Source organism: Enterobacter sp. 237C8 (assembly GCF_034106865.1).
Classification (GTDB): domain Bacteria; phylum Pseudomonadota; class Gammaproteobacteria; order Enterobacterales; family Enterobacteriaceae; genus Enterobacter; species Enterobacter asburiae_B.
The window spans coordinates 56382-114052 of record NZ_JAWNDF010000001.1 but is presented as its reverse complement, the minus strand read 5'-3'; the positions used below and the strand labels follow the sequence as shown (position 1 = coordinate 114052).

53 protein-coding genes (2 of these 53 cut by a window edge) are annotated in these 57671 nt (G+C 56.6%); 17 read left to right on the top strand and 36 right to left on the bottom strand.

What is annotated here, in order from left to right; genetic code table 11:
• The 3 genes in view from yajC to queA are tightly spaced (at most 53 nt apart) and all read right to left on the bottom strand, a layout consistent with a single transcriptional unit that may run on beyond the window.
• Positions 1-86, bottom strand: partial view of a preprotein translocase subunit YajC gene (yajC, locus tag USF70_RS00565; protein WP_003859109.1) — the 5' portion only. 247 nt of this gene lie to the left of the window's left edge; the window shows 86 of its 333 coding nt (coding positions 1-86); its start codon is at positions 84-86; the stop codon falls past the left edge of the window.
• A gap of 22 nt (positions 87-108) precedes the next feature.
• On the bottom strand, positions 109-1236 hold the full coding sequence (tgt, locus tag USF70_RS00560; RefSeq protein WP_033144759.1) for a tRNA guanosine(34) transglycosylase Tgt: 1128 nt from the start codon (positions 1234-1236) through the stop codon (positions 109-111).
• Positions 1237-1289: 53 nt separating this feature from the next.
• Positions 1290-2360 carry a tRNA preQ1(34) S-adenosylmethionine ribosyltransferase-isomerase QueA gene (gene queA / locus USF70_RS00555; protein WP_033144758.1) on the bottom strand — a complete coding sequence of 357 codons (1071 nt, stop codon included), beginning with the start codon at positions 2358-2360 and terminating at the stop codon, positions 1290-1292.
• Between the two features lie 92 nt (positions 2361-2452).
• Between queA and acpH the strand changes: the two genes are divergently transcribed.
• Together acpH and USF70_RS00545 are read left to right on the top strand one after the other, a co-directional pair.
• The gene (gene acpH / locus USF70_RS00550; protein WP_029741678.1) at positions 2453-3034 is read left to right on the top strand and encodes an ACP phosphodiesterase; all 582 of its coding nucleotides are present in this window, start codon (positions 2453-2455) and stop codon (positions 3032-3034) included.
• A gap of 127 nt (positions 3035-3161) precedes the next feature.
• The gene (locus tag USF70_RS00545; RefSeq protein WP_014168840.1) at positions 3162-3764 is read left to right on the top strand and encodes a peroxiredoxin; all 603 of its coding nucleotides are present in this window, start codon (positions 3162-3164) and stop codon (positions 3762-3764) included.
• Between the two features lie 43 nt (positions 3765-3807).
• Here USF70_RS00545 and USF70_RS00540 read toward each other — a convergent pair whose 3' ends face one another.
• The 7 genes from USF70_RS00540 to phoB form a co-directional block, all read right to left on the bottom strand.
• A complete protein-coding gene (locus USF70_RS00540; RefSeq protein ID WP_232938516.1) occupies positions 3808-5193 on the bottom strand; it encodes a DUF3999 domain-containing protein in 1386 nt (461 codons plus the stop codon).
• On the bottom strand, positions 5190-7787 hold the full coding sequence (locus tag USF70_RS00535; RefSeq protein ID WP_167818686.1) for a DUF2339 domain-containing protein: 2598 nt from the start codon (positions 7785-7787) through the stop codon (positions 5190-5192). Before USF70_RS00535 ends, USF70_RS00540 begins: the two co-directional genes overlap by 4 nt.
• 88 nt (positions 7788-7875) lie before the next feature.
• A complete protein-coding gene (gene malZ, locus USF70_RS00530) occupies positions 7876-9693 on the bottom strand; it encodes a maltodextrin glucosidase (RefSeq protein WP_033144754.1) in 1818 nt (605 codons plus the stop codon).
• Positions 9694-9832: 139 nt separating this feature from the next.
• Positions 9833-11206 carry a proline-specific permease ProY gene (gene proY / locus USF70_RS00525; RefSeq protein ID WP_029739758.1) on the bottom strand — a complete coding sequence of 458 codons (1374 nt, stop codon included), beginning with the start codon at positions 11204-11206 and terminating at the stop codon, positions 9833-9835.
• Between the two features lie 81 nt (positions 11207-11287).
• Entirely contained in the window at positions 11288-12607 is a 1320-nt protein-coding gene (gene brnQ, locus USF70_RS00520; RefSeq protein ID WP_024906795.1) for a branched-chain amino acid transporter carrier protein BrnQ, read from the bottom strand.
• A 409-nt stretch (positions 12608-13016) separates the two neighbouring features.
• Entirely contained in the window at positions 13017-14312 is a 1296-nt protein-coding gene (gene phoR / locus USF70_RS00515; RefSeq protein ID WP_033144752.1) for a phosphate regulon sensor histidine kinase PhoR, read from the bottom strand.
• Between the two features lie 21 nt (positions 14313-14333).
• Positions 14334-15023, bottom strand: a complete 690-nt coding sequence (gene phoB, locus USF70_RS00510) for a phosphate response regulator transcription factor PhoB (protein ID WP_008503265.1) — start codon at positions 15021-15023, stop codon at positions 14334-14336.
• A gap of 187 nt (positions 15024-15210) precedes the next feature.
• On the opposite strand from phoB, the gene sbcD reads away from it, so the two are divergent.
• Together sbcD and sbcC are read left to right on the top strand one after the other, a co-directional pair.
• Complete coding sequence (gene sbcD / locus USF70_RS00505; RefSeq protein ID WP_320735162.1) at positions 15211-16416, top strand: exonuclease subunit SbcD; 1206 nt, start codon at positions 15211-15213, stop codon at positions 16414-16416.
• Positions 16413-19544, top strand: coding sequence for an exonuclease subunit SbcC (gene sbcC, locus USF70_RS00500; protein ID WP_320735161.1), 3132 nt, complete (start codon positions 16413-16415; stop codon positions 19542-19544). The genes sbcD and sbcC overlap by 4 nt, the downstream gene beginning before the upstream one ends.
• Positions 19545-19700: 156 nt before the next feature.
• Here sbcC and mak read toward each other — a convergent pair whose 3' ends face one another.
• Positions 19701-20606: a fructokinase gene (gene mak, locus USF70_RS00495; protein ID WP_320735160.1), complete on the bottom strand. Its 906-nt coding sequence runs from the start codon at positions 20604-20606 to the stop codon at positions 19701-19703.
• A gap of 123 nt (positions 20607-20729) precedes the next feature.
• Here mak and rdgC point away from each other — a divergent pair, with 123 nt between their 5' ends.
• On the top strand, positions 20730-21644 hold the full coding sequence (rdgC, locus tag USF70_RS00490) for a recombination-associated protein RdgC (RefSeq protein ID WP_023310540.1): 915 nt from the start codon (positions 20730-20732) through the stop codon (positions 21642-21644).
• Positions 21645-21692: 48 nt separating this feature from the next.
• Here rdgC and ppnP read toward each other — a convergent pair whose 3' ends face one another.
• From ppnP to USF70_RS00465, 5 genes are all read right to left on the bottom strand, one after another.
• Positions 21693-21980, bottom strand: coding sequence for a pyrimidine/purine nucleoside phosphorylase (gene ppnP / locus USF70_RS00485; RefSeq protein WP_008503270.1), 288 nt, complete (start codon positions 21978-21980; stop codon positions 21693-21695).
• Positions 21981-22051: 71 nt separating this feature from the next.
• Complete coding sequence (locus tag USF70_RS00480; RefSeq protein WP_008503271.1) at positions 22052-22729, bottom strand: AroM family protein; 678 nt, start codon at positions 22727-22729, stop codon at positions 22052-22054.
• Between the two features lie 237 nt (positions 22730-22966).
• Positions 22967-23158 carry a protein YaiA gene (yaiA, locus tag USF70_RS00475; protein WP_032638425.1) on the bottom strand — a complete coding sequence of 64 codons (192 nt, stop codon included), beginning with the start codon at positions 23156-23158 and terminating at the stop codon, positions 22967-22969.
• A gap of 44 nt (positions 23159-23202) precedes the next feature.
• Positions 23203-23727, bottom strand: coding sequence for a shikimate kinase AroL (aroL, locus tag USF70_RS00470; protein ID WP_032639634.1), 525 nt, complete (start codon positions 23725-23727; stop codon positions 23203-23205).
• Positions 23728-23870: 143 nt separating this feature from the next.
• Positions 23871-24329 carry a YaiI/YqxD family protein gene (locus USF70_RS00465; protein WP_010428006.1) on the bottom strand — a complete coding sequence of 153 codons (459 nt, stop codon included), beginning with the start codon at positions 24327-24329 and terminating at the stop codon, positions 23871-23873.
• Positions 24330-24426: 97 nt separating this feature from the next.
• Between USF70_RS00465 and proC the strand changes: the two genes are divergently transcribed.
• Positions 24427-25236 carry a pyrroline-5-carboxylate reductase gene (proC, locus tag USF70_RS00460; protein WP_023310536.1) on the top strand — a complete coding sequence of 270 codons (810 nt, stop codon included), beginning with the start codon at positions 24427-24429 and terminating at the stop codon, positions 25234-25236.
• A gap of 14 nt (positions 25237-25250) precedes the next feature.
• On the opposite strand, the gene adrA is transcribed toward proC, so the two are convergent.
• The 6 genes from adrA to USF70_RS00430 form a co-directional block, all read right to left on the bottom strand.
• The gene (gene adrA / locus USF70_RS00455; protein WP_320735159.1) at positions 25251-26354 is read right to left on the bottom strand and encodes a diguanylate cyclase AdrA; all 1104 of its coding nucleotides are present in this window, start codon (positions 26352-26354) and stop codon (positions 25251-25253) included.
• Between the two features lie 102 nt (positions 26355-26456).
• Positions 26457-26777 (bottom strand): phosphate starvation-inducible protein PsiF, encoded by a 321-nt coding sequence (gene psiF, locus USF70_RS00450; RefSeq protein ID WP_023334671.1) that lies wholly within the window; start codon positions 26775-26777, stop codon positions 26457-26459.
• 89 nt (positions 26778-26866) lie between these two features.
• Positions 26867-28282 carry an alkaline phosphatase gene (gene phoA, locus USF70_RS00445; protein WP_045887909.1) on the bottom strand — a complete coding sequence of 472 codons (1416 nt, stop codon included), beginning with the start codon at positions 28280-28282 and terminating at the stop codon, positions 26867-26869.
• Between the two features lie 99 nt (positions 28283-28381).
• Complete coding sequence (gene iraP, locus USF70_RS00440) at positions 28382-28642, bottom strand: anti-adapter protein IraP (protein WP_069303723.1); 261 nt, start codon at positions 28640-28642, stop codon at positions 28382-28384.
• A gap of 210 nt (positions 28643-28852) precedes the next feature.
• Positions 28853-30067 (bottom strand): multidrug efflux MFS transporter, encoded by a 1215-nt coding sequence (locus tag USF70_RS00435; protein ID WP_039263891.1) that lies wholly within the window; start codon positions 30065-30067, stop codon positions 28853-28855.
• 168 nt (positions 30068-30235) lie between these two features.
• On the bottom strand, positions 30236-30919 hold the full coding sequence (locus USF70_RS00430) for an extensin family protein (RefSeq protein WP_320735158.1): 684 nt from the start codon (positions 30917-30919) through the stop codon (positions 30236-30238).
• Positions 30920-31022: 103 nt separating this feature from the next.
• Here USF70_RS00430 and ddlA point away from each other — a divergent pair, with 103 nt between their 5' ends.
• Positions 31023-32123 (top strand): D-alanine--D-alanine ligase, encoded by a 1101-nt coding sequence (gene ddlA / locus USF70_RS00425; RefSeq protein ID WP_029739746.1) that lies wholly within the window; start codon positions 31023-31025, stop codon positions 32121-32123.
• Here ddlA and USF70_RS00420 read toward each other — a convergent pair.
• Positions 32120-32347: a DUF2754 domain-containing protein gene (locus USF70_RS00420; RefSeq protein ID WP_033144741.1), complete on the bottom strand. Its 228-nt coding sequence runs from the start codon at positions 32345-32347 to the stop codon at positions 32120-32122. The genes ddlA and USF70_RS00420 overlap by 4 nt on opposite strands.
• A 249-nt stretch (positions 32348-32596) precedes the next feature.
• Here USF70_RS00420 and USF70_RS00415 point away from each other — a divergent pair, with 249 nt between their 5' ends.
• Positions 32597-32896, top strand: coding sequence for a DUF2755 family protein (locus USF70_RS00415; protein ID WP_008503287.1), 300 nt, complete (start codon positions 32597-32599; stop codon positions 32894-32896).
• Here USF70_RS00415 and USF70_RS00410 read toward each other — a convergent pair.
• The 3 genes from USF70_RS00410 to USF70_RS00400 all read right to left on the bottom strand — a co-directional run bounded on the left by USF70_RS00410 (position 32893) and on the right by USF70_RS00400 (position 35874).
• Entirely contained in the window at positions 32893-33990 is a 1098-nt protein-coding gene (locus USF70_RS00410) for a DUF1615 domain-containing protein (protein ID WP_236903024.1), read from the bottom strand. The genes USF70_RS00415 and USF70_RS00410 overlap by 4 nt on opposite strands.
• A 14-nt stretch (positions 33991-34004) precedes the next feature.
• Positions 34005-35225 carry a peptide antibiotic transporter SbmA gene (sbmA, locus tag USF70_RS00405; RefSeq protein WP_033144739.1) on the bottom strand — a complete coding sequence of 407 codons (1221 nt, stop codon included), beginning with the start codon at positions 35223-35225 and terminating at the stop codon, positions 34005-34007.
• A gap of 115 nt (positions 35226-35340) precedes the next feature.
• Positions 35341-35874, bottom strand: a complete 534-nt coding sequence (locus USF70_RS00400) for an isochorismatase family protein (protein ID WP_033144738.1) — start codon at positions 35872-35874, stop codon at positions 35341-35343.
• A 204-nt stretch (positions 35875-36078) separates the two neighbouring features.
• Between USF70_RS00400 and ampH the strand changes: the two genes are divergently transcribed.
• Positions 36079-37239, top strand: a complete 1161-nt coding sequence (gene ampH, locus USF70_RS00395; protein ID WP_023310524.1) for a D-alanyl-D-alanine-carboxypeptidase/endopeptidase AmpH — start codon at positions 36079-36081, stop codon at positions 37237-37239.
• 1 nt (position 37240) lies between these two features.
• Here the strand turns inward: ampH and USF70_RS00390 are convergent, their stop codons facing one another.
• Both USF70_RS00390 and USF70_RS00385 read right to left on the bottom strand, forming a co-directional pair.
• Positions 37241-37864: a helix-turn-helix domain-containing protein gene (locus tag USF70_RS00390; protein ID WP_033144736.1), complete on the bottom strand. Its 624-nt coding sequence runs from the start codon at positions 37862-37864 to the stop codon at positions 37241-37243.
• 94 nt (positions 37865-37958) lie between these two features.
• Positions 37959-40733, bottom strand: coding sequence for an autotransporter outer membrane beta-barrel domain-containing protein (locus tag USF70_RS00385; RefSeq protein ID WP_232938534.1), 2775 nt, complete (start codon positions 40731-40733; stop codon positions 37959-37961).
• A 451-nt stretch (positions 40734-41184) separates the two neighbouring features.
• Between USF70_RS00385 and hemB the strand changes: the two genes are divergently transcribed.
• Together hemB and USF70_RS00375 are read left to right on the top strand one after the other, a co-directional pair.
• Positions 41185-42159, top strand: a complete 975-nt coding sequence (hemB, locus tag USF70_RS00380) for a porphobilinogen synthase (RefSeq protein ID WP_028017695.1) — start codon at positions 41185-41187, stop codon at positions 42157-42159.
• 120 nt (positions 42160-42279) lie between these two features.
• On the top strand, positions 42280-44004 hold the full coding sequence (locus tag USF70_RS00375) for a lysophospholipid acyltransferase family protein (protein WP_033144733.1): 1725 nt from the start codon (positions 42280-42282) through the stop codon (positions 44002-44004).
• 69 nt (positions 44005-44073) lie between these two features.
• Here USF70_RS00375 and tauD read toward each other — a convergent pair whose 3' ends face one another.
• The 7 genes from tauD to USF70_RS00340 all read right to left on the bottom strand — a co-directional run bounded on the left by tauD (position 44074) and on the right by USF70_RS00340 (position 50621).
• Positions 44074-44925, bottom strand: coding sequence for a taurine dioxygenase (tauD, locus tag USF70_RS00370; protein ID WP_320735157.1), 852 nt, complete (start codon positions 44923-44925; stop codon positions 44074-44076).
• Positions 44922-45749 carry a taurine ABC transporter permease TauC gene (tauC, locus tag USF70_RS00365; protein ID WP_010427972.1) on the bottom strand — a complete coding sequence of 276 codons (828 nt, stop codon included), beginning with the start codon at positions 45747-45749 and terminating at the stop codon, positions 44922-44924. The genes tauD and tauC overlap by 4 nt, the downstream gene beginning before the upstream one ends.
• Complete coding sequence (gene tauB / locus USF70_RS00360) at positions 45746-46513, bottom strand: taurine ABC transporter ATP-binding subunit (protein ID WP_023334655.1); 768 nt, start codon at positions 46511-46513, stop codon at positions 45746-45748. The genes tauC and tauB overlap by 4 nt, the downstream gene beginning before the upstream one ends.
• A 10-nt stretch (positions 46514-46523) precedes the next feature.
• Positions 46524-47486, bottom strand: a complete 963-nt coding sequence (tauA, locus tag USF70_RS00355) for a taurine ABC transporter substrate-binding protein (protein ID WP_320708957.1) — start codon at positions 47484-47486, stop codon at positions 46524-46526.
• A 178-nt stretch (positions 47487-47664) separates the two neighbouring features.
• Positions 47665-48597: a homocysteine S-methyltransferase gene (gene mmuM / locus USF70_RS00350; RefSeq protein ID WP_320735156.1), complete on the bottom strand. Its 933-nt coding sequence runs from the start codon at positions 48595-48597 to the stop codon at positions 47665-47667.
• Positions 48584-49984, bottom strand: a complete 1401-nt coding sequence (gene mmuP, locus USF70_RS00345; RefSeq protein WP_023334652.1) for an S-methylmethionine permease — start codon at positions 49982-49984, stop codon at positions 48584-48586. The genes mmuM and mmuP overlap by 14 nt, the downstream gene beginning before the upstream one ends.
• Positions 49985-50237: 253 nt before the next feature.
• On the bottom strand, positions 50238-50621 hold the full coding sequence (locus USF70_RS00340) for a GFA family protein (RefSeq protein WP_047061215.1): 384 nt from the start codon (positions 50619-50621) through the stop codon (positions 50238-50240).
• Positions 50622-50789: 168 nt separating this feature from the next.
• On the opposite strand from USF70_RS00340, the gene USF70_RS00335 reads away from it, so the two are divergent.
• Together USF70_RS00335 and USF70_RS00330 are read left to right on the top strand one after the other, a co-directional pair.
• Positions 50790-51899 (top strand): AI-2E family transporter, encoded by a 1110-nt coding sequence (locus tag USF70_RS00335; RefSeq protein WP_033144729.1) that lies wholly within the window; start codon positions 50790-50792, stop codon positions 51897-51899.
• Between the two features lie 120 nt (positions 51900-52019).
• Positions 52020-53804: a diguanylate cyclase gene (locus USF70_RS00330; RefSeq protein WP_094935825.1), complete on the top strand. Its 1785-nt coding sequence runs from the start codon at positions 52020-52022 to the stop codon at positions 53802-53804.
• On the opposite strand, the gene USF70_RS00325 is transcribed toward USF70_RS00330, so the two are convergent.
• Positions 53801-54094 carry a hypothetical protein gene (locus tag USF70_RS00325; RefSeq protein ID WP_071884809.1) on the bottom strand — a complete coding sequence of 98 codons (294 nt, stop codon included), beginning with the start codon at positions 54092-54094 and terminating at the stop codon, positions 53801-53803. The two genes, USF70_RS00330 and USF70_RS00325, sit on opposite strands and share 4 nt — an antisense overlap.
• A 365-nt stretch (positions 54095-54459) precedes the next feature.
• Here USF70_RS00325 and USF70_RS00320 point away from each other — a divergent pair, with 365 nt between their 5' ends.
• From USF70_RS00320 to USF70_RS00305, 4 genes are all read left to right on the top strand, one after another.
• Complete coding sequence (locus tag USF70_RS00320) at positions 54460-55533, top strand: catalase family peroxidase (protein ID WP_246947090.1); 1074 nt, start codon at positions 54460-54462, stop codon at positions 55531-55533.
• The gene (locus USF70_RS00315) at positions 55530-56117 is read left to right on the top strand and encodes a cytochrome b (protein WP_320735155.1); all 588 of its coding nucleotides are present in this window, start codon (positions 55530-55532) and stop codon (positions 56115-56117) included. The genes USF70_RS00320 and USF70_RS00315 overlap by 4 nt, the downstream gene beginning before the upstream one ends.
• 400 nt (positions 56118-56517) lie before the next feature.
• On the top strand, positions 56518-57012 hold the full coding sequence (locus tag USF70_RS00310; RefSeq protein WP_039263874.1) for a molybdopterin-dependent oxidoreductase: 495 nt from the start codon (positions 56518-56520) through the stop codon (positions 57010-57012).
• A gap of 17 nt (positions 57013-57029) precedes the next feature.
• Positions 57030-57671: the start of a putative bifunctional diguanylate cyclase/phosphodiesterase gene (locus USF70_RS00305; protein WP_047061211.1), read on the top strand. It continues 1290 nt past the right edge of the window; the window shows 642 of its 1932 coding nt (coding positions 1-642); its start codon is at positions 57030-57032; the stop codon falls past the right edge of the window.

Below are 57671 nucleotides of genomic sequence, written 5' to 3'. Positions count from 1 at the left end.
ACAACCAGCATCAGAATCAGAGACATCGGGCTGCCCTGCGCTGGAGCACCTGTTGCCGCTACCGCATCAGAAATAAAAAAGCTCATTCAAATTCCCTCATTATTAAAATTAATCAACGTTCAACGGTGGAACATCCCGCCCCTGACGTTGGTAGAAATCGGTCACGAAGCTCTCTAATTTACCCTCTTCGATAGCCTTACGTAAACCAGCCATTAAGCGCTGATAATAACGAAGATTATGAATGGTATTGAGACGCGCGCCCAAAATCTCGTTGCAACGATCGAGATGATGCAGATACGCGCGAGAATAATTGCGACAGGTATAGCAATCGCACTCGGAATCGAGCGGGCTGGTGTCACTCTTATGCTTCGCGTTACGGATTTTCACCACGCCATCGGTAACGAACAAATGACCGTTACGCGCGTTGCGGGTTGGCATGACGCAGTCGAACATATCAATGCCGCGGCGTACGCCTTCAACCAGATCTTCTGGTTTACCCACGCCCATCAGGTATCGTGGTTTATCCGCCGGGATTTGCGGGCAGACATGCTCCAGAATGCGGTGCATGTCTTCCTTCGGCTCACCCACAGCCAAACCGCCGACAGCGTAGCCATCAAAACCTATCTCTACCAGACCTTTAACAGAGATATCGCGTAAATCTTCGTAAACGCTGCCCTGGATAATGCCGAACAGCGAATTTTTGTTCTGCAGCGAGTCAAAACGGTCACGGCTACGCTTCGCCCAGCGCAGAGACATCTCCATGGAACGTTTTGCGTAATCCCAGTCGGCCGGATACGGCGTACATTCGTCGAAGATCATTACGATGTCAGAGCCGAGATCGTACTGAATCTCCATCGATTTTTCGGGATCGAGGAAAATCGGATCGCCGTTGATCGGGTTACGGAAGTGTACGCCCTGCTCGGTGATCTTGCGGATATCGCCCAGGCTGAAGACCTGGAAGCCGCCGGAGTCGGTCAGGATTGGGCCTTTCCACTGCATGAAATCGTGCAGGTCGCCGTGGAGCTTCATGATCTCCTGACCAGGACGCAGCCACAGATGGAAGGTGTTGCCGAGGATAATCTGTGCGCCAGTGGCTTCTACTTCTTCCGGCGTCATCCCTTTTACGGTGCCGTAAGTGCCCACAGGCATAAACGCGGGGGTTTCCACCACGCCGCGATCAAACACCAGGCGACCGCGACGCGCGCGGCCATCGGTGGTATCGAGTTCAAATTTCATTTTTTCTCCGACGTCAGAAAAACAGTCCAACGTTGTAAAACGGTGCCGCGGACTTATTCCCCGACACGCTCATTCAAAGCCAGCGGATTGTACGTGATAAACATCGCGTCCCCGTAGCTAAAAAAGCGATATTTTTGTTCTACCGCAGACTTGTAGGCCGACATCGTGTTCTGATAACCGGCAAATGCCGACACCAGCATAATCAACGTCGATTCAGGCAGATGGAAGTTGGTCACCAGCGCGTCAATCACTTTGTACTGATAGCCCGGGTAGATAAAGATCTGCGTATCGCCAAAGAACGGCTCGATAAGATTGCGCTTCGCCGCCTGCGCGGCGCTCTCGAGTGAGCGCACGGACGTTGTACCGACCGCCACTACGCGGCTACCGCGCGCTTTCGCCGCCAGCACCGCGTCCACCACATCCTGAGGCACTTCGGCATACTCAGAGTGCATGATGTGATCTTCAATGCTGTCCACGCGCACCGGCTGGAAGGTTCCCGCGCCGACGTGAAGCGTCACGAACGCCATCTCCACGCCCTTCGCGCGCAGTTTCTCCAGCAGCGGCTCATCAAAATGCAGGCCCGCGGTCGGCGCAGCGACGGCGCCAGGCTTCTGGCTGTAGACGGTCTGGTACAGCTCGCGGTCGGCCTCTTCGTCCGGACGCTCAATATACGGCGGCAGCGGCATGTGGCCGATGGCGTTCAGGATATCGAGCACCGTGCGTTCGTCATCGAACGCCACCTCAAACAGCGCATCGTGGCGCGCGGTCATGGTCGCTTTGATGCTCTCATCATCGCCCAGCAGCAGTTCAGCGCCCGGCTTCGGCGCCTTAGACGCGCGAATATGTGCCAGAATACGTTTATCATCGAGCATACGTTCGACCAGCACTTCAATCTTGCCGCCGCTGGCTTTACGGCCAAACAGGCGCGCCGGGATCACGCGGGTATTATTAAAGACCAGCAGATCGCCAGGGTTGAGCTTGTCGAGCAAATCGGTGAAAGTACCGTGCGTCAGCTCGCCCGTTGGCCCATCCAGTGACAGTAAGCGACAGCTGCTGCGCTCAGACATGGGATAGTGAGCAATCAGGGATTCAGGTAGTTCAAAGGAGAAATCGGCGACGCGCATGACGTATACTCGTGACTTAAAAACAGGCGGCATAGTCTAGTGCTCACACCCTTTTGCTGCAACAACTAGCCGCCCCCGGACAAATAAAACGCATGAATTTTCTCGCTCACCTGCATCTCGCTCACCTCGCTGACAGCTCCCTGTCCGGCAATTTGCTGGCCGATTTCGTACGCGGCAACCCCGCTGAGGACTATTCCCCTGAGGTTGTCGACGGGATTTTTATGCACCGCCGCATCGACGTACTGACGGATAAGCTGCCGGAAGTGACGGAAGCCAAAGCGTGGTTTCGCCCTGAAACGCGCCGCGTTGCGCCGATCACGCTCGACGTGATGTGGGATCACTTTCTGTCGCGCCACTGGGAACAGCTGTCGCCGGAGATGCCCTTGCCGGCGTTTGTGCGCTATGCCCACCAGCAGGTGTCGATCATTCTGCCCGACTCGCCGCCGCGCTTTGTGAATCTGAATAACTATTTATGGTCGGAACGCTGGCTGGAGCGCTATCGCGAGATGGATTTCATCCAGAACGTGCTGAACGGGATGGCGAGCCGCCGACCGCGACTGGATGCGCTGCGGGATTCCTGGTATGACCTGGATGAACATTACGATGCCCTGGAAGCGCGTTTCTGGCAGTTTTACCCGCGGATGATGGTGCAGGCGAAAAACAAACAGCTCTGACAGAATTCACATTGATAGGTAAAAGCTGGCGGAACGATTGTCACCACCTCTTTGTCTTATCCATGAACACTCTCTATACTGGCTCGCGTTGCGTTCCAAATAACCTTAGTATCTACAGGAGAATCATATGGTTCTGGTAACTCGTCCGGCTCCGGATTTTACAGCTGCAGCAGTTCTGGGCAACGGTGAAATCGTTGAAAACTTCAACTTCAAACAGCACACCAACGGTAAAGCGACCGTTCTGTTCTTCTGGCCAATGGACTTCACTTTCGTTTGCCCGTCTGAGCTGATTGCCTTCGACAAACGTTATGAAGAATTCCAGAAGCGTGGCGTGGAAGTTGTTGGCGTCTCCTTCGACTCTGAATTTGTACACAACGCATGGCGTAACACCCCTGTCGACAAAGGCGGCATCGGTGCGGTGAAATACGCAATGGTTGCGGACATCAAACGCGAAATCCAGCAGGCTTACGGTATCGAACATCCGGACGCTGGCGTTGCGCTGCGTGGTTCCTTCCTGATCGACGCAAACGGCATCGTTCGTCACCAGGTTGTGAACGATCTGCCGCTGGGTCGTAACATCGACGAAATGCTGCGCATGGTTGACGCGCTGCAGTTCCACGAAGAGCACGGCGAAGTGTGCCCGGCTCAGTGGGAAAAAGGTAAAGAAGGCATGAACGCGTCTCCAGACGGCGTTGCTAAATACCTGTCTGAGAACGTATCCAGCCTGTAATCGGCACGGTTTACGAAAAAGGCCCGCTTATGCGGGCCTTTTTTTATGCCTTACGCTGCGTCTCTCGCCAGATACGCCAGGCCATGCCCGCCAGCAGAATCACTCCCGCAATCAGCACGCCCCATACCAGCAGCGTGTTCATCCTGCTCTCCCGCTCGGCCGCAGAGGTAGCGGTCAGACGCTCCTGGCCGCCTAATGCGACATCATCCAGCATGTCGGCCTGCGGCAGGTTCGCCATATCATAAGTCTTGCGCAGGTCGGACGGGATCAGCATGCCGGGCTCCACGCTGGCAGGCTTCGCGGCACCGTTGCCCCAGGCGAGTACGTACGGCGCTTTCCCCTGCGCGTTGAACACCAGGTCATAGCGGTCGCGATGTCCCGTGACGCCCGGCAGGTATTCTGGCAGACGCGCATTCAGCGTCGTGATTTTCACGGCCTGCACCAGCCCCCCGTTAAGCGAAACCGGTGGCGACGTTTTTCCCTCAAGACGGTAAAGGACCTCTTTCTTCAGAGGATGCCATGCGTCTTTTTCCGTACTCCGCCACGCGATCTCCACGGGAAGGACGCCATCGCCATTCAGTGAGAGGCTGACAGCACTCAGCGGCTGCGGGCGCGCCCAGTGCCACTGTGCTTCGCTTGTCGATAGCTGCTCCCCTTCCCCCTCAAGGTCGATAGCTTCCGGGGCCGCCTGCGCAGGTGCGCTGATTGCGTTTACGCCGGTCAAGGTTATCCCCTGGCTCTGCGCATTCAGCACCACCATGAGATAGCGATTCGCATCGGGAGATAAAACCGTATCGGTATCGATCCGATCGAGCTTAAGACGATCCTGACCGCTGACGACGTCCAGCAATGGCATATCCTCGCGCAGGGTATACCAGCGCTTAAGATCCTCGCTGTAATAGACCGACGCCGTTCCCTGCCACGGCGTCTGCGGGGTATTCCAGAGCAGCTGCAGCTGGGATATAGCGATCTCGCCCGTCGCCTGTTCCGGCAGGGTCAGCAGATAATGTTGCCCGGCTGCGGCGGCTTTTTGCCCCTCCAGCACAATCTCAACGCCGCTTCCGGAACGGAGCAGGATCTTATCGCTATCACCGGATCCTTGCGAAGCCGCTAGCGGCGAGGCGTCCAGCGGGAAAAGGCGCAGCGCGGTGGATTGCGCTGGCGCCTGCGGACGCGTCGCGCTGACCAGGCTGAAGGGAACCGCCTCGCCCGACTGGTTAAAGACGCGGACATCATGCAGATCCGGAGACGTGCTTTGCTCATAGACGGCGAGCGGCAGCATCACCCGATACCACTGGGAAGGAACAGACGTATCCAGTGAAAGACCAAAGGCATAGTCCCGGGGCGATTCCGTTTGTCCCTCGTCGCAGAACGCCGGGCCGGAAAGCGCCAGCAGCGCGGTACAGGCTACCGCTTTCATCCATTTCATTTTTCATCTCCTGTTTTGGGCGGCAGCGGGGAGAAATACCCCACGATCAGAACCAGTATCGCCACGCCGATAAACGCCACCGCGCGCGACAAACCGCCTCCGCCCGCGCTGTCCACCAGCATCAGTTTAACCATCACCACGCCCAGCAGCGCGGCACCGCAGAGCCACTCCTGCCGGGAAGCCCGACGGGTGGCATGGATCATGACCACCAGCGCGCTCAGCATCCAGAACAGGGCAAAACTGGTCTGGATAAGCCGCGAATCCCACAGCGATGCCATATTCCAGGCCACGTCGCCGTACCAGGCCAGGGCGCGCATCAGCGCACCATTAAGCCACCAGAAGCCAAACGCCATCATTGCGACGGCAGGCCACGGGCGGGCCTGCGAGAGCCACGCCGGGTAGTAGCGATCCACTGCCCGATAAAAGACCACCAGCCCCAGCAATGCGAACGCCGCGCCTTCCTCAAGCGGGTTTACCAGCGGCAGCCAGGTCTGACGATAGACCACGCCGTCCTGGAAATTGGTCACCACCAGCAGTACCAGCAGCGCCACGACCACGGGGATCGGTGCCAGGCAGGCGTAGAGCGCAGGCCACTCCCGGAACGGCCACCCGCGACGCCGTACGGCTGCAGAGAGCCCCATAATCATCCCGCCGCCTGCTGCCATCGCCAGTCCGCTGCCCCAGGCCGCCATGCCCCACGGCAGCGAACGGGTAAACCAGTAAAGCTCCGCGGCCAGCGCCAGCAAAATCATCCAGAACAGCGACAAATGCAGCCCCATCGCGATGCGCGGCGGGAGTCTTTCACCGTCGCGCCGAAGCAGCATCAGCGCGGCAGGAAGCGCAACGCACCAGGCGAGATTTGACCAGCCGGCGGCAACGATCTGCTGGTGCCAGAGCTGATAACCCACCATCAGCAGCATAACCGGCCACAGCAGCCATTTGCTGGCATCCAGCTCCCGCCACGCCAGACGAGCAGCCGCCTGCCGCCAGCCCCAGACCGACGCCGCCGTCAGCGCCAGCACGCCCGCCAGAATGGGTAATTCCTTCGTCAGTGCCAGCCGCGACGCGCCCAATAGCGCCACGAGCCAGAACAGCAGCCCGCCTGCCAGCAGCGCCCGGCTGACCGGCAGAAAGAGAGTCCGCCACAGCCAGGCCGCAGCCAGCCAGCAAAGGCTGAGGATGGTGAAGATCAGCAGCAGGCTGAGGGACGTAACGCCGTTCGTCTGCGCCCACAGCGCGCTGCCGAGCGCCAGCACCAGCAGCGCCGTCCCGCTATAGCACATGCGACGCTGGTGCTGCTGTACGCCCAGCCAGAGGATACCCAGCCCTTCCAGCGCCCAGGCCATCGCCGTCCAGCGCGCCGACAGCGCCAGCGGAATGGCGAGCGTGGCAAATCCGCCGCCGATTGCCAGCGCCGCCATGACCAGCGGTCGCCCGATAGAGGGATAGCGCCGCAGCGCAAGGAACGCGAGGGTAAGATAAAATGCGCCGTAGCCCAGCGCGCTCAGAGCCGGGCCATATTCCCAGTGCCGGGTCATGCCGTACTGCATCCCGAAACCGATCAGCGGCGGGGCAAACAGCAGCACGCCGTCGATAATCTGCTTCCCTTTCTCCTGCGCCCGCAGCGACAGCGCCACGCTCAGGACGCCAAATATCAGCGTATTGGCAATCAGGAACAGCTGGCAGATCCAATAGTCTTCAGGCTGGTAGTCATTCAGCCCCCACAGGCCGCCCACGCCGAACGTAAACAGCAGCCCGAGCAGGTTCAGCTCGCGCCAGTGCTGCCAGATGCTGATAGCGAGAATCCCGATGGAAAGCAGGAGATAGAATGAGAACAGCGCCACAAAGCTGCCGCCCCCGGTGGACAACAGCAGCGGCGCAAGATACCCGCCGAGGCTCGCCAGCATGGCCAGGCTCAGCGCCTTCTGCAGCACCGCCAGCCCAACGCTCGCCGCGCAAATCACCACCAGCAGCGCAAAGGCCAGCGTCATCGGCAGCATTTGCCAGAGCCGGAATGCGCCAAACACCGTCAGGTAGAGCACGCCGGTCGCCCCGCCCTGGAGGATCAGCGCATAGACACGCTGCTTATGCCGCAGCCGCCACCCGACCGCCAGAAGCACGATGGCAAAGAGCGCCGTTGCCACGAGGCGTAGCTCAAGCGGGAACAGGGAATGTTCCACGGTATAGCGCAGCAGGAATGAAAGACCGAGGAAGAGCAGCAGGATCCCAAGCTTCGCCAGCGGATTACCCTGCATAAACCAGCGCACCAGCGACGTCAGGATGCCGCCAAAGGCAGAAGGCTGTTTTGCCGCAGGCGTCGGGGCCGGAGCGGGTTCTGCCACGGCTGCGGGAGTATCGGAACGCCAGGGGTCGACAGGCGCGGGAGCATCTTCAACCACTGGCGCGGTAGGCTGCACGGGCTCCGGCGCGCTTTCAGGTACGTCGCGCTGCTCAAGCGCCTCAATGCGCTGGCGTAGCCGGGCGATCTCCTGTCGCGCCGCCGTACTTCGGTTAAAGCCGATAACCGCAAGCACGGGCGCAACCACCAGCGCAAAAACCAGGAACAAACAGCCAAGGATGTAAAGCTCGTCCATGTTTCCACCTTCACCGTAAACGATCCGTTAAGATTGACACAAATAGTTGCATTTGCGCCATCTTAAAAGGTGGAAACATTAACAGGTCTTAACTGCCGAACCAGATCGTCGCGGATACCGCAGGCAGCGCCAGCACGCCGTCCTGTATCGTCGCCTTGCCCTCTTTATTCTTCCACGCAGCCACCTTTAGCAGCGGTGAATCATCCAGCACCACTTCGCAGGCCTCGCCCCGGTTAATCGCCACCAGCACGCGCTGCTGGTTATAGACGCGAGCAAACACCACCACGTTATCGTGGGCGTATACCACCTGGCAGCCGCCGTAGCGCAGGGCGAGACTCTGCTTACGCAGCTTCGCCAGCCGCTGATACAGGCTGAACAGCACCTTGTCCTGCTTCTCTGGCTCCCACGGGAAGGTTTTACGGCAGAACGGATCGTTGTTGCCGTCCAGCCCCACTTCGTCTCCATAATAGATGCACGGCACGCCCGGCCAGGTGAAGAGCCAGGTCACCGCCAGCGGCAGACGCGCCACATCCTTGCCAAGCAGGGATTTAAAGCGGGCGGTATCGTGGCTATCGAGCTGGTTGAACATCCGCAGCTGCTGCTGATGGGACAGACCGGCGCGATAGTTCTCCATCCACGCCATGCAGGTTTCAGCGTCGATATGATTCGGATCGTAGGAGATGTCGGTGTTAGCGAGGAATCCCCACAGCGGTAAGGTAAAGCCGCGATAGTTCATCGCCGCATCTTCCGCATCGTTCTGCAGCCACTGGCGCGCGTCGCCAAAGTGCTCGCCAAAGACGAACGCCTCCGGCTGGGCCGCTTTCGCCGAGCGCGTAATCCCGGCGACGTGCTGAAGGTTATTCCGCGCCCCGCCGGCTTCACCGAGCATATGCACCACGTCCAGCCGCCAGCCGTCCATATTCCACGGCGCCTTCAGCCAGTGACGGACGATGCTGTCTTCGCCGCCGTAGATTTCATTCACGAGCGTTGGCGACTGGAAATCCAGCTTCGGCAGGCTCGCGTAGCCCAGCCAGTCCAGCGCGCGGCCCTCCTCGTTAAAGCTGTACCAGTCGCGCTGCGGCGATTCCGGGTTATGACACGCCCCGCCCATCGACTGGTTATGGCGGTCAAACCAGGCGTGCGAATCTCCACTGTGGTTGAACACGCCATCCAGAATCAGGCGCATGCCTTCGTTTTGAGTGTTCTTTCGCAGGCGCAGCAGCGCCTCGTCACCGCCAAACTGTTCGTCAACGTGGCGATAATCTTCGGTATCGTATTTGTGCACGCTCGGGGCTTTAAACACCGGGTTGAGATACAGCGCCGTCACGCCGAGCTTTTTCAGGTACGGCAGCTTTTCGCTGATGCCGTCGAGATCGCCGCCGTAAAAAGTGGATCCACCCGCCTGCGCGGTTAACGGCTCGTCCCACGCTTTCAGGATAATGTCGTGGCCCGCCGCATGGTGGTGATAGATCTTATCCTGGTCGGCGGTGCGTTTTTCGCTGCGCGCAAAACGGTCCGGGAAAATCTGGTAAAACACCTGATCGTTAACCCACTGCGGGCCGTTATCCGGGTAATCGACCGCAAACTGCTCCAGCCGTGCGGGCGGGAAACGGCTAACCCCCTGCGGGGTAAACCACAGCTGGCGGTTATTCCACAAAAGCTTAAAACTGTAACGGCGGCGCGGCTGCCCGCTATTCAGGTCGATATTCGCCCGCCACGCCGTGATCCCCGGCTGCGGCTGGCTGCGCAGCTTGTGCATTTTCAGGCCGGTCTCTTCGTTATCTATTTCGGCGCGGAGCGTCACGCGTTCAGGCTGATTTTCCCCCGCCAGCCAGAGCGTAATCACAAGGTTGTCTTTGTTTTGCTTAACAAATGGGGCAACCGGAAGGTGCCAGGCGTTTAACATCACGAATCCCCTCTGATGAAATTGACGTCACCTTGCCACAGGGTGGTTAAGGATAGCTCATCACGTTCGGGATTATTGGGGGAGGAGAAAGGAGGATGAGGCAAAATTCCCTCTCCCAAGGGGAGAGGGGAAAAGGATATTACTGCGCTTCCGCCAGCTGACGGTCACGGCGGCATTTAAACACCCACCCCACCAGCAGCAGGACGATCCACGCGCAGCCCACGTACAGGGAAATGCGGGTATCCGGATGGTAGCCAATCAGGGCAATGATAAACACCAGGAAGATCAGCCCGACGACGGTCGTCGCAACGCCGCCCGGTACTTTGAACTTCAGCGCTTTCGCCTCATCCGGCGACAGACGACGGCGGAACGCAATCTGCGACAGCAGGATCATAATCCACACCCACACCGTCGCGAAGGTCGCCAGCGATGCGATCACCAGGAAGACGTTCTCCGGCATGATGTAGTTCAGATAAACCGAGAACAGCAGCGCTACGGTCATCACCACAACGGTTACCCACGGCGTGCCGCGGCGTGAGGTTTTGGCGAACACCTTCGGCGCACTGCCCTGCTCCGCCATGCCGTGCAGCATACGGCCCACGCCAAAGACGTCACTGTTGATCGCGGAGAGTGACGCGGTGAGCACCACAAAGTTCAGAATGCTGGCCGCAAAGGCAATTCCCATATGCTGGAAGGTCAGAACAAACGGGCTACCGTTGGTGCCGACCTGATTCCACGGGTAGATGGACATAATCACGAACAGCGTGCCCACGTAGAACACCAGAATACGCATCGGCACCGAGTTGATGGCGCGCGGAATGGATTTCTCCGGATCTTTCGCTTCCCCGGCGGTGATACCGATAATCTCGATGCCGCCGTAGGCGAACATCACCATCTGCAGCGACATGACCATTCCGAGCCAGCCGTTACTGAAGAAGCCGCCGTTGCTCCAGAGGTTATGGATGCCGGTCGGCTGCCCGCCGTTGCCGATTCCCCAGATGATGATGCCGAAACCGGCCACGATCATGATGATGATGGTGGCGACCTTGAAGAAGGAGAACCAGAATTCGAGCTCGCCGAACACCTTCACGCTCATCAGGTTGACGGCGCAAATGATCAGCACCACGCTCAGCACCCAAATCCAGTGCGGCACCGCCGGGAACCAGACGCCCATATAGATGCCAAACGCCGTCACGTCGGCAATCGCCACAATCAGGATTTCAAAGCAGTAGGTCCAGCCGGTGATAAACCCGGCCAGCGGGCCGAGGTTTTCCTGCGCGTAGCGGGAGAAGGAGCTGGCGGACGGGTTGTGAACCGACATTTCGCCGAGGGCGCGCATGATGATATACGCCGCCACGCCGCCGATGATGTACGCCAGCAGAACGCTGGGACCGGCCATTTTGATGGCATCTGCCGAGCCATAAAAAAGACCGGTGCCGATAGCAGAGCCCAGCGCCATAAAGCGGATGTGGCGCGTGCTCAATCCACGTTTAAGTTTGTTAGTGCTTTCCATTTAAATCTTGCCATTCAACACGAAAAAAACAAAAAACCACGGGGCCTTAAGCCCCGTGGTTAAACAGTTTGTTGCCGTTGATTAATGAGCGTTCGATGCGACCTGACGCCCTGCAGCACGGTCCCAGATAATCGCCAGAACCAGTGCAACAACGGTAGGCATCAGCCAGGCCAGACCCTGCTCGGACAGCGGCAGACGCTGTGTCCATGCCGGCAGTATGTGCGCGAAAGCTGATGCTTTAATCCCGTCAAGGATACCAAAAATCAGGCTGATAAACATGGCTGGCGCAATAATTCGTGAAGAGTTGTTCCACCACGGGCGAGTAAAGCTCAGCACCACCAGCACGATACACGGCGGATAAATCGCCGTCAGCACCGGAATAGAGACCTGAATCAGGTGGCTCAGACCGAGGTTGGACACCGCCATGGAGAAGATGCCGAGGATAAACACCAGGGTGCGGTAAGAGAGCGGCAGATACTGTGCAAAGAACTCTGCGCAGGCGCAGGTCAGGCCAACCGCCGTCACCAGACAGGCAAGGAAGATGAGCGCTGCCAGCAGCATACTGCCCGCACCGCCGAAGGTGTGCTGAACGTAGGCGTGCAGGATAGCCGCACCGTTGGCGTTCTGATCGACCAGCATGGCGCTGTCGGAGCCCAGACGGAACAGCGCCAGATAAAGCAGCGTCAGCCCCACGCCGGCCATCAGGCCAGCCCAGATGGTATAGCGGGTCAGCAGACGCGCTTCGGTCACACCGCGGGAACGCGCGGCGTTAACGATAACGATACCAAACACCATCGCGCCCAGCGTATCCATCGTCAGGTAGCCGTTCACAAAGCCGTTAGAGAACGCGGCATTTTTATAGGCGTCCATCGCGTCGCTAATCGGGCCCGCTGGCCAGACGATGGCCGCAACAGCCAGAACAATCAGCGCCACAATTTTCAGCGGAGCCAGGAAGTTACCCACGGTATCCAGCAGCTTGCCCGGATAGAGGGAAACCAGAATCACGATCGCGAAGTAGATCAGGCTGTAGATAAACAGCGGCATCGCACCGTCACCGGTCAGGGGAGCAATACCCACTTCGAAGGACACGGTTGCCGTACGCGGGGTCGCAAACAGCGGGCCAACGGCCAGATAGCAGACGGTTGCCAGCAGAACGCCCGCCACTTTGCCAATCGGGGTGCTGAGGCTATCCACACCGCCGCCGACTTTCGCCAGCGCGACGACGGTCAGAACCGGCAGACCCACGGCAGTAATCAGGAAACCAAACGCGGCGGTCCAGACGTGTTCACCCGCCTGTAAGCCAACCATTGGAGGGAAAATGATGTTGCCTGCGCCAACGAACAGCGCAAATGTCATAAAGCCCAGCGCGATGATGTCACGCGATTTTAAGTGATGGGTCATAAAACCTTACTGCCTGTGGATGTGGTGTTGAAAACATTGAGATTTTCGATATCCCTGACGGGACGATACAGCCGAAAATTTGCTCAATTTCAGCGGGAAATGCTCCCGTCCTGGCGTGGAGAAGAATAGTTTTTCGATTTACCACGCAAATACAGTCGGTCTGACAGTATCTGGGGCGCAATTTAAACGCTTATAACGTTTAAAGGCAAGGTGGGATCGTAAAACCAGAACAATATGCCAGCATGAAAATACACGTCAGAACAATACGCTATTTATAAGAAAAACCCATGGCTAATCATGCGAACAAAAAACAGTCAGCCGTATAAAATTCATCCGCGTTTCGCTTGACTGCAAAGCAAACGGGCCAGCAGACGCTGACCCGTGGAAAGGTAAAATGACACGCCTGCCGTCAGGCGATCTTTTTGGCAATTAATCGTTCCGGAATAACGAAACTGAAGCGGGTTCCTTTACCCAGCGTACTCTGAATATCGAGACGGCTTTCATGGTGATTCACCGCGTGTTTCACAATTGCCAGCCCCAGGCCGCTTCCGCCTGTTTGCCGGGATCGCGCTTTATCCACACGGTAAAAGCGCTCGGTCAGACGCGGAATATGCTCAGGCGCGATCCCCGGCCCGTCGTCTTCCACGCTAAACTCCGCCCCCGTTGGGGCATGGTGCCAGCGCACCACGATATTCGTCCCCTCCGGCGTATGATTCACCGCGTTATACACCAGGTTGGAAATGGCGCTACGCAGTTCATCTTCGCTGCCCAGCACCTTCAGCGTATTGTCGACCTCAAAGGTCAGGTGATGCTTTTTGTGGCTTAACGTCTGCGCTTCACGCTCAACGACCCGCAGCATCATCGGGACATCAATGGTCTCATTTAGCGCAAGCGTTGGCGCCGCTTCAATCTTCGAGAGCGTCAGCAGCTGCTTCACCAGCCCTTCCATCCGGTGCGTTTGCTCGCGCATGGTGTGCAGCGCTTTTTCACGCGGCGCGCCTTCAAGCGTTTGCTCCTGCATCATCTCCAGGTAGCCCTGAAGCACGGTCAGCGGGGTACGCAGTTCGTGACTGACGTTGGCGAAGAAGTTGCGACGCGCCCCTTCCAGCTGGTGCATCTGGGTGACATCTCGCGCCACCATCAGCCACTGCTTATCGCTGTAGGGCATCACGCGGATTTCCAGATGGCGACCATTATTGAGCTTCAGATTGTGCGGGCGGGTAAAATCACGCTTTTTCAGATACAGCGTGAACTCGGGATAGCGCAGAAGGTTGAGGATATTCTGACCATTATCATCGGGCCAGCGCAGGCCCAGCAGCTGTTGCGCAAGGCCGTTACACCAGAAGATCGTCCCTTCTTCGGTCGTCAGAATAACGGCATCCGGCAGCGACTCTGCACCGCTGCGAAAACGCTTAATCAGGCTTCCCAGCTCGCGGCGACGCTTTTTATTACGCATCTGCATCTGATGCAGACCGTACAGCAGCGGCTCCCAGCTGCCGCTTCCCGGCGGCGGCGTCATACTTCGGTCAACCCACAGCCACCAGGAGAGGCGCAGCAGGTTCCAGAAATGCCAGATCAGCAGCCCGGTGACCGACGCCAGCAGAAACCACGGCAGGTGTCCAAGAAAGGCCCCCAGAAGGAAGGCCGGAATACAGCATAAGATCAGTTCAAAGACGAGCCTTTTCCATGACAGACGTTCCAGCACGCGTCACACTCCTGTCATTGTTCAGAAACGGGTAGAAAAACGATAACCCGTGCCGCGGACCGTCTGCACCATGCGATCGTGGCCGCTCAGTTCCAGTGCTTTTCGCAGGCGGCGAATATGTACGTCAACCGTCCGGTCTTCGACATACACGTTAGTTCCCCAGACGTTATTCAGCAACTGCTCGCGGCTGTAAACGCGTTCCGGGTGGGTCATAAAGAAGTGCAGAAGTTTAAATTCGGTAGGCCCCATGTCGAGGGGATTTTCACCGGTCATGACGCGGTGTGAGGTGGGGTCAAGGCTCAGCCCCTGCATCTCAATCACCTCTTCCACCGCCATCGGCGAAATACGGCGCATCACGGCTTTAATGCGGGCAACCAGCTCTTTTGGGGAGAACGGTTTAGTAATGTAATCGTCCGCGCCGGTCTCCAGACCGCGCACGCGATCCTCTTCTTCTCCGCGCGCCGTGAGCATCACAACCGGGATGTCGCGGGTCAGCGCTTCACGCTTCAGGTGTTTGATAAACTGCAGTCCGGAGCCGCCGGGCAACATCCAGTCCAGCAGAATCAGATCGGGCCAGGGTTCATTCAGCTGGTTCACTGCGCTGTCATAATCTTCCGCTTCAACCGGCTGGAAGCCGTTTTGCTCGAGCACGAAGCACACCATTTCACGAATTGGAGCTTCATCTTCTACGACCAGAATACGTCTCGCCATACTATGCCCTGTCTTATCTTATTTAAGTTACAAGTTTGTAATTCGGCGCCATTATGCGTCAGATTTATGACAGATTTATGAAAAACAGTACCACGATAACGGGCAAACCGTTGTTTTATTACAGCGGTTATTTTCCCGTCTCTGAACGTTTATAATCCTGCTTTCTCTTTTTTGCCACGGATCTGCTATGCGCATACTTCACACCTCGGACTGGCATCTGGGTCAAAATTTTTACAGCAAAAGCCGTGCGGCTGAACATGAAGCCTTCCTGAACTGGCTGCTGGAAACGGCCCGGACGCACGAGGTGGACGCGATTATTGTGGCGGGTGACATCTTTGATACCGGCTCGCCCCCCAGCTATGCGCGTGAACTGTACAACCGCTTCGTGGTGAATTTGCAGCAAACCGGCTGTCATCTGGTGATTGTCGCCGGCAACCATGATTCCGTCGCGACCCTCAATGAATCCCGCGACATCCTGGCATTTCTCAATACCACGGTCGTCGCCAGCGCCGGGCAGCCCCCGCAGATCCTGAAAAAACGCGACGGCACGCCGGGGGCGGTACTGTGCCCCATTCCCTTTTTACGGCCGCGCGACATCGTGCAAAGCCAGGCGGGGCTGTCGGGCGTGGAAAAACAGCAGCATCTCCTGCAGGCCATCACCGATTATTATCACCAGCAGCACGCCGATGCCTGCGCCCTGCGCGGCGACCAGCCGATTCCGGTGATTGCGACCGGGCATCTCACCACCGTCGGGGCCAGTAAAAGTGACGCCGTACGCGACATCTATATCGGCACGCTGGATGCCTTTCCGGCGCAAAACTTCCCGCCAGCCGACTACATTGCGCTCGGGCACATACACCGGGCGCAGATCGTCGGCGGCAGCGAGCACATCCGCTACTGCGGCTCGCCTCTTTCGCTCAGCTTTGACGAAACGGGCAAAGCCAAGTCCGTCCATCTGGTGAGCTTCTCCGAGGGAAAACTTCACGCCGTCGAGACGCTGGAGGTCCCGGTCACCCAGCCGCTGGCGGTGCTGAAGGGCGATCTTGACGCCATTACCGCCCAGCTTGAGCAGTGGCGCGGAACAGCGCTTAACCCGCCCGTCTGGCTGGATATCGAAATCACCACCAACGACTACCTGCACGATATGCAGCGTAAAATTCAGGCGCTGACGGAAGATTTACCCGTCGAAGTCTTACTGGTACGCCGCAGCCGCGAGCAGCGCGAGAAAATTCTGTTAAGCGCTCAACGTGAAACGCTCAGTGAGCTTCGGGTTGAAGAGGTGTTTGAACGCAGGCTCTCGCAGGAGGAAATTGACGACGCGAAGCGCGCAAGACTCAGCGAACTGTTCAGCCATACCCTGCATGCGCTCAATGATGAGGAAGAAAACGCATGAAAATTTTGAGCCTGCGCCTGAAAAATCTCAACTCCCTGAAGGGCGAGTGGAAAATTGACTTTACCGCGGAGCCGTTTGCCAGCAACGGGCTGTTTGCCATTACCGGCGCGACCGGGGCAGGTAAAACCACCCTGCTCGACGCCATCTGTCTGGCGCTTTATCACGAAACGCCGCGCCTGCAGAAGGTCTCTCAGGCGCAAAACGACCTGATGACGCGCGACACCGCCGAGTGCCTGGCGGAAGTGGAGTTCGAGGTAAAAGGCACCGCCTATCGCGCATTCTGGAGCCAGAACCGCGCGCGCAACCAGCCGGACGGAAACCTGCAGGCGCCGCGCGTGGAGCTGGCGCGCTGCGAAGATGGCAAAATCCTGGCCGACAAAGTGACGGATAAACTGGAGCAAACCGCTGCGCTCACCGGGCTGGACTATGGCCGCTTCACCCGCTCGATGCTGCTCTCACAGGGGCAGTTTGCCGCCTTCCTTAATGCCAGGCCGAGCGATCGCGCCGAGCTGCTGGAAGAGCTGACCGGCACCGAGATCTACGGACAGATTTCCGCCATGGTGTTTGAGAAACACAAAGCCGCCCGCAGCGTGCTTGAAAAGTGCGAGGCGCAGGCGGCGGGCGTCGTGCTGTTGAGCGAAGAGCAACAGCAGCAGTTGCAGCAAAGTTTGCAGGCGCTTACTGACGAAGAGAAAACCCTGCTGGTTCAGCAGCAAAGCCAGCAGAAAGATTTTCAGTGGCTTACGCGCCATGATGAGCTCGTGCTTGAGCAACAGCGCGTCACCGCGATGCAGCAGCAGGCGCAACAGGCGCTGACGAACGCTGCGCCAGAGCTGGCAAAGCTCCAGCTTGCTCTGCCCGCCGCCCAGCTTCGACCGCTTTGGGAGCACCAGCAGGAGCAAACCGCGCGCCTGACGCAAACCCAGCAGCGAATTATTGAAGTAAATACTCGCTTACAAGCCAAAACCGCGCTGCGCGCGCGGATCCGTCATACCGCCCAGCGTAATCATGAGCAGCTTCAGACCGAACTGACGGCGCTGGCGCAGTGGCTGGCGGAGCACGAGCGCTATCGCCTGCTGGGGCAGGAAATTGCCGGCTGGCGTGCCCAGTTCTCACAGCTTAACCGCGACAAAACGCAGTTAGCCTCGCTTGCTGCGCGGATGGGTGAATTACGCAACAGGCTGGCTGAGATGCCGGAAAATGCGCTGACGCTGACGGCGGATGAGGTCAGCGCGGCCATGGAGCAGCAGTCCCGGTCACGCACGCTGCGCCAGCGGCTGACGTCGCTGCATGCCCGCTATCAGCCGCTGCAAAAGCGCCTGCGCCAGAGCGGTGAAAGCGTGCAGAAGGCCCAGGCCGATCAAAACAAACTCAATGAAACGCTGACGCTGCGTCGCCAGCAGTACAAAGAGAAACACCAGCACTTTCTGGATCTTAAAGCCCTCTGCGAACGCGAAGCGACGATTAAAGACCTGGAAAGCTATCGTTCCCGGCTTGAGGCCGGCAAACCCTGTCCGCTGTGCGGCTCCAGCGAACACCCCGCCGTTGCGCAATACCAGTCGCTTGAGCTGACGGATAACCAGCGCCGCCGCGATACCCTGGAAAAAGAGGTCGCCGCGCTTAAAGAGGAAGGCCTGCTGGTGCTGGGACAGGTTAATGCCCTGACGCAGCAGATCCAGCGCGAGACAGACGAAGCGCAGACTCTCTCTCAGGAAGAGCAAGCGCTCACTAAAGAGTGGATGGAGGTCTGCGCTTCCCTGAACATAGCGTTGAATATTCAGGAAGATATCACGCCATGGATGAACGAGCAGGAACAGTACGAGCGCCAGCTTTTTCAGTTGAGCCAGCGTCTGACCCTGCAAAACCAGCTAAACGAGCAGGAAGTGCTGGAGCGACAGTATCAGCAGCAGCTGACGGCCGCGCGCCAGGCGCTGGAAAACACCCTGCTCTCGCTATCGCTTAACGTACCTGAAGACGGCAATGAAGCCGCCTGGCTGCACGCCCGCGAAGCGGAATTCGCGCAGTGGCAGGAGAAACAAACGCAGCACGGCGTGCTTCTGGAACGCATAAACGCGCTGAAGCCGCTGCTCGACACGCTTCCGGAAACGAACGGCGAAGAGGCCGAACCGGCCATTCCTGACGGCTGGCGCGACGTTCACGATGAATGCGTGTCGCTACAAAGCCAGCTCAGCGCGCAGCAGCAGCAGGAAAAGCTGGAGCAAGAGCGCCTGCAGCAGTCGCAGACGCAGTTCACCGCGGCGCTCGCAGCGAGCTGCTTTGCCGATCGGGACGCGTTCCTTGCCGCGCTGCTGGATGACGACGCTATTCGTCGCCTCGAACAGCTGAAGCAGTCGCTGGAAAGCCAGATACAGCAGGCCGCAGCCCTTTCCGGCAAGGCTAACCAGCAGCTGCAGGCTCATCTGGCGCTGCGGCCGGAAGGGCTCAACGCCGATGCTCCTGCGCTGCAAAGCCAGCTGCAGCAGCTGGCGGAAAGGCTTCGCGAGAACACCACGCATCAGGGCGAGATCCGCCAGCAGCTTAAGCAGGACAGCGATAACCGTCAGCACCAGCTGGCGTTGATGCAGCAAATTGAAGAGGCCGCGCGCCAGGCGGACGACTGGGGTTATCTGAACGCGCTGATCGGCTCCAGCACCGGCGACAAGTTCCGCAAGTTCGCGCAGGGGCTGACGCTGGATAATCTCGTCTGGCTTGCTAACCAGCAGCTTAACCGTCTGCACGGGCGTTATCTGCTGCAGCGCAAGGCCAGCGACGCGCTGGAGCTGGAAGTGGTCGATACCTGGCAGGCGGATGCGGTTCGCGATACCCGAACGCTCTCGGGCGGCGAGAGCTTCCTGGTCAGCCTGGCGCTGGCGCTGGCTCTTTCCGATCTGGTGAGCCATAAGACGCGGATCGATTCCCTGTTCCTGGATGAGGGGTTCGGCACGCTCGACAGTGAAACGCTGGATACCGCGCTGGATGCGCTCGACGCGCTGAACGCCACCGGGAAAACCATCGGCGTGATCAGCCACGTAGAGGCGATGAAAGAGCGCATTCCGGTGCAGATCAAGGTGAAGAAAATCAACGGGCTGGGGTACAGCAGGCTGGATAAGGTGTTTGCGGTGGGCTGAATGGTAGGTCGGTGCGGTCTGATGCCCTCACCCTAGCCCTCTCCCACAGGGAGAGGGTAAAAACACCAAAAACAGCAACTTGCGTTGCTGTTTTGCTTTTACCTTGCCCCACCCAGGCCCTCTCCCACAGGGAGAGGGAATAAACATTATTTGCTTTTATTCCGGCCACAGCCACGCCGCGCCGCGCACGCCGCTGGAGTCACCGTGGACAGCTTTGCGGATCGGGGTTTCACACTCGCCGCCAAACACCCACTGTTTCACCAGATTCGGTACCGTGGCGTACAGCCGGTCGACGTTGCTCATGCCGCCGCCGAGCACAATCACGTCCGGATCGAGAATATTCACCACGTGCGCCAGGGATTTCGCCAGCCGCATTTCGTAGCGGCTAAGGGCCAGCTCGGCGACCGGATCCTGTTCTTCGACCAGACGCATGATTTCGTTGCCCTTAAGCGGCTGGCCGCTTAAGCGGTGGTAGTCGGTCGCAAAACCGGTGCCAGAGATAAACGTCTCAATACAGCCCTGCTTTCCGCAGTAGCACGGCACCTCAGCGCGGTATTTAAGCTCGTCTTCATCCATCCACGGCAGCGGGTTGTGTCCCCACTCGCCCGCGGTGCCGTTGCCGCCGATATGGGCGCGCCCGCCGAACGCCACGCCCGCTCCGCAGCCGGTACCGATAATCACGGCAAACACGGTCTGAGCACCGGCCGCCGCGCCGTCGATGGCCTCAGAGACCGCCAGGCAGTTGGCGTCGTTGGCCAGACGCACTTCCCGGTTCAGACGTTGGCTCAAATCTTTATCAAACGGCTGACCGTTGAGCCAGGTGGAGTTGGCATTTTTAACCACCCCGGTATACGGCGAGATCGACCCCGGGATCCCCATCCCGACGCTGCCGGTTTGGCTTGTCGCCTGCTCTGCCATCTCAACCAGGCTGGCAATCGTCTCGATAGTCTGGTGATAATCATCGCGCGGCGTCGGCAGACGATGGCGAAACAGCTGCTCCCCCTGCTCGCTCAGTGCGATGACTTCTGTTTTGGTGCCGCCCAAATCGATCCCAATACGCACAAGACTCTCCTCATTATTTTGATTATCAACAGAGTAGAAGCACGCTTCCCGATTAGCAATGCAAGCGATGCGACAATTCGTTATCATGCCCGCTGATTTAACGACAAGGCCGTGGAAATTATCATGCTGTGGTTCAAAAATTTGATGGTTTACCGTCTCAGCCGCGACGTTTCGCTGCGTGCAGAAGAGATGGAAAAACAGTTAGCCGCTTATACCTTTTCCCCTTGCGGTAGCCAGGATATGGCGAAAACCGGCTGGGTTCCGCCAATGGGTTCACAAAGCGATGCACTGACCCACGCCAGCAGCACGGGTCAAATCATCGTCTGCGCCCGTAAAGAAGAGAAAATCCTGCCGACGCCGGTGGTTAAGCAGGCGCTCGAAGCGAAAATTTTCAAGCTGGAAGCCGAACAGGGCCGCAAGCTGAAAAAGACCGAGAAAGATTCGCTAAAAGACGAAGTGCTGCACTCTCTGCTGCCGCGCGCCTTCAGCCGCTTCAGCCAGACCATGATGTGGATCGACACCGTCAACGGGCTGATCATGGTGGACTGCGCCAGCGCCAAGAAAGCAGAAGATACGCTGGCCCTGCTGCGTAAAAGCATCGGATCTTTACCGGTCGTTCCGCTGGCGCTGGAAACGCCGATCGAGCTGACGCTGACCGAATGGGTACGCAGCGGCGCTGCGGCTCAGGGTTTCCAGATCCTTGATGAAGCCGAGCTGAAAGCCCTGCTGGAAGATGGCGGCGTGATCCGCGCGAAGAAGCAGGATCTGGTGAGCGACGAGATCGCCGTCCACATCGAAGCGGGTAAAGTGGTTACTAAACTGGCGCTCGACTGGCAGCAGCGCATTCAGTTCGTGATGTGCGACGACGGCTCCGTGAAGCGTCTGAAGTTCTGCGACGAGCTGCGCGATCAGAACGAAGATATCGACAGGGAAGATTACGCCCAGCGCTTTGACGCGGACTTCATCCTGATGACCGGCGAGCTGGCCGCGTTGATTCAGAATCTGGTGGAAGGTCTCGGCGGCGAAGCGCAGAGATAACAGGCAAAACGCAGGCCGGGTAAGCGTTAGCGCCACCCGGCTTATTTTTTATTTCAGGTAGCGGCACAGATAAGAGGTAGGTTCAGCGACCTGCAAATGAAACTCGCTGTGGCCAGGGACGTTGAAAACTTGCCCGGCAGCGTAAACTTTCCATTCCGTTTCACCCGGCAGTAAGACGTTCAGCGCCCCGCTGACGACCGTCATTTCTTCAGCTTCCGCCGTGCCAAAGGTGTATTCCCCTTCCGCCATAACGCCGACACTGGCGCGGCCAGTGCTGCTGCTGGTAAAACCAATGGATTTCACTTTACCGGAAAAGTATTCGTTACTTTGAAGCATGAACTGGCCCTTATATTTATAGATAAAAATTCACTATAGGGGCCATGCTCATCACCTGTCACGCAAAATCATTACATGAGGAGTTCCGAGGCCAGGCGAGCCATCAGAACGTTGGATAACAGCACGGGCACATCCAGCGCTTTTTGCAGCAGATCACGATGGTGCTGATGGAAACCGAGGCAGTCCAGAATCAAGACATCTGCTCCTCTCTCAAGCAGTTCCTTCCCGGCAGCAATGAGCTTGGCCTCACTGTCCCAGAACGGATTTGCCAGCGCATACAAGGGCACTTTTTCCAGCACGTGCCATTTTGCTTCCTGGTTATCCATGAGCTCCTCAATGGGCACAATCACCCCCACCTGGTGACCATCCACGATGGAGGCCACCAGCGGTGGAATGATCCGCATCGGCTCCAGCAAAATCGCATTACGCGCCGTGAGGCCCTTAATGGGCGCGGTACTCATCAGCAAAATAACGTCATAACCTTGATTATCGAGCACTTCTATTACGCCCTGCAGCGAGCGCTCGATTTTCTGACGCGAAACATGCGCCAGTTTACCGTCGCTTAATAACGTCGCCAGGGGATCCTCCCCCGCCTCGACAGCGTAGTCTTCCATGACCTCTTCCCGGCTCATCTTCCCCAGCAGGCTAAGATGCGTTATCTGTTGTTCAGATACATGCTCGGTTAAGAGCGGTAACACTTCGCTTACAGGGACCACACCAATGGTGAGGATCGCCAACGTTGCCTTCATCTTGATCGCCTTCCATTACTCCAACATCGTGCACACAGGTACAGGCTCACTACGCTGCACAGTTCATTTTTTCAACAAAACAGCACCAAGCGTAGCAGGTGATCCCGACATCGAAATGTAAAGATCGCCTGCCGATACCGGAGTTACTTGTAATAACTAAATATTAACTCCTGCTTAACTTTCCCGATGAGTAAAAAGTGTGATTCAGGCACGATACTGGAACGTTTAGGAAAAGGGTCAGGTTTTATCGGGATCTTCATAGCGCCGTTTCGCATCCAGCGCTTCCTGTTCAGTCTCGTGTTCACTGATCAGCGAGTCCGGCTTGGGGTGATCGGCACGCAGTTGATACCAGGTCACGGTATGACCCGTCTGGCCTTTTTCAACGGTAACAATACGTGCTTCACGCGGATAGGGAGGTCTGGTTGGCATAGCTCATCCTTTTTTTATGTCTGAGCTATAAGTATAGACGCCGGTTAGCTGGCACAAGCCAAACGCAGGGCGGTAATAATCTGAATCACAACGTCTTCGGGAGAGGCTGACGCATCCACCACGTGGTGAGCCGCTTCGCGGTATAGCGCATCGCGTTCGGCCAGCACTTCGCTCACCTCTTCGTTGAGCGGCCTGGAGGTCAGCGCGGGACGTTGCCCCTCTTCCGGAAAGGCTTCCAGCCGCCCTACCAGAGCCGACACCGGCGCGCTGAGATAAATCACAATCCCCTTTTCGCGCATAAAGTGGCGATTACACTCCGCCAGAACAATGCCACCGCCAGTGGCGATCACGGCAGACGGGGTGGTGACCGCTTTCAGCGCGGCGGTTTCGCGCGCGCGAAAGCTCTCCCATCCCTCTTGCTCAACAATCTCGGCGATGGTTTTTCCGGCCTCGGTTTGCAGCCAGTGGTCGGTATCAACAAACTGGCGATGACACACGCGTGCCAGCTCCAGGCCAACGGTGGTTTTCCCACAGCCGCGGGGGCCAACTAAAAAGATGGGTTGGGTCATGCCAGGTGTTCCCCTTGATGCCGAATGGCTGAAGAGTGTAAAGAAATAATTGCAGAAGATGTTGCGATTACTTTACTGCAAAGCGGTACGGGATGACAACCCTGTGGAGGCCACACTGTACCACAAATTGACAATAATTATCATTACGCTGTGCGGCGCTTCACTTCCAGCAGCCATTTATCCAGCTCGGCAGCGAACTGCTGGCGATCGCGCTGGGACAGGCTGTCCGGTCCACCGGTCTGCACGCCGCTGGCCCGCATCGTATCCATAAAATCGCGCATGGTGAGCTTTTCCCGAATGGTCGAAGGCGAGTAACGCTCCCCGCGCGGATTGAGCGCCGCCGCCCCTTTCTCCAGCACTTCGGCAGCCAGCGGAATATCCGCCGTGATCACCAGATCCTCCGCGCTGCACAGGCGAACAATTTCGTTATCCGCCACGTCGAACCCGGCCGGCACGCGCAAGGAGCGGATGAACCGCGAAGGCGGTACGCGAATATTCTGGTTCGCCACCAGCGTCAGCGGCATCTGAACGCGCTCGGCGGCGCGAAATAAAATCTCTTTAATCACGTTCGGACACGCGTCCGCATCAACCCAAATCGCCATATTGTCTCCCCATAATGAGTCTGCCGACTATTGTCGCCTGCATTTCGTTGTTAAGCTATCAATCAGAGAAAACAACGCATAATGACGGAGAATCGTGATGGACAAGAAAATCGGGTTTATCGGCTGCGGTAACATGGGCAAAGCCATCCTGGGCGGTCTGATCGCCAGCGGGCAGGTGCTGCCGGGTCAGATTTGGGTCTATACCCCGTCACCGGACAAAGTCGCCGAGTTGCGCGATCAATATGGGATCAACGCCGCCGAAAGCGCGCAGGAAGTCGCCCAGGTCGCCGATATCGTCTTTGGCGCCGTCAAGCCGAACATCATGATCAAAGTGCTGAGCGATATCACCTCCAGCCTGAATAAAGAGACGCTGGTCGTGTCGATTGCCGCAGGCGTCACGCTCGATCAGCTGGCGCGCGCGCTGGGTCACGATCGTAAAATCGTCCGCGCCATGCCCAATACCCCCTCGCTGGTCAATGCCGGAATGACCTCCGTCACGCCTAACGCGCTGGTGACCACAGAAGAAGTGGCCGACGTGCTGAATATTTTCCGCTGCTTCGGTGAGGCAGAAGTGATTGCCGAATCGATGATCCATCCGGTGGTCGGCGTGAGTGGCTCAGCCCCTGCCTATGTGTTCATGTTTTTAGAAGCGATGGCCGACGCCGCCGTGCTTGGCGGAATGCCGCGCGCGCAGGCGTATAAGTTCGCTGCGCAGGCCGTCATGGGCTCCGCCAAAATGGTGCTGGAAACCGGCAAACACCCGGGTGAACTGAAAGATATGGTCTGCTCCCCGGGCGGTACCACCATTGAAGCGGTGCGGGTGCTGGAAGAGCGCGGATTCCGCTCTGCCGTCATTGAAGCGATGGCAAAATGCATGGAAAAATCAGAGAAGCTGAGTAAATCCTGATTTCTGACCGGGCGTCAGGCAGCCACTTCGGTGCGGCCGCGCCCGGCATTTTTCGCCCTGTACAGCGCCACGTCCGCCGCCTTTAGCCACTCCCGATAATGTCCAAACTGCGGCCCCCAGGGGGCAACGCCTACGCTGATGCGCAGCGCTTCTTTTGGCGCGCACGGTAACGTCAGTTTTTCCAGCCGCTCATGCAGTCGCGACATCACGGCGATGGCGCTTTCCGCCGCGGTCTGCGACATGATCACCGCAAACTCATCCCCGCCAAACCGACCGATCGCATCGCCTGACCGTACCGACCGCTGGAGCTGACGCGTAATGGCGATGATCGCCTCGTCGCCCACGTCGTGCCCCCAGGTGTCGTTGATGTTTTTAAAGTGGTCGATATCAATCAGCAATATCGTGGCGGTGCTGTGGTCGCGCCGACAATGCTCAAATTCATTTCGCAGCAGCATTTCCCAGTGCCGACGGTTAAAGACCCCGGTCATACCATCGCGGGTGCTCATCATTTCCAGCCGCTGCTTATGTTCCGCAAGCCTGACGGCGGTTCGGTGGCTGAGCCAGGCAAACAGCATGGGATACAGCACGAGTACGGGTAACGTTAAGCCCCACTCCACGAGGTCGGGGTTGAAGACGGCCACCTTCCCGACGAGTGGCAGGGTCACCAGCGCGGAGAGCAGCGTCAACGCCATCCCCGGGAGAAACAGACGACAGCCCCCGGAACCCATCATATTCATCCCCACCATCATCAGCAGCGCCGCGGTAGGTAACGCATTCATCCCCATCACGCCTATCCAGAGCCCGGCAATAATGGCATCGATTTTGAGATTGAAAATTTCCTGCTGATGAGGTGAAGCGGCACGGCAGGACAGCTGCCAGGCAAAATGGGGCCAGACGAACGCCCACCCCACCAGTAAAAGCCACCAGCCACCGGGTAAAAAATGGGTGACCAGCATCCCCGCAACGGGGAAAAACATCGCCGCCAGCCCGACGGCGCGCGCCAGCCGAACTCGCCGGGCAAACTGAATGCCGGCGCGGTGAGGGTCATCCTGAGAAAGGGTTAAATTCCACTCTTCCCGAATGCGCTTTTTGTTGTAATACGTTTCATCATTCATCATTTTTGGGAATATTCTGAAACATTTTCCCAAATTATAGAGAGGGGGTCTGCGGGGAAAGTATGAAATTTCGGGTGAGCCGCCGAAGCCGCTCACCCGTTTGAACTACACTTTTTTCTTCAGGCACGCGCTCATGAACTTGCTGCGGTCGTCCCCCTTCAGGGACTGTTCGGTCGCTTTCGCATTACACTCGCGCATTTTTTGCTGCTGCGGCGTCAGGCTTTTTTCAGCTGGCTTCGCGGCGCCATTTTTAAGGCAGTCGCTCATGTAGGTCTTGCGGGCATCTCCCTTCAGACTCTGCGACGTCGCCTGTTGATTACAGGTGGTCATACGCTGTTGTTGCGGCGTTAGCGTCTTCTCTTCCGCGTTCGCCGATGCGACCAGGAACAGGCCGGAGAGCAGAGTAACCAGTAATGTTGTTTTCATTGCACCATCCTTTTGTGAACATTCCCTGTAAGTCTGGTTCGTGACAGGAAAAAAACCAGCCGACAGATGTGATTTCCGCCGGGATTTTATCATTTAAAACCCAGCGCCGCCTTCATGGTGTAGAACAGATCCGTTTGATCGGTCAGGCCTACCACGTTTGCCGCATGCGGGCCATAGGCAGCAATGCGCAGCTGGGTGCCCGTGTGCTCCATGGACTCTTCCTCAGAGTTGCCGTAGCTCAACACCATAACGGCGCCATCCTTGGTATTCAGCGCCTGCGTCAGGCCCGGGGCTTTGGTATCTGCCGGGATGATCTGGCTGGCATGGGCATGGTCCGCGGTGACGATCACCAGGGTGTTGCCGTCTTTTTTCGCGAACTCAAGCGCCTTCTGCACCGCTTCGTCCAGATCGACGGTTTCGCCAATCTGGCCGCACGGATTCGCCGCATGATCCTGCTTATCGATCGACGCGCCCTCAACCTGCAGGAAGAACCCTTTTTCGCTCTTGCTCAGCAGAGAGATGGCTTTATCAGTCATCGCCGCCAGCGTCGGTACGCTGTCCGTGCGTTTCGGGTTAGGCGTACAGGTCACGGCAGGTTTATCGATATTGCCGTGATAAGAGGCTTTTGGTCCTTCCCAGCGCACGGGCATGTTGCCGTCAGAGAATAGCCCCAGCAGCGGCTTGTCCTGGTTCGCCTCGGTGATGGCTGCCAGAGAATTTGCGTCACTCACCAGCTGATAGCCGCGGGCCTGCGCCTGCTCGCGCAGCGTTTTGCCCTGCCACTCGCCCGCCGTTGCGGTTTCTGCGAAGGTTTTCGCGCCGCCGCCCAGGGTCACGTCAGGACGCGCGTTCAGCAGCTGTTCCGTAATAGAGCCTTTGCCGCCTTTTTCCAGCGCGTTCGTCGGGCATTTTTCGCTGGTCACTGACGGACCGTAGCATTTACGCGAGGTCACGTGCGCCACCAGCGCCGCGGGCGTTGCATCCTGAAGTTCAGCGGTGGAGACGTTGCCGGTCGCCAGGCCCGCCGCTTTTGCCATCTCAAGAAGGGTTTGATGATCTTTTTCGTGAATATCCACACCCAGCGCGCCATTATAGGTTTTCACGCCGGTGGACCACGCCGTAGCAGAGGCCGCGGAGTCCGTGACGTAATCCGGTTTACCGGTTTTTTTATCCAGCGCGTAATGGGTATATTGTCCGGTCAGCGGTAATGCGTCGATGCCTTTAAAAAAGCCGCCCGCACCCTCGGCATAATTTCGCGCCGCCGTGATTTCGGAATCCCCCATTCCATCGCCAATAAGCAGAATAATATTTTTCGCTGGCTTATCATTCAGCGAAGCGCGAATAGCGGCAGTTTGATCTTCTGATAAACGGCGTGCGCCGCCAGGCTGGGTGATATCCCCTTTTGCCGCGCGATTATCCAGCACGCTGGTTTGGGCAGTGTCGGCATAAACGGCAGGGGTAATTAACAGGGGAAGTAATGCGATGAAAAGTGCGCTCTGTTTCAATTTATTTTCTCCATGTACAAATACATAAAAATAAAAACAGAGCGACTATAGGCATCCTGCATGACAATTCTATGACACGTCGTTACGTCCTGTGACGGTTTAGCTGCGCGGATGCCTTAACAGCTTCTTTACGTACTGGTGGAGCATCTCGGCATCCTCAACCGGAACCTGCGATTCAGGCCTGACGCTGTCCAGCGCGCCTTCCACGCTCTCAATCAACGCCTGTTGTTCGGTTTTCGCCATTTGTCGCAGCAGCGCGGTGACCACAATTTCCAGCGCTTCGACCTGAGCAACCAGCTCTTTTGACTCCTCTTCCTTTTGTGCCAGCTTGACCAGCAATTCAGCAATGAGATTTTTCATCGTGCCAGTTCCTTTTTCAGTTTTGTCTGAAGTTAGCATTCTGAATCCATAATGCAAAGAGAAGAAATTTATTATGGTATGCAAAAGTGATGCAGGAATGAAAATAAAGGACCGCCGCGGTGAGCGAAACGTTTTTCTATAAAAAAGCGCCGCATTTTGTTATATAAAAATGCGGCTACCATAAGAATATATAATACATCAACGAAACGATTATCTCGCCGATTTCGCTTCCGCCATTTGTCTGCGGCGACGCAGCGCAATAGCCAGCTGGATAATATTGATTAAAACGACAATCGCCGTGGCCGCAAATACCCAACGAAAACCGGCCATCGCGGAAACAGATGCGCCAATAAGCGGACCGGCAACATTCCCCAGATACATAAATGACTGGTTATATCCAAAAATACGCCCCGTCACCTGGTCGCTGGAATATTTAACCAGCAGGGTCTGTACCGCAGGCAACATTGCACCATCAGCAAACCCGAGCAGGAATCGCAATACGCCAAGCTGAAGCGGAGAGGTGACAAACGACATCGCGAAGAAGAGCACGACCGCAAAGATCAGCGTCGCCATCAGGATGCGCGCCGTGCCGATCCTGTCACCCAGTTTTCCCAGACGCGGCGCGGAAATCAGGGCGGATACGCCCGGCACGGCGGCAATCATGCCGCTCAGAAAAGCGATATTTGTACTTTCCGGCTCCATCGACTTGATAAACAGCGCCAGAATCGGACCGACCGAACCGTTACAAAGCTGGATAACCATAGTGGTCACAAACAGGCTGATCATCAGTCCAGGATAGGGCAGCGAGGCGAAGACGGCCTTGCCGCTCAGGCGTTCAGATTTACTGATAACCGGGCGGCCGCCCTCTTTGATAAGAAAGAGCGTGACCAGAAAACTAACCACCAGCAGGATCGCGGTGATGATAAATACGGCGCGCAGCCCGACGTGGTCCGCCAGAAAACCGCCCAGCAGCGGACCGCCGATGACGCCGCTTATTTGGGCCGTGGAGAGCGTACTCAGCGCCCAGCCGCTACGCTCGCGCGGCACCTGAGAGGCGACCAGCGCCATGGCGTTTGGAATGTACCCGGACGTCAGCCCCATCACCGCACGCAGGAAAAACAGCTGCCAGACGTTGGTGGCGAAGGCCTGGAGCAGAATGGCAATCGCCATCCCGAGCGAGGCGCGCAGCAGCATCAGTTTTCGGCCTTTCCGATCCGCCAGGCTGCCCCACATCGGTGACACAATGGCGGAGACCAGAAACGTGACGCTGAACGTCAGGCCGGACCACATGGAGAGCGCTTCATGCGAGGTCACCCCCAGCTGCGAGACGTACAGCGGCAGGAACGGCAGGATCTGGCTAATGGCCAGCCCGGTAAAGAAGCAGCCGAACCAGACCGAGATGAGATTAACTTTCCAGGATTCCATAAAGAAATAGTCTTCATTTTTAGGCGAATTCGCCGACAGATTAGCAAGTTACGCGTTTTGACGTCGCACCAGAGATGCGGCCCGACTGACTTTGGTGTTTTATCTTCCCAGTCATCATATTTGTGAAATAAGTCACAATTCATCCATTTTCTGGCGGAATATTATGCTTCACCGACAGAGTCCGAAACCGCGCATTCCCAGATGAAAATGGTTGGCATGCGCCGCGTTATACTCCGGCCCCAGGCCGTTTCCGTAGTAGCCGCAGCTTGCCGCCAGCATGGCCTTCAGCCATGGCTGCGTTGTTGCCGCCTTCCAGCCGTTCAGTACCGTGATGCGCTCCCCGTTCGCCAGCCGAAAGGCGGCGATATCCAGCGCCTCCGCCGTGGCATGCTCACTGCGTCGCGCGTCAGGGCGGTGGTAAATGTTGCGGCAGGCAAAGCTGCCGAGATGGTCGATACGCGCCAGGTCGCTGCCCGTATAGCGTTTTGTCAGCGGCCGGGCCTGCTGGCTGATAAACAGTGCAGAGCTGAGCGCCAGCGGACAGCTGGCAAGAAAGCTGCTGTTCAGGCCGACCGGGCCAAAATCACGCACGCGCACGACGTTGTTAAGCGGACACGCGCCACCGCTGTCGGCCACCGGCTGGGTGCGGATGAGATCTCTTTGGTTAGCCTGCGAAAGCAGGCTCGCGCACGCCTCGGGGGTTAGACGCCGAAGCTTATACTGGGTGATTCGGCCCGGCGGGTCGTCAAGCGTCAGCGGCATGAAAGGGTTGTAGTAAGGCGGCAACCAGCGGTAACCCACCGTTGCAACGGCCACAATGATGAAAACGGTCAGCAGCGTTTTTCCTTTCACTCTCCCCCCTCAACATTCCCCAAAACATTATGGCAGAAGGCCGCGAAACCCGCCGGGCATCGTGGTATGTTATTGGCTTTTCGTCAGACTGGAAGAGAGTGAGATGGCTAAGCAGCGCGTAGGTATTGTCTTTGGGGGAAAATCAGCGGAGCACGAAGTGTCATTGCAATCGGCCAAAAATATCGTCGATGCGATCGATAAAAGCCGTTTCGACGTCGTGCTGCTGGGCATTGATAAACAGGGCCAGTGGCACGTTAACGATGCCAGCCAGTATCTGCTGAATGCTCACGATCCGGCGCACATCGCCCTTAATCCTTCGGAAGTGAGCGTCGCCACCGTACCCGGCGTCGTGAAGGGACAGCTCATCGACGCCGGCAACGCACAGGCTCTCGCCCAGATCGACGTTGTCTTCCCTATCGTTCACGGCACCCTGGGCGAAGATGGTTCCCTGCAGGGAATGCTGCGCATGGCCAACCTGCCGTTCGTCGGCTCGGACGTCCTCGGCTCTGCCGCGTGCATGGACAAAGACGTCACCAAACGCCTGCTGCGCGATGCCGGGCTGAATATTGCGCCATTCGTGACCCTCACCCGCGCCAACCGCGACAAGCACAGCTTCGCACAAATTAGCGGAGAGCTGGGTCTGCCGCTGTTTGTGAAGCCGGCAAACCAGGGCTCCTCCGTGGGCGTCAGCAAAGTCACCAGCGAAGCAGAGTTCACGCAGGCTGTCCGTCTGGCGTTTGAGTTCGACCATAAAGTGGTGGTTGAGCAGGGCATCAAAGGCCGTGAAATTGAGTGTGCCGTGCTGGGCAATGATTTTCCACAGGCGAGCACCTGCGGCGAAGTGGTCTTAAACAGCGACTTCTACTCGTACGACACCAAATACATTGATGACAAAGGCGCGCAGGTTGTCGTTCCTGCGGATATCGATCCGGCGATTAACGATAAGATCCGGGCGATCGCCATTCGCGCTTATCAGACGCTCGGCTGCTGCGGCATGGCGCGCGTGGATGTGTTCCTGACGCCGGAAAACGAAGTAGTGATCAATGAAATCAACACGCTGCCGGGGTTCACAAACATCAGCATGTATCCGAAACTGTGGCAGGCCAGCGGCCTGAGCTACCCGGAACTGATCACCCGCCTGATCGAACTGGCGCTGGAGCGTCACGCCGCCGACAGCGCGCTTAAAAGTTCCGTAAACGGTTAATCGGCGCGCTTCGCCTCATCCGCTGTCGTCTCTTCAGGACGACGGCGGATAATCAGCCCCGCCAGCCAGAAACTTATCACCCAGGTCACCAGCCCGACGGCATAGGTTTGCCATCCTTTTGCTTCAAACCCCAACAGGCCCACGACACCATTAAGAATAAAGATCAGCCCGATAGCAAAGGCGTAGTAGTGCCAGTCACGGCGTAGTTTGGACGTGAGCTTCATAACAACTCCGGCAGGAAAAAAAGACATCCTCTCACAGTTTTACGGCCAGGTCTGTGGCAGATACGGAAATTCTGAAACGCGACGCAATTTCACTTAAGTGATGAAATTGTGATGTGCTGCAGAAATCGACAATCCAGGAGGATTCCGGCGCGTAAATTACCACGATTCTGATATTGACAAATGCGATGACCTGTCAAACTCACCCCGTAAGACGCGTATTAAAACAGAGTGATACCACGGGAGGTCAACATGGCTGACTTTACATTGTCGAAACCGATTTTTGGCGGCAAACCAAAAACCTCCACGGCGGGTAATATCGCTTATGCCCTGTTTGTCCTGTTCTGCTTCTGGGCCGGCTCACAGCTGCTCAATATGCTGGTCCATGCGCCGGGCGTTTATGAACACCTGATGCAGGTGCAGGATAACGGACGCCCGCGAGTTGAGATTGGCTTTGGCGTCAGCACCCTGTTCGGCCTGATCCCCTTCCTCGCGGGATGTATGATTCTGGGCGTTGTGGCGTTAGTGTTGCGCTTTCGCCGTCGCCGTTAAAGCCCCATACAGCGCGCCCGACGATCGTCCACGCGTTTTGCGAACCATGCGGTGGTCAGGTTACGGGTGATCTTCGGGCTTTCCAGCTGGATCCCCGGCAGGATCGCCCTCGGTAACGTTTTCCCGCTTTTCTGCTCCGCAAGCGCAAACACCTTGTTGTACAGATCCGTTTTCTCAAAGGCCAGGCTGTCGCCTTTCTCAAGCTGACGGCGAATGTCGCTGTTGCTGAAGCCAAGCGTGGTGGATAATTTCCGTACTGCCAGCTCGGTGCTTCCCGCCTCGCTGCTGCCGTAAGCGATGAGATCGCCGTCCAGCGCGAGCTTAACGCCGCTTGCGCGGCTGACTGCACTCTGGAATGCCGCATTACGGCTGGCATACCAGCCCGCGTTAAAGTCGGCAAAGCGGTACAGCGGCTCATCATAGTTCGCCGGATAGTTCAGCAGATGATACGTGCCGAACCACAGCCCACCGCGCAGGGAGAAGACCTCCTGACGTACCGTACCGTCGATTTTCCACGGGTAGCCGTCGGTATGCTTCTCCGCGAACGCAATGCTCACCTGCATCGGGCCACCGGTATGTACCGGGTTCAGCGAGCCAAACAGCTTCTGCCCCATCGGGACCATACTGATGAAATCATCAAAGATGGCGCTGAGCTGTTTTTCGGTTTTCACCGCGTCCAGCCGTTCGCTGTAGCTTTTGCCGTTCGGCGAGGTGATTTTAAGCGCGGTATGCACGAGGAAAACCGGGATATGCATGGACTCCGCGCGGCGGTCGATCTCTTTCCAGGCAATTTTGTTCAGGCCCGGCACCACCGGGTCTGACTGGTACATCGACTCCTGCTGCGCCACCGCCAGCACCGAGCAGATATTCTCCTCGGTCGGTGCAATCTTTTGGCTTTCAAAGGTTTTTGCCAGCGCATCTGCCCACGCGTTGCGATCCTTCACGCTGGCGGGCATTTTCTGCCGCACAACGCTCGCCACATCGACGGGCTTCTCCCCCTTTTTGAGCGGAGCGGCCCCTTTTTCGGCACAGCCTGCCAGCACAAGAGCGGCCAGCAAGGACAACGGTAACGCGCGCGGTACGGCAAAAGACATAGCAACTTCCTGTATTAGCTAAATGTGTTAGTGACTTCCTGCAGGTCACGATCGTCCAGCTCACGTTCAAAACTGCGCAGACGTTTGTAGATGGACATCAGTTCTACCAGGGTGGTCCAGGAGCTGATCAGGTACTGGAACGACCCGCGAACCTGACCGAACACGTTGGTGATCTGCGTCATCAGACCGAGCGTAATCGTACCCGCAACAATCGACGGGAACAGCAGGAACAAACCGAAAACGTTATCCACCTGCAGATACAAAATACGGGCAATGTTGAAATACATATAGTGGAAGTAGAGTCGGAAGTAGTTACGACGCACGGCGCCAAACAGCTCGCGGACGGTTGGCGGCGAGGCGCGGTTGGCGTCATCTTCGCCGTAAACCAGTTCTTTACGGTAAGCGGCTTCCACGCGTTGATTTTTAAACTCCAGGCCCGGCAGTTTGATCCCCACCACCGCCAGCAGGCCCGTGCCCATCAGCGACCAGACGATCGCGGCAATCACCAGACCATAAGGAATATGGCCGACAATCGGCAGATCCGGCACGTGCGCCGAGAGCGTCACCAGCACCGGCAGGAAGGCGATTAGCGTCATGATGGCGTTGATAAAGCTGACGCCCATGTCTTCAAGGGTGGAGGCAAAACGCATGGTGTCTTCCTGCACACGCTGTGCGGCACCTTCGATATGGCGCAGGTGCTGCCAGTGCGCCATATAATGTTCGTTCATCGCGGTACGCCAGCGGAAAACGTAGTGGCTGACGAAGAAGTTGTTCATCACGCCGATAATCACCGCAATAAGGGCGATACCGAGGAAGACGCCGACTTCATGATAGAACTGGTTGATGGTCACCTTATGCGGCGAGCTCAGCGCGGTCTGGATCAGATCGTAGAACGGCGCATACCAGGCGTTAACCGCCACGCCCACCTCCACGAGGAACCAGGTGACAAAGATAATTAGCGATGTGCCGAGGATAGACCAGTACTGCCAGCGGTGCGGAGAATACATAAACCAGAACAGGGCAAACAGCCCTACGCACACCGTGTAGTAGGCGTAAAACAGTAGATAGCTGAGCGACCAGAAGCGCGCCGCGCTAATCGGCACCTCGCCCGTTGCTCCCGTGATGCGCGTCAGCCATGCGCCGCCGCCCGCCTGCCAGAAAATGACAGCGATGAGTGCCCAAATAAATGCCGACAGGAAAAAAGGCCCCGGCTTTGGGAAAAAAGACTTAAACATAATGCTTCCTTCTTGTTGTTATGGCTGTTGCTGTGCACAACACGTTACCACACGAAAAACCTGCCCAGGCCAGCCTCCCGACTCAGGCAAAAAGGTCAGACCCGAGGGTTGATTATTAGTTCGCTTTCCAGTTTTCGAGAATTGTTTCGGTGCGTTTCACCGCGAGAGGATTCGCCGGCGCGATGAAGTTACGCCAGACGTCGTTGTGGTGGTTAATCAGGATCCGCGCATCTGCCGCCGGGCGATTGGCGGTAGTATGGGCATCTTCCGCCACGGTGATGTGATAACCCCGGCTGACGCCGTTCTTGATCGTCGCATCGACGCAGTAATCGGTGGCGCAGCCGCAGATGACAAACTCGCGAATGCCCTGCTCACGCAGCAGCGCCTCAAGCACGGTGTTATAGAAGGCATCACAGGCGGTTTTGGTCACATATAGCGCGTCAGCTGGCTGATGGAGTTCAGGCAGTAGCGCAAACCCTTCACTTCCCTCTTCCAGGCCCCCTGCCTCGGTATGCTGAATAAAAATGACCTTGTCGGCTGCCTGCGTAAGCTGGTTGATCAGAGAGACACATTTTTCGCGCTGATGACGAGGGGTTTCAAATACCCCGTTCTGCATATCGACAACCATAACCACACGCTTCTCAGACATACCGTTCTCCGTAAGATTGAGTGACACTGGTGCCTATCATAAGCCCGATGTCACAAAATGGGAGATGGCTCGTAAGTAAATTGTTCATATTTACCCATGGTTACGTTTTTCTCGCTATCGTTATGCAATTCGGGGCATTGCGCGGTACCGATTAGTAGTATAAATACCCATTACTTTCTTCATTCACTTCATGGATGCTTTTCGTTGAAACGTTGTCTGCTCTCTTTTGCCGCGCTGTGTGCGGTGAGCTTTTCTACCGCCCAGGCAGCCCAACCGCTGACGGCGCCCGTTTTAGCTTCAGATATTGCCGACCGCTACGCGAACCTTATCTATTACGGCAGCGGTGCGACCGGGATGGCGATGGTCGTCATCGACGGTAACCAGCGTGTATTCCGCAGCTTTGGCGAGACGCGCCCAGGAAATAACGTTCACCCGCAGCTGGATTCCGTTATCCGCATCGCGTCCTTAACCAAGCTGATGACCAGCGAAATGCTGGTGAAATTGCTCGATCAGGGCGTGGTAAAACTCGACGACCCGCTCAGCAAATACGCACCTCCAGGCGCCCGGGTTCCAACCTATCAGGGTACGCCGATTCGGCTTGTGAACCTTGCCACCCACACCAGCGCCCTGCCGCGTGAGCAGCCAGGCGGGGCGGCGCACCGTGACGTATTTGTCTGGCCAACGCGCGACCAGCGCTGGAGCTACCTGAGTACCGCCACGCTGAAGGCGGCGCCGGGTTCGCAGGCCTCTTATTCAAACCTGGCCTTTGACCTGCTGGCGGACGCCCTTTCAACGGCGGCTGGCAAACCCTACACGCAGCTGTTTGAAGAGCAGATAACCCGTCCGCTGGGTATGAAAGACACCACCTTTACCCCATCTCCGGATCAGTGCCGTCGCCTGATGGTGGCGGAGAAAGGCGCTAGCCCCTGTAATAATACGCTGGCGGCCGTGGGCAGCGGCGGGGTCTATTCCACGCCTGGCGACATGATGCGCTGGATGCAACAGTTCCTTTCCTCAGATTTCTACGCACGCAGCAGCCAGGCCGATCGCATGCAGACCCTGATTTATCAGCGCACTCAGCTGCAACGCGTCATCGGGATGGACGTGCCGGGTAAAGCCGACGCGCTCGGTATGGGCTGGGTCTATATGGCACCGAAAAATGGCCGTCCGGGTATTATTCAGAAAACAGGAGGCGGCGGTGGATTCATCACCTATATGGCCATGATCCCGCAGTCAAACGTGGGCGCATTTGTGGTGGTCACCCGCTCCCCGCATACGCGTTTCGTCAATATGAGTGACGGGATTAATAACTTAGTGGCTGAACTGAGCGCCAATAAAGCCCAGGTTCTCACCGCGTCTAACTAATCTAATATTCCGTGGGCAAGCGGTTGATGCTGACCAGCTTGCCCCGGCTCATGTTGATATAGTTTCCCTGCCTCAGGGCGGCAAGCACCTCGGCAACAACGGAACGTGAAATTCGTGTGCTCTGTTGAATATGATTCATCACACCGATTTTTGAACGCAGCGTTTCATCCCATTCCGCCATATTCAGCAGCATCGAGCGGATCTGGTGATAGGAATTATTTCCCACCAGCTGCTTATCGCGTTTCTCGAGAATGTAAGTTATCCAGGATAACCAGCAGAAGGCCTCTTTCCAGAGTGAATACTGCTGGATGAGTTGACGGGTGGTTTCCGTGGGCAAATAAAAACCGGTACAGGCCGTTTTAGCAATCACCCTGTATTCGTGAGAGTGATTAATCACCACCGTAGACAGCCCGAATATAAAAGGGGCAGTCGCAATCCCCACCAGCAATTCATCAGAAGTTCGATAAACCTCAATAACGCCGGTTTGTAATACGATCGTACAAGGCTCATTCCATTCCCCTGACGTAATTAATTGCTGGGGCGCACATGTAAAAGGGGTACTGGCCGCTGTTAAATACTGTTCGAGCCGGCGTAATTCAGAAAGCGGTTTCGCATTAACGTTCATGCAGACCTCAAGTCATCCGTATTTGTCGGTCCAATATTATTTTTATTGCTTCTATAAAAAGCGGGGGAGATAACCACTCCCCCGCTTTTATTCATTACCAGGTATATTTCACGCCCAGATTTGCGCCCCAGTTCTGATCAACGTCGCCGCCGCCCAGATAAGTGGCATCGGTGTACGCACTGAAGTTCTTCGTGAAGCTAAACTGGGTGCCCAGCCCTACCCGCACAGCGGAGCCTTTCACGCCGTTATCAATGCTGTCACCGTTAATATCGGCATTGTTATCGGCATCGTCATAGACGTAGGCCAGTTTGAAGTAAGGCGTCAGAGCCTGTTCGCCGCCGTAGTTGAAGGTGTACCCCGTATCAACACCGAGTTCATAACGCAGGCTATCGTATGATTGTCCATCTACGCGCATGTCATTGCTCAGACGATAATCATCGCCAGACTGGAACAGGCCAGATACGGCTGCATATGGCGTAACGTAGCCAGAGAGGTTTGGTTTCCAGTCATAGCCCAGCTTCAGCCCAAAACCAACAGCATCATTCGTGGTATTGCCGTCAACATACTTACCGTTGCTCATGTTGGCAGAGAGATCGCTGTTGAAGCGGGTGTAGCTCAGGGAGCTGTCGAGGAACAGATCGTTCATGAACTTCGCTGACGCATAGATCATCGCTGTCTGGCTATCCTGATCGACCTGACCGGTACGATCGCTGATATCACCCTTCGCGAAACCTGCCGCACCACCGACGATCCACTTCGCGTTATTACCGTCAATCTGGGTGTCCAGACCCACCATAATACCGCTCACGTCCTGATCGTAGCTGATAACGCTATTGTCACCGTCGAAGTTGCCACCGAAGTAGCTCACCCACGCCCCGCCGTTATCCGTCAGGCCGTGACGGCTGTTGGTCAGACGCGTGCCGACGGTATCCTGCTGCAGATTCCAGATATTGGTATTGGCAGATGGGATGCTCAGCGCCATGTTGGCAGAGTCGGTCAGCTCTTTCTGCTGAAGGACAACGGCGTCACCCTGCTGCTGCGCCTGATAGGTGTAAGCACCTAAATCGGCTTTGTTTGCGGCAGTAAAGCTGGCTGTGGTATCCGCGTTATTGTCATAGACGCGAATAATCTCTTTGTTTTTGTAATCGGCAACGGAACCGGCACCGGTCGCATCGTCGATGCGCACCTGGTAGTTACCTGCAACATCACCGTTAACTGACAGATGGCCATCTGAGTTAATCGCCACAACACCATAGTCGTAATCGGCATTGTACTTATCGTTAGTGATATAGCGTGCGTTGTTCAGATCGCTGTTCAGGACGTAATCACGACTGGCAACGTTCAGCACCCCGCCATCGGTCAGTTCCATATTATGCGTATCAACCTGACCCAGCCCCAGCGCCAGCTCAGCACCGTTATCCACGGTGATGGTGTTGGCATACAGTTGGGACGTTTCTTCCGTCAGTGCCGCACGGCTATAGCTGTCCAGATACAGATGGTCGGTCGCCACAGCACCGCTGTCTCCAATATTCATTGATGAAGCATTGGTCAGGGTGATGGAGTCCGCCAGCAGATCAGAGTCTTCAACGTTAACCTGAGACTGGTTGTTTACCGTCAGCGTGTCGATGTTTGAAAGCTTGCGGGTATCCCACTCAGAGCCGTTATCCAGCGCGATGTTAAACAGCCCGCTCTGATATACCGCTTCACCCGTAACGTGTCCGTTGCTGTCATAAATGGAATCCGGCCAAATGCTGTTAGGGGATAAGCTACTCCAGTCTACGTTGCTGTAGCCCAGGCCATACATCTGCGCTGGGCCAATAGCCTCGACGCTGGACTGTGCTGCACCGACCCATTTGCTGCCGTTGGTCAGGGTGACATCCAGCTTATCGGTGCCATCCCAGCCGTTGGTGGTTGGGTTATAGACACCGTCTGCACTCGTATCCGTTGCCGGATCGCCGTTCGGATAGAAGTTGTTGTCGAAGGTGCTGGAGAACAGAATATCGCCAGTAACGGTGGAATGATCGAACGTGGCAGTGGTCTGCATCGCGTTATCAGACGCGCTAGCGGCAACGATCAGCGCCGCATCATCTGCTGCCGTGGCATTCGTTTCACCGTAGTCGCTCGGCTTCGCGGTTTGACCGTAGAACCCGCTGGTCCCCAGATCGCGGTACGCCCCTGAGGTCAGAACGGAGTCTTTCACCACCAGCGTGTCGGTAAATACTTTGCTGCTGTTGGCTACGCCTTCCACACCGTCGTAAGGGGTATTATCCGGCTCCTGATAACCCTGCGTCAGGGTAATACCGGCAATGTGGGAATTGTTCTGGATAACAATATCGGACTCCACATCCAGGGTGATCGCATTACCCAGATTATACGTATCCAGATAGTGTCTTTCCGTATTTTCCCCATTCACGACATCATACGCATAATGCTCATAGGTATCGTTAATGGTGGAATTATCTACGGTCAGGCTAAAACGATCGTATTGAGAATGGTTGGTGCCATCGGTATCCACGCCGTCAGCACACGAGGGGGTCATACACTTAGAGGTAATCATGCCATTAATGGTACTGTTGGAAATGCTTAATGCATTCGCCCGACCATTGATGCCATCATCCAGATAGTATGTTGAAATAACACCATTCACGGTGCTTTTATTAATCACCGGATAAATATCACCGTCATGGGTAGCGCCTGAGTAATCCCAGTCGGCATAGCCATAATACCAGGGAGTGGAAGCGGTATTATCGTATCCGAATGTATTATATGTCGTACCGGAAATATCCTTCGCATTTGCCTGAGAAGCGATAGCCAGGGTGCAGGCTAATGCAAGTTGAGATACAACGAGTTTCTTTTTCCATGTTTGCATTGGGTCATCCCTCCTCAGGGACGTAAGCAAGTTTGTCCATCAATGATTTTGCAATGTTTAATTGCGGAGGGAATTATGCATTTTCATTTCGAAAAGGTTCAATGAATGTTTCCATTAAGTCCGTATCCAGACTAATAACACATCAAAACCGAGAAAGCATCTGTCACTACAGATAAATATTATAAAAACAAAGCATTAAAATACAGACACAACAATAAGATACATATAAAAATATATAATGAATCATTTTCAATGATGTTTTCTATTTAATATAAAAACAATATGAATAACTCATCTCCATTTCGGCGTTATACTGCCCTGCATTATATATTGATGCCAGAAAGCCAGACCCATCACATTTTACAAAAATAAAATGCCCACTTTTACCAAAACACCTGTCTTCACTTTGAGGTACACTGGCCTTCTTTGTTCCACAAACATCAGGCATACCATGACCGATTTAATTGCACGTCCCCGCCGCCTGCGCAAGTCACCTGCACTGCGCGCTATGTTTGAAGAGACAACCCTGACCTTAAACGATCTGGTGTTGCCGATTTTTGTCGAAGAAGAGATCGATGACTACAAAGCCATCGAAGCCATGCCGGGCGTAATGCGCATTCCGGAGAAATATCTGGCGCGTGAGATTGAACGCATCGCCAACGCGGGGATCCGCTCGGTGATGACCTTCGGCATCTCTCACCATACCGATGCCACCGGCAGCGACGCGTGGAAAGAAGATGGCCTCGTTGCCCGCATGTCGCGCATCTGCAAAGAGACCGTGCCGGAAATGGTGGTAATGTCAGACACCTGCTTCTGCGAATATACCTCTCACGGCCACTGCGGCGTGCTGTGCGATCACGGTGTCGATAACGATGCAACCCTGCTGAACCTCGGCAAACAGGCGGTCGTGGCTGCCGCTGCGGGTGCGGACTTCATCGCGCCCTCTGCCGCAATGGACGGACAGGTTCAGGCGATCCGTCAGGCGCTGGACGCGGCGGGCTTTACCGACACCGCCATCATGTCTTACTCCACCAAATTTGCCTCCTCCTTCTACGGCCCGTTCCGCGAAGCGGCCGGTACGGCGCTGAAGGGCGATCGTAAAACCTATCAGATGAACCCGCTGAACCGTCGGGAAGCGATTCGCGAATCCCTGCTCGATGAAGCCCAGGGCGCAGACTGCCTGATGGTGAAACCAGCGGGCGCGTATCTCGATATCCTGCGCGACATCCGCGAGCGCACCGAGCTGCCATTGGGCGCTTACCAGGTCAGCGGCGAGTACGCGATGATCAAATTCGCCGCGCTGGCCGGTGCGATTGATGAAGAGAAAGTGGTCCTCGAAAGCCTCGGCGCCATCAAACGCGCAGGCGCGGATCTGATCTTCAGCTACTTCGCGCTGGATCTGGCCGAGAAGAAAATCCTGCGTTAATCCGCTCTAGCGCCGGGTAGCGGCTTCACCTTACCCGGCCTGCTCTAATCTTCACCAAACTGCAATACAACCGACATCTGCTCCTTCTACTGTCTTCGCAAGACGGCAGGAGGAGTAACCATGTTTAGCCTCGATAGCGTTCTCGACGATCTTTGGCCTCAGGCGAGGCCTGCACCCTGGCAAAAAAGTCTGTTAAAAAGACTGTTTTACGAAGACGAATTTCAGCAATTTGCCGCAGCACACCGCCACCTGAAAGGACTGGATATGGTGGAGCAAGTTCTGGAACACCTTGATATTCTCTGCACCGTTTCCGCCCGCGATCTTGAACAAATCCCCGAACATGGCCCGCTGGTCATTATTGCCAACCACCCGACGGGTACGCTGGACGGCCTGGCGCTGATGTACGCCGTCTCCCGCGTGCGACGCGACGTTAAAGTCGTGACCAACCGGATGCTGACCCACCTTGAGCCCCTCAGCTCGCTGTTTATTCCGGTGGACAATATGGGCGGCAGGACGGCGAAATCGTCCCTGGTGCAGATGGAACAGCATCTGCAAAACGCAGGCGTGCTGATCTTCTTCCCGGCCGGAGAAGTTTCCCGCCCCACGCGCAAAGGCATTCGCGACAAAAAGTGGCACTCTGGCTTTATCAAACTCGCCAGCAAGCTGCGCGCCCCGCTACTGCCGGTGCATATTCAGGCGCATAACAGCCTGCTCTTCTATGCCAGCACGCTGGTCTCCCCGACGCTGTCGATGCTGCTGCTGATGCAGCAGATGTTCCGCCGCCGCCATAGCCAGCTGCCGATTAAAATCGGCCAGCAGATTGCCTGGCATCACTGGCACAGCGCCACCCTTTCGTCGCGTGAGATGGCCGAACAGTGCCGTCAGCACGTGATGCGTCTTGGCAAGGGATTGCCTGGCGTCTTTAAAACCCAGTGCGCCATTGCCCGTCCGGAAGACCGGGCCACCCTTAAACGCGCGCTGGCGCAGGCCGAATGTCTGGGCAATACCAGCGACGGTAAAACCATTTATCTTTGGCAACGCAACGGTCAGGAAGACGCCCCGCTGCTGCGCGAGCTGGGCCGCCTGCGCGAGATTGCCTTTCGCGCGGTCGAGGAAGGGAGCGGCAAACGCCGTGACACCGACTGCTACGATGATGATTATCTGCACCTGATCCTGTGGGATGATGAGGATCTGGAGATCGTCGGCGCGTATCGCTTTATGCCGACTGCCAGACAGGTTGAACGTCGCGGTCTGGAAGGGTTGTATAGCTATAGCCTGTTCCACTACGACGACAAAATGCAGGACGTGCTGGAGCACGGCATTGAGCTGGGACGCAGCTTTATTCAGCCGCGCTACTGGGGACGCCGTGGCCTGGACTATTTATGGTCCGGCATTGGGGCCTACCTGGCGCGTTATCCGAACTACCGCTACCTGTTTGGCCCGGTCTCCATTTCCGGCGGCTTACCGCCTGCCGCGCGGGATCTGCTGGTGGCCTTTTACCGCCTGTGGTTCCCGGCAACGCATCCGCTCGCCGCGTCACGTCAGCCGTATCCCGCATCGCTGCCGGACGTGCTCGCGCAGTTTGGCGGCGTGGATTACGTGGACGATCTGACAAAGCTCAAATCCCTGCTCGGCAATCTGGGCTGCGGCATTCCGCCGCTCTACAAACAATATTCCGAGCTGTGTGAACCCGGCGGCGTGCAGTTTATTGATTTTGGCAGCGACCCGGCATTTAACGACTGCGTCGACGGACTGGTGCTGGTGGATTTGTGTTACCTGAAGGCGAACCGGTATCAGCGGTATATAGAGGCGCATTTAATACCCTCACCCCAGCCCTCTCCCTAACAGGGAGAGGGTGAAAACCGCACCGGGCAGTCCCCTCGCCCCTTTGGGGAGAGGGTTAGGGTGAGGGGATCAAGGCGCACGGTAGAACGGCTTATCCCCCAGGATCGTCGCCCGCTGCATAATCCGGCGCTGCGGAAGATAGTCCGCATTGGCATAGTGCTGCGTCACGCGGTTATCCCAGATCGCCAGGTCATTCTCCTGCCAGCGCCAGCGCACCTGAAACTCCGGCCTGGTGATATGCGCGAACAGGAAGCTCAACAGCGCCTCGCTCTCTTTCTCGGACACGTCCACAATGCGCGTCGTGAACCCTTCGTTCACGAACAGCGCCTGCTTGCCCGTGACCGGATGGGTCCGCACCACCGGGTGCAGCAGCGGAGGATGTTTCGCAACCGCCTCCTGCCAGCGCTGATGCTCCTCTTCGCTTTTGCGATACTTGTATTCCTGGAACGATTTTTTGAAGTCGTGCTCCGCCCGCAGCCCGCTCAGCAGCGTCCGGAACGGCGCGGAGAGCGCCTCATACGCCGCAATCCCGCTGGTCCACAGCGTATCGCCACCGGTTTCCGGCAGCAGCTTCGCCGCCAGAATCGCCCCGGCGGGCGGCGTCTCGATAAAGGTCACGTCGGTATGCCAGTTGTCGTTGTCCGGCGGGTTATCGTTGTGGGTGTCCAGAACGATAATCTCCTCCACCCCCTCCGCATGCGGATAGACAGGGTGGATATGCAGATCGCCAAAGCGCAGGGCCAGCGCGCGCTGCTGCTGCGGGGTGATCGCCTGTTCGCGCAGGAAAACAACCTGATGACGCAGCACCGCGTGGTACAGCTGCTCGAACTGGTTATCGCTCAGCGGACGGGTCACATCCAGGCCCGACACCTGCGCGCCAATATACGGCCCCAGCGGGGTAATGGTCAGACGTTCACTCATTGTATTTCTCCATGCCAGGGCGTAAGGCGACGCTGTAACGCGCGCAGCCCCAGTTCTAATCCGAAGGCGATCGCGGCGATCACCGCGATCCCTGCCAGCACCACGTCAGTCGCCAGGAACTCTCCCGCCGACTGCACCATAAACCCAAGGCCGCGCGTGGCCGCAATCAGCTCTGCCGCCACCAGCGTGGACCAGCCCACGCCAAGGCCGATGCGCAGCCCGGTTAAAATCTCCGGCAGCGCGCCCGGTAAAATCACGAACAGCAGCACCTGCGTGCGGCTGGCCCCCAGCGACTGCGCCGCACGGATCCGCACCTGCTGGGCGCTCTTCACGCCCGCCAGCGCCGACATGGCAACCGGGGCGAAAATGGCCAGATAAATCAGCAGGATTTTTGACGTTTCACCGATGCCAAACCAGATCACCATCAGCGGCAGATAGGCCAGCGGCGGCACCGGACGGTAAAGCTCAATCAGCGGATCGAGAATACCGCGCACCGTCGGGCTTAAGCCCATCGCGATCCCGACCGGTATCCCGATAATTACCGCTGCCAGCAGCGCCACCAGAATACGCGCCAGACTGGCTCCAAGATGCTGCCAGAGCGTGGCATCCATAAAGCCCTGCGGCCCGGCGATGGTAATGAGTTTGGCCAGCACCTGGCCCGGCGGCGGCAGAAACAACGGGCTGACCCACTGCTGGGCAGCAACCGCCCACCACACCGCCAGCAGTACCAGCAGCGTACCGACGCTCAACGTGATTTGGCGCGAGAAAGGCCAGCGCAGCGCCAGACGCGTGCGGCGCGTTTTTTCACTGAAGACGATGCTCATGAGAAAGCCTCCCGTTGTTCAAACACGCGGCTTAAAACGTATTCACGCTGTTCGATAAACAGCGGATCGGATTTGATGCTGCGCACGGGCTCTCCCGCGACGTAGCGGCGGGCGAAATCCAGCGGCAAGCGCTCCAGCACGCGGCCCGGCCCCGGCGAGAGCAGCACCAGCTCCGTCGCCATAAACACCGCCTCTTCGATATCGTGGGTAATCAACAGCACCTGCTTGCCCGTCTCGTGCCACAGGCGCAGCAGCAGGGTTTGCATCTGCTCGCGGGTGAAGGCATCCAGCGCCCCGAACGGCTCGTCCAGCAGCAACAGCTGCGGATTCGCGGCCAGCGCGCGGGCAATACCGACGCGCTGCCGCTGGCCGCCGGAAAGCTGCCAGATAAAGCGTTTTTCCGCCCCTTCCAGCCCCACTTTTTTCAGCATCGCCCGCGCCGTTTCCAGCCGCTGTTCGCGGTTGATGCCCGCAAGCTGTAGCCCAAACGCCACGTTTTCCTGCACGTTGCGCCAGGGCAGCAACCCTTCGTTCTGGAAGACCACGCCGCGCTCGGCGCCCGGGCCTTCCACCTTTTTGCCTTCCAGTTGAATGGTGCCATGCTGATAAGGGACAAACCCGGCGATCAGATTCAGCAGCGTGGTTTTTCCGCACCCGGACGGGCCCAGCACCACCAGCAGTTCACCGCTGTCCAGCGTCAGGTTGATATCCTCCAGCGCGGGTTTCCCGCCGTAATCGGCGTACAGGTTCGTAATATTCAGCATGGCGTACTCCTTATTTCACAAAACGATCGGTCACGTACTGGCTGTAATCCGCCGCTACCGCAGGCACTTTGCCCTGCTCTTTCAGGAAGGTGGCGGTATCCACAATCGCTTTGTTCACCGGCCCGGTCAGCTGCTGCACCTGCTGCGCGGGGGTCAGATAGGTATTGCCTTTCACCAGCCCCGGCACGTCCGCTTCCGGCACGCCGCTCAGGCGGGAGAGTTTTTCCAGGTTGGCGGCCTGCTTCAGCCATTCATCCGGGTTGCTGATATACGGCTGCTGGGCGTCAATCGCGCTTTTGGCGAAGGCTTTCACCACCTCAGGATGTTTCTCGGCAAAGTCTTTGCGCACGACCCACACGTCGAGGGTTGGCGCGCCCCACTGGCCCACTTTTTCAGAGTCGGTCAGCACGGTGCCGTCTTTTTCCAGTTCGTTCACTGCCGGAGCCCAGACGTAAGCCCCGTCAATATCCCCGCGCTGCCAGGCGGCGATAATCGCCGGCGGCTGCAGGTTGATGATTTGTACCTGACCCGGCTTGATGCCCCAGTGTTTGAGGGCCGCCAGCAGGCTGTAGTGGGTGGTGGAGATGAACGGCACGGCAATGCGTTTGCCGATCAGATCTTCCGGTTTGGTGATGTTTTTCTTCACCACCAGCGCTTCAGAGTTACCGAGCTGCGAGGCGAGCAGGAAAACCTCGATCGGCACCTGCTGGCTGGCCGCAACCGCCAGCGGGCTGGAGCCGATATTGCCGATCTGCACGTCGCCGGAGGCTAACGCACGCACGACGGACGCCCCGCTGTCGAACTTGCGCCAGTCGACTTTCGCGCCGCTCTCTTTCGCAAAGGTGTTGTCCGCCTGCGCGACTTTCGCCGGTTCCGCAGAGGTTTGATACGCGACGGTGACGTCCACCGCCTGCGCCTGAAATGCCCACAGCGCCAGTGCGCCGAGAAGTGTGATTCGCGATGAAATTGCCATAATGTCTGCTCCCCTTGTTGTTATGAGGGCAGTATTTCCGGCGCGGGAATTTTGATAAAGGAATAAAAATGAATCGCTCATAACGATTCGTTTTTAGATAAAAAGCGGGAAAGGATAGTTGATTTTGTGCGGTTGTTTTTTTCCCCTCTCCCCGTGGGAGAGGGTCAGGGTGAGGGCATCAGCGCTGCGCGTTCAGTTCAGCAATATCCTTCGGCGTGGTGCGACAGCATCCGCCAATCAGCTTCGCGCCGGCTTCCAGCCACTGCGGCAGATACCCTACCAGCGTCTCGCACGCTTCACCGTGGTGGTGCCAGGTTTTGGTTACCGCGTCATAATGCTCGCCCGAGTTCGGATAGACCACCAGCGGCAGCGACGTCAGGCTTTGCAGATGCTTCAGCGCCGCCGTAGTGTTTTCCAGGGCGATGCAGTTAATGCCCAGCGCGACAATCTGCGAAGAGTTTGCCAGCGCGCTGACCACCTCGCGCAGCGGCGTGCCGTCGCTCAGGTGTTCGCTGTCGCGCAGGGTAAAGGAGAACCACGCCCGGGCGCGGGGGTACCCGGCCAGAAGCGCCGCCAGCGCCTTGATCTCCACAAACGAAGGCAGCGTTTCGCAGGCCAGCAGGTCAGCGCCCGCATCCAGCAGCGCTTCCACGCGCGGGCGGTGGAAGGCAGTAAACTCCTCGATGCTGCGCACGTAGTCGCCGCGATACTCTGAGCCATCCGCCAGATACGCGCCGTACGGCCCAACGGAGCCCGCCACCAGCAGCGTGCCCGCGTGCGGGTTTTCAGCCAGATACGCTTCGCGCGCCTTACGCGCCAGCTCCACGCTTTTACCGATCAGCGCGCGGGACTGCGCTTCGTCCAGACCGCGCGCCGCAAAGCCCGCAGGCGTGGCCTGATAGCTGGCGGTGATCGCCACCTGTGCCCCAGCCCGGTAGTAATCGAGATGCACTTCACGGATGAGTTCCGGGTTTTCCACCAGCACTTTGGCTGACCAGAGGCTGTCTGCCAGGTTACAGCCGCGCGCTTCCAGCTCCGTCGCCATCGCGCCATCCAGCACCACAAACGGCTGTTTTTCAAGGATGGCGGTAAGCGGGTTATTCTGCGACATGTTCAGGCTCCTGCGATGTCATATTTCGGGTCAGGTAGTACGCACCATAACACAGGGCGACAAACGGAAGCCCGCAATAAAGGGCAATGCGCTGGCTTGGGTCAAACCACAGGCCGACACAGGCCACCACGCAGAGGATAAAACCGAGCACCGGCACCAGCGGATACCACGGCGCGCGGTACTGCAGCGCAGAGAGCGGCTGGCCGGACTGCAGATGACGGCGACGGAAAACGAAGTGCGACGCGCAGATGCTGATCCACACCGCCACCACCGCAAAGCCAGAAATCGCCGAGAGCGCGACAAACACCGTGTCCGGGGCCACGACGCTTGAGAACAGCGCCAGCACGCCGCCGAGCATAGAGACCGAGAGCGCCGTCAGCGGCACGCCGTTTTTGTTCACGCGGGCAAAGCAGCGCGGCAGCGTTTTCTCGTTCGACAGCGACCACAGCATGCGCCCGGAAGCGTACAGTCCCGAGTTCGCCGCCGAGAGGATCGCCGTCAGGATCACAAAGTTAACGATGTCTGCCGCGTAAGGAATACCGACCTTTTCAAACACCAGCACGAACGGGCTCTTTTCCACGCCCGCCTGCTGCATCGGGATCAGCGCCGCCAGCACAAACACGGTGCCGATAAAGAAGATAATCAGGCGCGCAATGGTGGTGCGGATCGCAACCGGAATCACCTTGTGCGGATTTTCCGTTTCGCCCGCCGCGATACCGATGAGCTCCGTCCCGGAGAAGGCAAAGTTCACTGCCACCATGGTCATCAGGATCGGCAGGCCGCCGTGCGGGAACCAGCCTTCGGCGGTGATGTTGCTTAAGCCCGGTGCGGGGGAACCGTCCTGCATCGGGATAAAGCCAAAGACCGCCGCCCCGCCAAGAATAATAAAGGCGATGATGGTGATGACTTTCACCAGGGAGAACCAGAACTCGCCTTCCGCAAAGAAGCGCGTAGAGATGACGTTCAGGCCAAAAATCACCACGCAGAAGACCACGCACCAGGCCCAGACGGGCACCTGCGGGAACCAGTACTGCATGCAGAACCCCGCGGCGGTGAAGCTGGAGCCGAGCGCCACCGTCCAGGTGAGCCAGTAGAGCCACGCCACGGTGTAGCCCGTCGCCGGGCCAAGATAGCGGGCAGCATAGACGTGGAACGCGCCGGTTTCCGGCATCGCCACGGAAAGCTCGCCCAGACACTGCATCACCAGCCAGACCACCAGCGCGCCTATCAGGTACGCCAGCAGCGTGCCCGCCGCCCCGGTCGTTGAAATGATGTATCCAGTATTGAAGAATAACCCTGTCCCAATCACGCCACCCAGCGAGAGCATAATCAGGTGGCGTGTTTTCATGGTGCGCTTAAGCTGCCCATTTTCTTGTTGTGTTTGCATATTACCTTCTATACGTATGGACATCTAAACATCCAAAGAAGGTGTGTTATACCGCGATTGTTAATAAAAAGCTAGATGACCAGACGCAAACGGGCACGCCTCGCGCTGAGTCTGGGGTGGGTCGTGAGGATCACATAGAGAATCGGACGCCAGGCCATAAGCACCTCCGCAAGCAGATACTTACAGCATGGTGCGGGAAGCGGCGATCTTCGGTCAGTCGAAAGTGGTAACGATGAACCCTCGGATCATACTTTTACGCTTCCCTCATGGTATGTCGCCACCAGGCAGGCATCATGTCGTCGAAGGAGTGATTTTCCGGGGCAAACTCCGGCTGGTCCGGATCGTCAAACACGCCAGTAAATAAGGCAACGGTGGGTGAATCATCAATCGCGCCAATTGAACTGCCGCAGGTGGGGCAAAACGCCCGGCTGGAGTAGTCCGACGATCGCCATGTCGCCGGACGTCCGCCCGGACCGATCCACTGCACGTTTTCCGCCGGAAACTCAATCCATACGACGGTTTGTGCGCCGGTGTGTTTCTGACAGATATCGCACGAGCAGGTGTGCACATTGCCCCCATTCGCAGCGGTAAAGCGAACCGAGCCGCATAAGCACCCACCTGAAAAGACCTTTTCCATGCTGTCGTCCTGAGCTGTTTAAAATCTCATCAAAACATAACACATTATTGAGGTCTGTATGCCGGGTCAGACGCGAAGCCATCGCCCGGCACGCCAGCGGCAGAATTATTGGTAAATCCTCAAATCAGTTCTATAGTCGACTCTGCTTATTCGTTACCAGGAATCACTATGCGCTTTAATGGACTGACCAAAGGTTTCTTCATTTTTATTCTCGCCCTCGTCACCTGGGCCTTCTTCGACATACTGTCGCCCTACTTCTCCGCGATACTGTGGGCCGCCATTCTGACCGTCATCTTCAATCCGGTAAAAAACAGGCTGCGCGCCGCGCTGGGGGATCGCAACGGGCTCGCCTCGCTGTTGACCATTGGCATTATCTGCCTGATCGTTTTTATTCCGTTGATGGTGATCCTCTCCTCGCTCGCCATTGAGCTGAACGTGGTTTACACGAAGCTTCAGGAGAACAACACCCAGTTCCCGGAAGTGGTGGCGAGCATCTTTAACCATCTGCCTGACTGGGCCAGCGGCTTCCTGGCGGATCACAACCTGACCAACGCGGCGCAGATCCAGAAAAAACTCTCTGATGTCGCCCTGCAGGGCGGGCAATATCTCGCCGGCAGCGCGTTCCTGATTGGCAAGGGCACGTTTGGCTTTGCGATTAGCTTCGGCATCATGCTTTATCTGCTGTTCTTCCTGCTGAAAGACGGCCCGTATCTGGTGCGCCAGATCCTTGACTCCCTGCCGCTGTCTGATTTCGCCAAACAGCACCTGTTCGCCAAATTCGTCGGCGTGTCGCGAGCCACGGTAAAAGGTACGGCGGCGGTGGCGGTGGTTCAGGGCATCCTCGGCGGGATTGCGTTTGCTATTGCCGGTATTGACGGTAGCGTGCTCTGGGGGGCGCTGATGGCCTTCCTCTCGCTGGTGCCCGCCATCGGCTCGGCGATTGTCTGGGTTCCCGCCGCCATCTTCCTGTTCGCCACCCATCAGCTTTGGCAAGGGCTGTTTATTGTCGGCTTCTTCGTGATTATCGTCGGGCTGGTGGACAATATCCTGCGCCCGCTGCTGGTCGGGAAAGACACCAAAATGCCGGACTACCTGATTCTGATCTCCACCCTCGGCGGCATGGAGCTGTACGGCATTAACGGCTTTGTGATTGGGCCGCTCATTGCCGCGCTGTTTATCGCCTGCTGGAATCTCTTCTCAGGGCGCGATCACGAAGGTAACGCCGAAGAGCTGGACCCCGACTTCATCGAAGAAGGAAAAAATCCTCCAGAATTGTGAGGATGTGACGATATAGACCACACCAGGCGGCGCTGTGCCGCCTTTTTTTTCGCCTTAAATCAAACGTTTTCTATAATTTGAAAGAACGCCATCCTACTCATGTCGTAAAAGGATCATCAGGTGCGAATCGCAACGATAACAAACTGGGCCTATGGTGCCACGGTCTGCCTGACCATCGCCTCCGGCATCATCATGCTGATGGCGTCCAGTGCGGATACCCTCGAGCGTCAGGCCGTTGAACAACGGCAGAAATTTGATCAGCTCACGGAAGATATCGAAACCGATATCTGGGCCCAGTCTGATTTAGCACGGCTGTACGTCATTAAAAAAGATCCTCAGGTTCTCAAGGAATATAACCAGGCGGAAAACAGCCTGAAGAGCATCGAGCTTCGGCTGGAAAAGTTGCAGGATAACGGCGCATCGGATGAAGAACTGGCCCTGCTGCATGAAGGAATAAAGATCGTCGACGAGCTGCAGGACGAACAGCAAACCGCCCTTTCCAGCCTTGAGCGAGGAGAAGACGCGCAGGCCGTTGCGCTACTCTACGGTGCGCCCTATGAGCAGGAGCTGGAGCGCGCGCAGAACCAGCTCGATCACTTCCGCCAGATACTCGACAAACGCGTCATCGCCTCCGTTCAGGACGCGACAAAAAAATCGAAAGCGCTGCGTACGGCCTCTGAGCTGATGGTCGGCCTGACCGCCCTGCTGTTCCTGTTTGTTCTCGGCTTTATATTAAAGCGCCGCGTGCTGCGTCCCGTGGTGCGTCTGAGCGACGTGGTGCACCGCCTGGCATCCCAGGATTACGCGGTTGAAACGCCCAATTTCAACCAGATTGATGAGATTGGCGACATGGCCCAGGCCATCCGCATCTTCCGCGAAAACGGCCTGGCGCGACAGCGTCTGGAAAAAGAGCGCGATGCCGACTGGGCCATCCGCGAGCTGCTGGCCCGCATGACGCAGCGGCTGCAGGGGTGTGAGAACTTTAACGATGTGATTAACGTGGCGGAGCTGTTTGCGCCTAATATCGCGCCGGGTATCGCGGGCCGACTTTACGTCCTTGACCGCGATCCGTGGCAGATGCGCTGCGTCGCGCACTGGCTTTCACCGGTTGGTGAAGAGACGACGTTCCACCCTGACGAGTGCTGGGCCGTGCGCCGCGGGCAGAGCCACCCGCCGGTAAACGGTGAGCCGGATATCGCCTGCTACCATCTTCCGGCATCGCAAGCTGAAAGCTCGCTGTGCGTGCCGCTTATCGCCCAGGGCGAGGCCATTGGCCTGCTCTCATTCCAGAATATTACGGCGGACAACGCCCCATCCCGCGCCTATCTGGAACTGATGGCCGAAGCGCTCGGTCTGGCGCTGGCCAACCAGCGTCTGCGCGACGCGTTGCTGGAAAAAGCCTTGTTCGACCCGCTCACCGGCCTGCGTAATCGTCATCATCTGGAAGATACCCTGCAAACCCAAACGGCACAGGCGTTGCGTACCGGCGAGCCGTTAAGCTGCATGATGATCGACATCGATCACTTCAAGAGCATCAATGACCGCTTCGGCCATGAAGCGGGCGATCAGGTGATTAAAAGCGTGGCGTCAATTGTTCAGCGGGCCGCACATGACAACGGACTCGCATTCCGCTACGGGGGCGAGGAGTTTCTGGTCCTGCTTCCCGGTGCCGATGAACCAGAGGCGCACGCCTGCGCGCAGAAGATTTACAATAGCGTGCATGAGCTGTCGCTTCGCTACGGGCTGACCGAGATTGGGCCGGTGGATGTGTCGATTGGCATTGCCAGCTACCCGCAACATGCCCAGACTGACAACCTTCTGCGCGCCGCGGATGTGGCCTTGTACCGGGCGAAAGAGCTGGGCCGCGCGCGGATTGTGAGCTTTGGGATGCTGGAGGCGGGTTAGCTATTATTTTCACGCCACTGCTTTACCATCTCATCCGTAACTTCATTTTTATAACAAATGGGAGCATAGCCTCCCGCTTTACTCCATGCGCTGCGTCTGCCGCAGGCGCTTCCGTTTCTGGCCCGGTTAAAAGGACAGGCGCATACTCCGGGATAAGATGCGATCGACTCTGCAATAACGTTCTCTTTAACCTGTTCACTGGAAACTGAACTGTTTTTTGCCATAGCGATGTCCGCAACAAAAAAGCAGCACACAGCGCAAAGCACCATCAAGAATGGTCTTTTTTTCATTTTTTGATTCGTTTTAAGGAAGGGGGTGCACACGATAAGCGGCGAATGAAAGAGATAATCTGATTTACATCAATGAATCTAATTCGTCAGGAACAACAAACCTTACACGTTCTCGCTTGAGAAATAGAAAACTTTAAATTACATATTTCGTCACTATTTCTCAGTAAGAACCTGTCCTGCCACAATTACCGTTGTGATAAGTAGCCCTCCTTTGTGACGGCGAAAAGGTTTAAACTTTTCGTGATATTCTTTCTTTACGCCCCTTAATTTTTATACTCAAACCATATTCGCCACTGTATTAACACATGTCACGCGCAATACGTTGTGCATGACATGTGAAGATATTTTGTTATGGAAAAACGTCTATGTCGAAACTGGATTTGAGATCAAAAAAAACCTGGGGCGCGCTGGCATCGATCGCCGTTGTCGCCGGTACGCTGGCATTTGCTTTTGCATGGACGGCGGGCTGGCTTGGTTCACGCACGGTCAGCCAGGCACTGGTGGGTGAAACACCGAAACCCTTCCCGCCGGGTTTTCGCCGCGCGCATGGAAAAGGCATCTGCTTTGCTGGCACCTTTACGCCAAACGGCTCGGCAAATTCTCTTTCAACCTCCCGCCTCTTCTCACAGCAGGAAGTGCCCGTGGTGGGCCGATTCTCTATTGGTACTGGCGATCCCCATGCCCCGGATAGCACGACCAAAACCCTGAGCATGGCGCTGCTGCTGAAGACAGATGACAAGCAGCAATGGCGAATGGCGATGAACAACGAGCCTTTCTTCGCCACGCACAGTCCGGAAGGTTTTCTGGCCTTGCGAAAAGCCACGGCTGTCGATGCAGCCACTGGCAAACCGGATCCACAGCGTCTCGCAGACTTTTTGAAAGCGTACCCGGAGGCGGAGAAATACCTTAAATGGGCGGCACAAAAACCCGCGCCCGGCAGCTTCGCGGGCGCGACGTTTTACAGCATTAACGCCTTTTATCTTGTGAACTCGCAGGGAGATCGCCAGGCCGTTCGCTGGATGATGCGTCCGCACGAGCCTTTCCATTCTCTGAGCGATGAACAACGACAGAAAGCCGATGACAACTTCCTGTTCGAAAACCTGCGTCAGCGCCTGGCGCAGAAGCCACTCTATTGGGATTACGTTTTGCAGCTCGCACAGCGGGGCGATCCGGTGGATGACCCTTCCCAGCCATGGCCGGACGATCGCAAACAGATGGTTGCCGGCACGCTGGAAGTGACGCGTGTCGAAGCACAATCCGAGGGCGCGTGCCGCGACGTTAACTTTGACCCTTCGATTGTTCCTGCAGGCGTTGCAGTGTCTGATGATCCCATCTTAAACGCCCGTTCCGCTGCCTATTCCCACTCTTTCAGTCGCCGTGAGCGGGAAATCGGCTACGGCAAGGCCACCGAAGCTGTGCAAAAGCAGGAGGTAAAATGAGCTCGAATAAAGATATGCGAGAGCACGCGCCGCAGCATTTCAATATCCTGGCGCGAAGCCTGCATTGGCTGATGGCGGTGATGATCCTGGCCATGCTTTTCATCGGTGCCGCAATGATGACGTCGTTACATCACCGGATTTGGTTAATCGACCTGCACCGGCCGCTGGGTGTCGCCATTTTACTGCTGGCACTGGTGCGTCTGGTCAACCGGCTCTTTAGCCGGACGCCCCCACTTCCTGCTGATTTGCCCGTCTGGCAGGTGCTTGCAGCAAAGGCATCACACTGGATGCTGTATGGGTTAATGCTGGCAATGCCGCTGCTGGGCTGGGCGCAACTGTCGGCAGCCGGGCTGCCGATTGTGATGTTTAGTGGCGTCAACCTGCCGGCGATTGCCCCGAACAGTCCAGCACTGTATGCCTGGTGTCACGACGCCCATAGCCTTCTGGCAAAGTTGCTTTTTGCTGTGGTGCTGGTCCATATCTCTGCCGCACTCGTTCATGCGTGGATCTACCGGGACGCAGTGTTTTCCAGCATGGCGAAAGGGGGGAAGTCGGCGTCAGCCATCCAGGATGACATGAAGTAAGGCAAGCGATATGGGACACGCACCATCAGAATGGTCGTGTTCTCGCTTATCGTCGTCATCCTGAAACAACGGACACAACCGGGGTGCGTATTTAGTCTCCAGATTCGCGCCCCAAAAAGCCAAGGACATCCTAAAATTGTCGCGGAAGTTAATATCCATCAATTAAAGCGATTATTTTTTAAACAGAAGAGCATTTATGCCCGCAATTTTAGCTTTTATCAAAAAGTTAAGCGTCGCTCTAGTATCAAACACCCTGTCACCCGCAACACCTAACCCATTGATTAAAATGGGTTTATATCAACAAAAACGATAAAACCCCTTACTCCTCAACAAAATATATAAACTCGTGTGATATCTAAATTATAATTCTTATACTTATGTTCAAAAGGTGGAGGTCAAAATGCGATTAACCCTACTGCTGTTATGCTGTCTCGTACAAAGTGTAACCTGGGCTGGCGACCTGCCAAAACCAGTTGGTAAACCCATTTTAACGATTTACGGTAATATAGAAAATACCAATGAAAATGGAAAAGCAGTGTTTGATCTCGCCAGCCTTGAAAAACTCGGAGTAGTGAGTTTCGAGACGACATCTCCCTGGTATAATGGTCGTACGAAGTTTGAGGGTGTTCCAATGAACAAACTCATGGAGTATGTGGGTGCGAAGGGAACTAACGTTAATGTTATTGCGCTCAATGATTACTCTACCGTGATCCCTCTCAGTGACTTTAAAAAATACAACGCCATACTTGCCTTAAAGGTCAATGGCGAATATATGCGCATCCGCGATAAAGGCCCATCGTTCATTGTATACCCCTATGACAGTCTTCCTGAGTTGAATAATCAGATTTATTACTCACGATCAGCATGGCAGGTTAGCAAAATGAAGATTGAGTAGTCGTTCAGGAGAACATAATGAACAGGATACTGGTTGGTATCATTTTTTCTCTTTTTATCACGACAGGATATATTGCATTCCTTGTTTACGATCGCCAGCAGGAATTGCAAAAACTGACTCAATACACTGAGTCCTGGTCCGTGGCACAACTGGTATCAGAGTATTACCGTTTTGAATCATGGCTTGGTCTATACGCAACCGATACCGATGACGTTACGATAGACCAGGTCCGCATGCGTCTTGAAATTATGCTAAGCCAGAGCGATTTAATGAAAGGGGGAGATTTAGGTCGCTATATTGACAGTGATAAAGCGCATCAGGAGCTCGCTTTGCGCTTAGAGAAAATACTGGCCTATCTGGATAGCCATCTTGAAAAAATGAGCCACCCAGAACTACAGGCATACCTGACAAATATGCATGACCTTGATGCGCCGCTGAGCCAGCTTTCTGCAACGGCATTGACGAAAGATATTAACACGGTTAATGAATCCAACCATAAAATACAAATCCTGTATTATATTTATTCGGTACTTTCATTATTACTGGTGATATTAAGCTTTATTCTGGGTTTCTTAATGATCTACCAGAATAAAAACATTCTCAAAGCGCACATGCAGGTTAAAAGCCTTGCTGACGAGCTTCAGATATCAAAAGAAACG

What these genes read in the sequence shown, in the direction of transcription:
- tgt (WP_033144759.1), bottom strand. Translation starts at nt 1,236, where the DNA reads ATGAAATTTGAACTCGATACCACCGATGGCCGCGCGCGTCGCGGTCGC.
- queA (WP_033144758.1), bottom strand. Translation starts at nt 2,360, where the DNA reads ATGCGCGTCGCCGATTTCTCCTTTGAACTACCTGAATCCCTGATTGCT.
- acpH (WP_029741678.1), top strand. Translation starts at nt 2,453, where the DNA reads ATGAATTTTCTCGCTCACCTGCATCTCGCTCACCTCGCTGACAGCTCC.
- USF70_RS00545 (WP_014168840.1), top strand. Translation starts at nt 3,162, where the DNA reads ATGGTTCTGGTAACTCGTCCGGCTCCGGATTTTACAGCTGCAGCAGTT.
- USF70_RS00540 (WP_232938516.1), bottom strand. Translation starts at nt 5,193, where the DNA reads ATGAAATGGATGAAAGCGGTAGCCTGTACCGCGCTGCTGGCGCTTTCC.
- USF70_RS00535 (WP_167818686.1), bottom strand. Translation starts at nt 7,787, where the DNA reads ATGGACGAGCTTTACATCCTTGGCTGTTTGTTCCTGGTTTTTGCGCTG.
- malZ (WP_033144754.1), bottom strand. Translation starts at nt 9,693, where the DNA reads ATGTTAAACGCCTGGCACCTTCCGGTTGCCCCATTTGTTAAGCAAAAC.
- proY (WP_029739758.1), bottom strand. Translation starts at nt 11,206, where the DNA reads ATGGAAAGCACTAACAAACTTAAACGTGGATTGAGCACGCGCCACATC.
- brnQ (WP_024906795.1), bottom strand. Translation starts at nt 12,607, where the DNA reads ATGACCCATCACTTAAAATCGCGTGACATCATCGCGCTGGGCTTTATG.
- phoB (WP_008503265.1), bottom strand. Translation starts at nt 15,023, where the DNA reads ATGGCGAGACGTATTCTGGTCGTAGAAGATGAAGCTCCAATTCGTGAA.
- sbcD (WP_320735162.1), top strand. Translation starts at nt 15,211, where the DNA reads ATGCGCATACTTCACACCTCGGACTGGCATCTGGGTCAAAATTTTTAC.
- sbcC (WP_320735161.1), top strand. Translation starts at nt 16,413, where the DNA reads ATGAAAATTTTGAGCCTGCGCCTGAAAAATCTCAACTCCCTGAAGGGC.
- rdgC (WP_023310540.1), top strand. Translation starts at nt 20,730, where the DNA reads ATGCTGTGGTTCAAAAATTTGATGGTTTACCGTCTCAGCCGCGACGTT.
- ppnP (WP_008503270.1), bottom strand. Translation starts at nt 21,980, where the DNA reads ATGCTTCAAAGTAACGAATACTTTTCCGGTAAAGTGAAATCCATTGGT.
- USF70_RS00480 (WP_008503271.1), bottom strand. Translation starts at nt 22,729, where the DNA reads ATGAAGGCAACGTTGGCGATCCTCACCATTGGTGTGGTCCCTGTAAGC.
- yaiA (WP_032638425.1), bottom strand. Translation starts at nt 23,158, where the DNA reads ATGCCAACCAGACCTCCCTATCCGCGTGAAGCACGTATTGTTACCGTT.
- aroL (WP_032639634.1), bottom strand. Translation starts at nt 23,727, where the DNA reads ATGACCCAACCCATCTTTTTAGTTGGCCCCCGCGGCTGTGGGAAAACC.
- USF70_RS00465 (WP_010428006.1), bottom strand. Translation starts at nt 24,329, where the DNA reads ATGGCGATTTGGGTTGATGCGGACGCGTGTCCGAACGTGATTAAAGAG.
- proC (WP_023310536.1), top strand. Translation starts at nt 24,427, where the DNA reads ATGGACAAGAAAATCGGGTTTATCGGCTGCGGTAACATGGGCAAAGCC.
- adrA (WP_320735159.1), bottom strand. Translation starts at nt 26,354, where the DNA reads ATGATGAATGATGAAACGTATTACAACAAAAAGCGCATTCGGGAAGAG.
- psiF (WP_023334671.1), bottom strand. Translation starts at nt 26,777, where the DNA reads ATGAAAACAACATTACTGGTTACTCTGCTCTCCGGCCTGTTCCTGGTC.
- iraP (WP_069303723.1), bottom strand. Translation starts at nt 28,642, where the DNA reads ATGAAAAATCTCATTGCTGAATTGCTGGTCAAGCTGGCACAAAAGGAA.
- USF70_RS00435 (WP_039263891.1), bottom strand. Translation starts at nt 30,067, where the DNA reads ATGGAATCCTGGAAAGTTAATCTCATCTCGGTCTGGTTCGGCTGCTTC.
- ddlA (WP_029739746.1), top strand. Translation starts at nt 31,023, where the DNA reads ATGGCTAAGCAGCGCGTAGGTATTGTCTTTGGGGGAAAATCAGCGGAG.
- USF70_RS00420 (WP_033144741.1), bottom strand. Translation starts at nt 32,347, where the DNA reads ATGAAGCTCACGTCCAAACTACGCCGTGACTGGCACTACTACGCCTTT.
- USF70_RS00415 (WP_008503287.1), top strand. Translation starts at nt 32,597, where the DNA reads ATGGCTGACTTTACATTGTCGAAACCGATTTTTGGCGGCAAACCAAAA.
- USF70_RS00410 (WP_236903024.1), bottom strand. Translation starts at nt 33,990, where the DNA reads ATGTCTTTTGCCGTACCGCGCGCGTTACCGTTGTCCTTGCTGGCCGCT.
- sbmA (WP_033144739.1), bottom strand. Translation starts at nt 35,225, where the DNA reads ATGTTTAAGTCTTTTTTCCCAAAGCCGGGGCCTTTTTTCCTGTCGGCA.
- USF70_RS00400 (WP_033144738.1), bottom strand. Translation starts at nt 35,874, where the DNA reads ATGTCTGAGAAGCGTGTGGTTATGGTTGTCGATATGCAGAACGGGGTA.
- USF70_RS00390 (WP_033144736.1), bottom strand. Translation starts at nt 37,864, where the DNA reads ATGAACGTTAATGCGAAACCGCTTTCTGAATTACGCCGGCTCGAACAG.
- USF70_RS00385 (WP_232938534.1), bottom strand. Translation starts at nt 40,733, where the DNA reads ATGCAAACATGGAAAAAGAAACTCGTTGTATCTCAACTTGCATTAGCC.
- hemB (WP_028017695.1), top strand. Translation starts at nt 41,185, where the DNA reads ATGACCGATTTAATTGCACGTCCCCGCCGCCTGCGCAAGTCACCTGCA.
- USF70_RS00375 (WP_033144733.1), top strand. Translation starts at nt 42,280, where the DNA reads ATGTTTAGCCTCGATAGCGTTCTCGACGATCTTTGGCCTCAGGCGAGG.
- tauD (WP_320735157.1), bottom strand. Translation starts at nt 44,925, where the DNA reads ATGAGTGAACGTCTGACCATTACCCCGCTGGGGCCGTATATTGGCGCG.
- tauC (WP_010427972.1), bottom strand. Translation starts at nt 45,749, where the DNA reads ATGAGCATCGTCTTCAGTGAAAAAACGCGCCGCACGCGTCTGGCGCTG.
- tauB (WP_023334655.1), bottom strand. Translation starts at nt 46,513, where the DNA reads ATGCTGAATATTACGAACCTGTACGCCGATTACGGCGGGAAACCCGCG.
- tauA (WP_320708957.1), bottom strand. Translation starts at nt 47,486, where the DNA reads ATGGCAATTTCATCGCGAATCACACTTCTCGGCGCACTGGCGCTGTGG.
- mmuM (WP_320735156.1), bottom strand. Translation starts at nt 48,597, where the DNA reads ATGTCGCAGAATAACCCGCTTACCGCCATCCTTGAAAAACAGCCGTTT.
- mmuP (WP_023334652.1), bottom strand. Translation starts at nt 49,984, where the DNA reads ATGCAAACACAACAAGAAAATGGGCAGCTTAAGCGCACCATGAAAACA.
- USF70_RS00340 (WP_047061215.1), bottom strand. Translation starts at nt 50,621, where the DNA reads ATGGAAAAGGTCTTTTCAGGTGGGTGCTTATGCGGCTCGGTTCGCTTT.
- USF70_RS00335 (WP_033144729.1), top strand. Translation starts at nt 50,790, where the DNA reads ATGCGCTTTAATGGACTGACCAAAGGTTTCTTCATTTTTATTCTCGCC.
- USF70_RS00325 (WP_071884809.1), bottom strand. Translation starts at nt 54,094, where the DNA reads ATGAAAAAAAGACCATTCTTGATGGTGCTTTGCGCTGTGTGCTGCTTT.
- USF70_RS00320 (WP_246947090.1), top strand. Translation starts at nt 54,460, where the DNA reads ATGTCGAAACTGGATTTGAGATCAAAAAAAACCTGGGGCGCGCTGGCA.
- USF70_RS00315 (WP_320735155.1), top strand. Translation starts at nt 55,530, where the DNA reads ATGAGCTCGAATAAAGATATGCGAGAGCACGCGCCGCAGCATTTCAAT.
- USF70_RS00310 (WP_039263874.1), top strand. Translation starts at nt 56,518, where the DNA reads ATGCGATTAACCCTACTGCTGTTATGCTGTCTCGTACAAAGTGTAACC.